This is a genomic window from Mesorhizobium sp. M1403 (genome assembly GCF_040317695.1).
Lineage (GTDB): Bacteria > Pseudomonadota > Alphaproteobacteria > Rhizobiales > Rhizobiaceae > Mesorhizobium.
Window position 1 is genome coordinate 1 of sequence record NZ_JAMYKY010000019.1, and the last position, 55,091, is coordinate 55,091.

The following is a 55,091-nucleotide window of genomic DNA, read 5'->3' on the forward strand; positions in this document are numbered from 1 at the left end:
ACCCCCCCACCCGCTCTTTCTCTTTGTTGTCACCCAATCCCCCCCCAAAACCCGTGACACACTTTGCGTGCAATCCCCCACTTGCTACCCCCCGCGGTGGGGGGCGGCGCCCGGCGGCCCCGACTTGGGCACATCGCCAGACGAATTCAGCAGTTTGTAGATCGGCGAATTGCTGTCACGTACCGAAAACGTCTGCGTCTTGTCGACGTTGACGGTCGACTGCTTGTTGATGTCGGTCCCGCCAACATTGTCGTTGCGGGCATAGGCGCTGCCGGCGGCAATCAAGAGAGCGGCGGCAGTAAGAACAATCTTTTTCATTTGGGTACTCCTGGATTTTCGAATCAAGCGGCGGGCTCACCCGCCGCTTTGATGCTGAGATCGGCTATTAGTTGTTGCCGAAGAGGTTGCGGTCGGCGCCCTGGACGACCGGCTGCTTTTCAGCCTGGTCCGACGTCTTGACGGAAGCCGTGTACGAGCTATCGACGGAAGGCGCAGGCTGGTTGGCACCGTTGGAACCATAATTGTCGCTGGCGGCGAAAGCGCTGCCGGTGATGGCCAGAACGGCGGCGGCAGCAAGAACGATCTTTTTCATTTTAATACTCCTGAATTTCTCGGGTCCCGGGCGGCGGATAATGCCCGCCGCCCTGATGCTGGGATCGGCTGTTAGTTGTTGCCGAAGAGGTTACGGTCGGCGCCCTGGACAGGCTGCTCGTCAGCATGAGCCGGCTTCTGAATGGAAGCCGTGTACGAGCTGTCGACCGAAGCGGCAGGCTGGTTCGCACCCTTGGAACCAAAGTTGTCGCTGCCAGCGAAGGCGCTGCCGGTGATGGCCAAAACGGCGACGGCGGCAAGAGCGATCTTTTTCATTTTAGTACTCCAGTATCTCAGTTTTTCCGTCCGGCGAGCGGCGTGTCTTGGGAGGAATTCGCGTCGTTCGGACAGCCCCGATGTGGGAAAGGCAATGGCCAGTTTCCAATCACGAAGTTGTTTGGTGTGGACCAAGAATCTACACCTTGAAATTGTGCCAGAGATTCCCTCCGCCACAATTTTATTGCTAAATATCAAGTAGATAGCCCATAGCATCGGTCTGGCTGCAAGGTGGCTTGGAGAGGCAGCGTTCACAGCGTCCTGCACGCATTGTCAACAGAAACGAACCGTTCGGTTCGATTTTTTAAACCGATAAAAGTAGCAGCAGCGGTTGTTTGTCGAATCGTTAACCATTTCAGCCAAACGCGACCTTGCCGTTCTACCTGTTTTCGGCCCGTTTATGCCGGGCAGCGAAGACTGCAACGGAGCAAGCAGAACCGGATCAGACCCCGTAGCGTTCGGTGCGGATGAGTGCCGCCGGGACGCCGGCATCGATCAGTGCCTCGGCGGCGGCCGTCACGAATGCGTTCGAGCCGCAGACGAAGGCCAGCTTCGGCGGCGCGGGCAGCCTCGTCATGGCTTGCACCATCATCGCGGCGTCGATCCGCCGCGCATAATCCGCCGGACGGCGGGCCGGCTCGCGCGTCAGCGTCAGCACCAGGTCGAAGCCATCCCGGCGCTCGGCGAGGTCGATCAACTCGTCGCGAAAGATCACCTCGTCCCAGACCCGCGCGGAAAATACCAAGGCGGCGGCGACCAGCGACCCCCGCATCGCCCGGTGACGGACCATCGACATCAGCGGCACTACGCCCGACCCGCCGCCGACGAGCAGGAGCGGTCCGCCATCGCTGTCGGACCAGACGAAATGGCCGCCGAGCGGCCCGCGCAATTCGACGTCGTCGCCCACCGCCGCAATCTCGTGAAAGAACGGCGAGACCTCGCCGTCCTCGAGTTTTTCAATCGCCAGTTCGATGGTCTCGCCGGTCTCCGGCGCCGAGGCGATGGAATAGGAGCGGCGCGCCTGATAACCGTCAGGCGCCGTCAGCCTGACGTCGACATGCTGTCCGGCACGGTAAGCGAAGGGCCGCGATGGCTGCAGGAAAAAGCTGGTGACGCGCGGCGTGCGCTTTTGGATGCGGGTGATGGTGACTGTCTGCCAGGGCGACTGCGCCGCCGGTGCGTCGCTCATGGATCGTTCGTGTAGCGCTGCTCGCGCCACGGGTCGCCATAGATATGATAGCCTCGCAACTCCCAGAAACCCGGCTCGTCACGCTCGGTGAACTGCAGCCCGTTCAGCCATTTGGCCGATTTCCAGAAATAGAGATGTGGAACGAGCAGCCGCGCCGGCCCGCCATGATCGGGGGTGATCGGCTTGCCCTCGTAAAGCAGTGCCACCATCGCCTTGCCGCCGGTGAGATCCTTCGTCGGCACGTTGGTGGAATAGCCGTCGAAACCCAGCGCCAGCGTGAAGGCGGTGGGCGGCTCGATGCCGGCGTCGGCAAGGATGTCGTCGACCAGCACGCCCTGCCACGCCGTGTCGAACTTGGTCCATGCGGTCACGCAATGGATGTCGCGCGTCATCTTGGTCAAGGACAGCGCATTGAACTCGGCCCAGTTCCACTTCTTGATCGGCCGCGGCCCGTGCTTAAGCGTGAACGACCAATCCTCGGTGCGCACATGCGGCGTCGGGCCGGCCGACAGGACCGGGAAATCTTGCTCGAGATACTGCCCCGGCGGGATACGTGCATTCGTATCCGTCGGGGGCTTTCGTCCGGAAGAGAAGCCTCGGGTAACCATCGAGAATATCCGTTTGCGCAAGGTCCAATCGACCCTTGTCAGTTTTCTCGAAGACGCGCCCGCGGGCAACCGAAATCTTGGCTCGGCCTGGCGGCAGTGCTCTACGTCGATCTTGGCAGCGCGGCGCGTGCCTCAGCCACTGGCAAAGGGCACGGCGACAAACATCTGGGCGTCGCCGCGCTCGACAAGCAGCAGCACCGATTTCTTGCCGGATTTGGCAGCCTGAGAAATCGCCTGGTTAGCCTGCCTGGCGCTCCTCACCGGATGCTGGTCGACGGCGACGATGATGTCGCCGGGCTGAATGCCGGAAGCCGATGCCGCCTTGTTCGGGTCGACGCGCTCGACCAGTGCGCCGTGCTGGTTGCCTGCCAGGTTCATTGCCTGGCGCACATCCGGGGTGACGTCCATCAGGCCGAGACCGAGCGTCGGTGCGCGAAGGCCCTGCCCCGTCGACGGCTGACCCTGATCGCCGGCCACCGATCCCGTCGCCATATCGTCTTCGTTGCGCCCGATCTCGACGGAGATCTGCAGGCCCTTCCCCTTGCGCCAGACATTGAGCGCTTCCCTCGTGCCGGGCGCAATGTCGGCGACGGCGCGTGACAGGTCCCTTGGATCCTTTATGTCCTGGCCGGCGAAGCTGGTAATGACATCGCCGGTCTCGATGCCGGCCTTGGCGGCCGGCGATCCGTCGCTGACCTGCGCGACCAGCACGCCGGCGGGGTGATCGAGGCCGATGGCGCTCGCCATATCAGGCGTCACCGGCTGGATCTGGACGCCGAGATAGCCGTACTGGATGGAGCCGCCCTTCATCAGCTTGGCGACGACCTTTTGCGCCTGGTCCGAGGGGATGGCGAAGCCGACGCCGACGCTGCCGCCATTCGGCGAAAAGATCGCCGTGTTGATGCCGACGACATTGCCGTTCACATCCGTCAGCGGGCCGCCGGAATTGCCCCGGTTGATCGGTGCGTCGATCTGGATGAAATCGTCAAACGGCCCGCTGTGCAGGTCGCGGCCGCGCGCCGAGACGATGCCGGCCGTGACGGTGGTGCCAAGGCCGAAAGGATTGCCGAAGGCGAGCACCTGATCGCCCGGCATGAGCTTGTCGGAATCGCCCCATTTGACGGTCGGCAAGGGCTTGCCGGCTTTGACCTCGAGCACGGCAAGATCGTTCTTGGCGTCATGGCCGATCAATTTGGCGGGAAGCTCGGTGCCGTCGTCGAGCGTCACCTTGATCGACTGGGCGCCGTCGACGACGTGATTGTTGGTGACGATGGTGCCGTCGGCGCCGACGATGAAGCCTGAACCGAGGGCCTCGGTGCGCGGCGCCTGCTCCGGCGGTGTTTTGGGGGCGGGCTGTCCCTGGTCATCGAAGAAATGGCGGAAATAATCGTCGAAAGGCGAGTTTCCGCCGAAGGGAGAGGCGTCGCTCATGGTGTCCGGCTGTTGGGCTTTCATGACCGTCGTGATGGTCACCACTGCCGGTTTGTCGGCCGCCACGACCGGAGCGAACGAACCGCTGGGAGCGGTCATGCCGGTGACAGGTGGCGTCACTGTTGCCGCCAGGACATCATTCAGCCTGGGAGCGAGAGGCAGGGCGAAGGGGCTGACGATCAGCGCGGCGCCCAGCAAAGCGGCGACGCGATGTCTGCGAAGGGTCTGGATTGGTGACATGGCCGTTGTCCGGGCGAGAGATTGATCGGGCGCCGCAGCGTTCCGTCACCGGAACGCTCCATCGGCGTGTCGGCCTTGCCTGTCTCGCCTGGCACGGCGGCCGACCGAATCGACAGCCCCGCATCTAGGGCGCCGATCGTGGTTTCCAGATAATATTACGAAGATTTAATTTCCGGCTGGCAGCCGCCTTGCCGGGCTGGCGCCGAAAGCCGAAAACAAAAACCCGCCTTGCGGCGGGTCGTTGGGGCAAATCAGCACCATACCCAAGTTACTAGCATAGCTGCCGGCACAAAGCAAGAACAAAATAGCTACCCAAGAAAAATCGCCTCAGGTTTGTGCCGCCCCTCACCGCCCCTGCCGAGGCTTCCTATGCCGCTGTCCCGTCCGTTCGCCTGAGATACGCCGAGGCGATCTCGCGCATCCGCCTGCCGTCGAAGCTCGGTCCATGACCGCCATGGCCGATGCGGATCGGCAGCTCGAGCAGCCGCTGCATCGTGTGGCGGTAGGCGGCACGATCCGAATCCGGCAGGTCGTCGATCAGCGTGGCGTCGTAGATGGCGTCGCCGGCGAAGAACAGGCCGTCGGCCTCGTCGAACAGCGCGATCGAATCAGGAGAGTGGCCGGGCAGATGCAGGACGCGGAATTGGCGGTCGCCGAGGTCGACCCTATCGCCCTCGTCCAGGGTCCTAGTCAGCGGCGCCGGCGGAATCCTGTAATCGGCGGCTTTCCAGCCCTCCGCCGGCAGCCTGGAGACAGCCCCTTCCAGATCATGGAACATGTAGGCGTAGGTAATCGCTTCATCCATGCTGCCGAACTGCGCGGCGCTGTGGCGCGGCCCTGCCCGCAACGGAAACTCGTGCAGCGAGCCGACATGATCGAGATGGATATGCGTGGCGACGACGAGCAGCGGCTTGCCGGCCGGCGTGTCGATCTGCGGCGCCAGGGGGCAGATCCCCATGCCGGTGTCGACCAGCAGGTCGACGTCGCGGCCGCGCAAATGCCAGATGTTGGCGCGCACGAATTCATGCACGAAGGGCTCGGTCAGCATGGTCGTCTCTGCGTCGACGATGGTTTTGCTGAACCAGTTGTCCATCAGATCAAGGCCGGCATCAGACGAACGGCTTGCCGACCTTGTATTTTTGCGGGACCAGCCGCTTCAGATAGGCCATCCCCGCATCGGACAGCCGGTTGACATCGGGCAGCATGAAATCATCCGGCATATGGCGCGTCTTGCCGGCGACGTTCTTCAGCGGCACCTTCTTCAGCACGGTTTTCTTGCCGTCATATTGCAGCGCCACCGAACCGCCGCCCTCATCGGCGACCGTGACCGCGAAGGCGCCGGCGTCGAAGGCCTCCTGCGCGTCCACCGCGCTGATGGCGCCGACATAGCCGCGCGGCATGTAGCCGAGCGCATCGACGCGCGCCCGCTTGCCCGGCAATCCCTCGGCCAGCGCGCGCTCCAAGGCTGCCGGCAGGTCGCTGCCCGACAGCTTGACGTTGCCGTGCTGGTCGCGCTCCAGCCTTTCCGGCGGCACCAGGCTTTCGACCAGCGCCTTGCCGTCGGCGGTGCTGACGCCTTCGGAGACGGCAACGATGCAGCGCTTGTGGCGGTCGAGCGTGGCGCGCACGTCGTCGATGAAGCCGGCCGCCGAGAACGGCCGCTCCGGCACGTAGACGAGATGCGGGCCGCTGTCCTGATCGAGCTGCCATGCCGCGGACGCGGCCGTCAGGAAACCGGCGTGCCGCCCCATGACGATGCCGACATAGATGCCCGGCAAAGCACGGAAATCGAGATCGACCGAAAGAAACGCCCCGGCGACGAACTCGGCCGCCGACATGAAGCCGGGCGTGTGGTCGTTCTCCTCGAGATCGTTGTCGATGGTTTTCGGCGCATGCACGAAGGCGATCTTGCCGCCGGCGGCGTCGGTCAGGATCTGCTGCGTGCCCGACGTGTCGTTGCCGCCGATGTAGATGAAGGCGTCGGCGCCGGCTTTCTTCAAGCCGTTGAGGATGAGGTCGCAATAGGCGGCATCCGGCTTGTCGCGCGTCGAACCAAGCGCGGCGCTCGGCGTCGCCGCGATCAGCCGCAAACGGTCCTCGGGGATGGCGGAAAGATCGACGTAATTGCCGTCACGAATGCCACGCACGCCGTGGATGGATCCCAGCACCTTGGCGCCGGGATGCCGCTTGCGGATTTCGAGCGCGGCGCCGACCACCGTCTGGTTGATGACGGCGGTTGGGCCGCCGCCTTGCGCGATGACAAAAGTTCCGGCCATTGTTCACGTCTCCCGGGCGATGAAAATCGCAGGCACATTCGCCTGTCTTGCGGCATCGCGCAACGGCAGAGTGATCGCTGAAAGCGAAGCCGCCGGTCAGACGACGACGACCGGATTCTTCCTGGAGATGCGGCTGTAGAGATCGATGATGTCCTGGTTGATCAGGCGTACGCAGCCCGACGACATCGCCTGGCCGATGCTACGCCATTCGGGCGAGCCGTGGATGCGATAGCCGGTGTCGCTGCCGTTCTGATAGATGTAGAGGGCACGCGCGCCGAGCGGATTGTCGAGGCCGCCCGGCTGTCCGCTTTGCCATTTCACCAGTTCCGGCTTGCGGGCGATCATCTCGGGCGGTGGGGTCCAGACCGGCCATTCCTTGCCGTACTGGATGTTGGCGCGGCCCGACCAGCGGAATCCGTCCTTGCCGATGCCGACGCCGTAACGGATCGCTTCGCCGCCGGGCTGCACCAGATAGAGCAGCCGCTCTTGCGAATGCACGACGATCGTGCCGGGTTGCTCGCCGGTCGGATCGACGACAATCTGGCGGCGGAACTCCGGCTTGACCTTGAGGTAGGGCACCTCCGGCACATTGAAGCCACCGTCGGTGAGCGAAGCGTACATCACGTCGGGGCTGGTGATGTTCTTGTCGACGCTGATGCTCGGACGCACGGGCCGGATCGAGCCGGTTGTGACGTCGTCGAGCTGGAGCGACGGCAGATCCAGCGTCTGGCTGCAGCCGGCGACGCCGAGCAGCGCCAGCGCACCGGCGCCGGACAGCACCGTGCGGCGGGAAAGCTGTATCTCGGTTTCGATTGCGTCGCCATTATGCGGCAGCGACAGACCGTGCGGCAACTCACGCATTTACCCAAACCCCACGCTATCGGCGGGAAACACGGTCCGGCCGGATAGCAGGCATTTTCACCAATCATGGTTGAAAAAGCGTGAAGGCCGGCCGCCTGGCGTTAACGAGGGGCTTTTTCGGTTTTTGCCTCTTTACATCTTCGCGAGGCCAAGGATTTATCCTCTTCTTTGAGCTCAAGGAGAAGAAAATGTCCTTCGAAAACTGGGCCGCGTTTGCCGCCGCCTCGGCAGTCCTTCTGGTCATTCCGGGCCCGACCATCCTGCTGGTGGTTTCCTATGCGCTCGGCCAGGGTTGGCGCACCGCGCTGCCGATGGCAGTCGGCGTGGCGCTCGGCGACTTCACCGCGATGACACTGTCGATGCTGGGCATCGGCGCGCTGCTGGCGGCGTCGGCCACCGTATTCACCGTGCTGAAGGTGATCGGTGCCGGCTATCTGATCTATCTCGGCATAAAGCTGTTTCGCGCCGGCGGCGCGCTCCAGGCCGAACCGCGCACCGATGCGGTGTCATCGGCCAAGATGACGGCACATGCCTGGCTGGTTACCGCGCTCAATCCGAAAAGCATCACCTTTTTTGTCGCCTTCCTGCCGCAGTTCCTCGACCGGCATGCCGATTTCTGGACACAGATGCTGATTTTCGAGACGACCTTCCTGGCGCTCGCCTTCGCCAATGCCTTCGGTTATGCGCTGATCGCGGCAAGGGCGCGCAACGTCGTGCGCAATCCAAAGGCGATCCGCATCTTCAACCGCACCGGCGGCACGCTGCTGGTCGGCGCCGGCATCGCGACAGTGGCGATGCGCTCGGGCAACTGAGGACAAGCCATGGCGGTCAGCGATGCACTCGGCCTGACACTGTCTGGCGCGACGGAGGCCGGGCTCTCATCCTACAGCCAGGCTGTGCGCGAATTGCAGTGCTTCATCGGCGATCCTGTCGGTTCCGTTGACCGGGCAATCGCCGAAGATCCCGGCTTCGTCATGGCGCATGTGTTCAAGGGTTATCTGTTTGGCCTCGCCACCGAGCGTGAAGCGACGGCGGTGGCCAAGGCGTGTCACCAGGCAGCGCTGCCGCTTGCCGCGACGACGCGCGAGCAGGCGCATGTCGCCGCGCTTGGCCACCTTGCGGAGGGCCGCTGGCACGAGGCCGCCCGCGTGCTGGAGGATATCGCCATCGAGTTCCCGCTCGATGCGCTGGCGCTGCAGACCGGCCACCAGATCGACTTCTTCACCGGCAACGCCCGCATGCTGCGCGACCGCATCGGCCGCGCGCTGCCGTCCTGGCAGAGCGGCATGCCGGGCTACCACGCCATACTCGGCATGCAGGCCTTTGGGCTGGAGGAAATGGGCGACTACGCGCGCGCCGAAAAACTTGGCCGCACGGCGGTCGATATCGAGCCGCGCGACGGCTGGGCCCAGCATGCCGTCGCCCACGTCATGGAGATGCAGAGCCGGCAGAAGGACGGCATTCTGTGGATGCGCGCCAACCCCGAAGCGTGGACGCGGGAAAGCTTTCTGCAGGTGCACAATTGGTGGCATCTGGCGCTGTTCCATTACGACCTCGGCGAGACCGACGACGTGCTGGCGCTCTACGACGGGCCGATCTATGGCGAGCGCTCGACGCTGGCGCTCAACATGGTCGATGCCTCGGCGATCCTGTGGCGCCTGCATCTCGGCGGCGTCGATGTCGGCGACCGCTGGACGGCACTGGCCGCCAACTGGTTGCCCAAGGCCAGCGCCGGCCATTATGCCTTCAACGACGCCCACGCAATGATGGCGTTTGTCGGCGCCGGCCTCGAAGCGCCGGCCCGCGGCTTGCTCGAGGCGCAGCGCGAGGCGATGCAGGGCAAAGACGACAACGCTGGTTTCACCAGGGATGTCGGCCATCCCCTGACGCTCGCCATCAAGGCATTCGGCGACGGTAATTATGCCGGGACGATCCGCCTGATCCGGCCGATCCGGGCGATCGCCCATCGCTTCGGCGGCAGCCACGCCCAACGCGACGTCATCGACCTGACGCTGATCGAAGCGGCATTGCGTTCCGGTGATGGCGCGCTGGCGCGGGCGCTTGCGGCGGAACGCGCGCTGGCACGGCCGGACAGCCCGCGGTCGGCACTGTTTTCACGGCGCGCAACCGCTCTCGCGGCGAATTGACCAAGGCCACATCTTGCCTTAAAAACTGCCCCGGCCAGATTTTTTCGAGCGTCGAAAAAATCTTCACGTGTTGACCGGAGCGCTTGTCCGACGGCACGATTGCCAGGGATATCTTCGCCGCCCGTGTCGCAGGACAGGGCGGGGAAGCAAGGAAGACCGTCGCGCCAGGCATGACGGACATGGGAGGAAACATGTATCTCGGCCTCGATCTCGGCACGTCGGGCGTCAAGGCGCTGCTGATCGATGCAAGGCAGGGCATCGTCGGTTCCGGCCATGCGTCGCTCGACGTGTCGCGCCCGCATCCCGGCTGGTCCGAGCAGAACCCGGCCGAGTGGATCCGCGCCTGCGAAGCGGCGATCGCCGAGCTGCGATCCGCGCATGCGAAGGAGCTCGCGGCGGTCAAAGGCATCGGCCTTTCCGGCCATATGCATGGCGCCACCCTGCTCGACGCCGCCGACCAGGTGCTGCGCCCCTGCATCCTGTGGAACGACACACGCAGCCACGCCGAGGCGGCCGCCCTCGACGCCGACCCGCGCTTTCGCAAGCTGACCGGCAACATCGTCTTTCCCGGCTTCACCGCGCCAAAGCTCGCCTGGGTGAAAAACAACGAACCGGCTGTTTTCGCCAAGGTGGCAAAGGTCCTGCTGCCGAAGGACTTTTTGCGGCTCTGGCTCGCCGGCGAGCATATTTCGGAAATGTCGGATTCGGCTGGCACGTCGTGGCTCGATGTCGGCAAACGAGCCTGGTCCGCCGAACTGCTCGCCGCCACGTCGCTCGACGAAAGGCAGATGCCGTCATTGGTCGAAGGCACGGCAAAGGCCGGTACCTTGCGCAGCGAACTGGCTACGAAATGGGGTATGCAGGCGGGCATCCCGATCGCCGGCGGCGCCGGCGACAACGCAGCCTCGGCCTGCGGCATGGGCACGGTCGGCGCCGGCCAGGCTTTCGTCTCACTCGGCACGTCCGGCGTGCTTTTTGCCGCCAACGCGGCCTATCTGCCCAACCCGGAAAGCGCCGTGCATACATTCTGCCATGCCCTGCCCGGCACCTGGCATCAGATGGGCGTCATCCTGTCGGCAACCGATTCGCTCAACTGGCTATCGGCAATCGCGGGCAAAGGTGCTGGCGAGTTGACCGCCGAACTCGGCGACGCGCTGCAGGCGCCGACCGGTGTCTCCTTCCTGCCCTATCTCTCAGGCGAACGGACGCCGCACAATGATTCCGCCATTCGCGGCGCGTTTACGGGGCTTGCACACGAATCCGGCCGCGCGGCGCTGACCCAGGCCGTGCTCGAAGGCGTCGCTTTCGCTTTCCGCGACAGCCTGGAAGCTCTGGCCAAGGCCGGCACGACGCTGACCCGGGTGACGGCGATCGGCGGCGGCTCGCGTTCGCGCTACTGGTTGAAGGCCATCGCCACCGCGCTTGGCCTGCCCATCGATATTCCCGCCGACGGCGATTTCGGCGCCGCGTTCGGTGCGGCCCGGCTTGGCCTGATCGCGGCGACCGCTGCCGATCCGCGCGCCGTGTGCACGGCGCCGGCGACGGACGCCACGGTCGAGCCGGTCGCCGCCCTCGGCGACGCCTATGCGCAGGCCTATCAGCGCTACCGCCAGCTTTACCCGGCGATCAGGACTGTAACCGCGTGAGCTGGCGCTTACCCCCCTCTGGCCTGCCCTCTTTGCCACCATTTGGCATCTCCCCCTCAAGGGGGGAGATCGGCAGCGTCGACGGCTATGCAAGTCTTGCAAGATCGGTGATTGGCGAAGGCGGAAAGGCCAGCCAATCTCCCCCCTTGAGGGGGAGATGCACGGTAGGGCAGAGGGGGGTGCTTGGCCCCCACTTTGCCGAAATTTCCTCACTGTGCCGGCACCTTGTCGAGAAAGCCGGTGACGCTTTTCAGCCGGCCATTTTCGATGACGCCGATATCGGTGCCTTCGATGACGGGCTCGGTGCCGTCCGGCCCAAGGTTCCACGAAAAGCGGATGGCGTCAGCGAAGCCGTCCGGCTCGCCTTTCAGCGAGAACCTGAAGCCGGTAAAGCGCTGCTGCACGCCTTCGATCAGCGCGGCGATGCCGTCATGGCCGTCGCCCTGCATGATCGGATCGCGGTAGCCGACATCCTCGGTGAAGGTCGTCTTGAGCAAGGCTTTCCTGCGCGCGGCGTCACTCTCGTTCCAGGCGGCGATGTAGTTTTCGGCAATGGTGTTGAGGTCGGTCATGGTCTGTCTCCTTCGTTGGATGCTCTTGACATGAGCCTTTTCGACCAGCGCCAGCGCGAAACCAATTACGCTTGAGGTAATCAGGCCGAACCATGCGAGAGGAAAAGAACATGACCAGCAGTTTTTTCGGCGACATCCAACAGATCAAATATGAGGGACCGGATTCGACCAATCCGCTGGCCTACCGGTTCTACAATCCCGACGAGATCGTCGCCGGCAAGCGGCTGGAAGACCATCTGCGCTTTGCCGTCGCCTACTGGCATTCCTTTGCCTGGCCAGGCGGCGATCCGTTCGGCGGCCAGACGTTTGACCGGCCGTGGTTCCCCAAGGCCGGCGGTACCGACACGATGGAGCTGGCCAAGCTCAAGGCCGACGTCGCCTTCGAGATGTTTTCGCTGCTGGGCGCGCCTTATTTCTGCTTCCACGATGCCGATGTGCGGCCGGAGGGCCGGGACTTTTCCGAAAGTGCGGCGCGGCTCGACGAGATCGCCGATTATTTCTCGGGAAAGATGAAGCAGACTGGCGTCAAGCTGTTGTGGGGCACGGCCAACCTGTTCTCCAACCGCCGCTTCATGTCGGGCGCCGCCACCAATCCCGATCCGGACGTCTTTGCCTATTCGGCCGCGACGGTGAAACACTGCATCGACATCACCAAGCGGCTGAACGGCGAGAACTACGTGCTGTGGGGCGGCCGCGAGGGCTATGAGACGCTGCTCAACACCGACCTTGCCCGCGAGCAGGAACAGGCCGGCCGCTTTCTCAATCTGGTCGTCGACTACAAGCACAGGATCGGCTTCGAAGGCACCATCCTGATCGAGCCGAAGCCTCAGGAACCGACCAAGCACCAGTATGATTACGACGTCGCCACCGTCTATGGCTTCCTCAAGCGTTTCGGACTGGAGAACGAGGTCAAGCTCAACATCGAGCAAGGCCACGCCATCCTGGCCGGCCATTCGTTCGAGCATGAACTGGCGCTGGCCAATGCGCTCGGCATTTTCGGCTCGATCGACATGAACCGCAACGACTACCAATCGGGCTGGGACACCGACCAGTTCCCAAACAATGTACCGGAGATGGCGCTCGCCTATTATCACGTACTGCAGGCGGGCGGCTTCAAGACCGGCGGCACCAATTTCGACGCCAAGCTCAGGCGCCAGTCGCTCGATCCGCAGGATCTGCTGATCGGTCATATCGGCGGCATGGATTGCTGCGCTCGAGGCCTCAAGGCAGCGGCACGCATGGTCGAGGACAAGGCGCTGTCGGCGCCGCTCGCCGAGCGCTATGCCGGCTGGGATTCGGCCGAGGCCAAGGCGATGCTTGCCGGCAAGCGCACGCTGGAGGAAATTGCTGATCGCGTCGTCAAGGAGAAGATCGAGCCGCAGCCCCGATCCGGCCGCCAGGAACTGCTCGAGAACATCGTCAACCGGTACGTCTGAGGCGTGCCGTTTCGCGGCCGCATTTTCAGCGGCCGCGGATAAAGGCGGCTTCCGCGGGGCTGAAACCGACAAGGTTTGCCCCCTGCGAAACTTTCGGTCTGCTTGCTGACCGGGCCTGGCATTTGCCCTAGCCGTGATCGAGGCCTCTCAAATAGGCGCAGAACATGTCGGCCATGGCGTCGGCGTAGGCTTCAATCTCCGTGGCGGTTCGAGGCGCCTCCGAGAACTGCTTCCCCACCGTGCTCAGCGTCGTCATGACGAGGTCGCCGGCCAATTCGCGGGTCACTTGCGCGGCGTTGGGCAACGCCTCCTGCATGAAGAGCTGGATGGTGCGGTCTCCGGACGCCCTTGCCGCCCGCGCCTCAGGCGCGTCGCGGTAAAGCGGTGCGGCGTCGTCGAGCGCCACACGCACCGCGGCCTCGTCACACTCCGAGCGGAGGAAGGCGTGGACCAGGCCGCGCAGCCTTTCAAGCGGCGGTTTCCTGATATCCTCGAGGATGTCGCGCAGCAAATCGGTCGTCTGCCGCCATTCGTCACTCTGGAGCCGGAACAGGATCGCCGCCTTGTTCGGAAAATACTGATACAGCGATCCGACGCTGACACCGGCCTTCTCGGCCACCCGCGCCGTGGTGAAGCGCTGCGCGCCTTCCCTCGCCAAAACCTGAACAGCAGCCTCCAAAATCGCAGCAACGAGCTCCGCCGAGCGGGCCTGCTTGGGCTGTTTTCGCGAGGAAATCCGCGGACTTCGGTGATCGCTCATTGAGAGGCGCGCCAATGCGATTAGTGAATGCGAATGATTAGTCGTATTTTGAATGCCGCACAAGAACGCATTCAATTTTGACTGGAGACCAATATGACCACACTGACGACAACGCCGCTGGCGCCCCTGCTGGACCGCCTGTTCGAGGAAGCCGCTGCGGCAACGAGCCCTGCCGTGGCGGAGCTCTCCGCCGAGGAGCGGAGCCGCTTCATTCGGAGCAAGACCGAATACCTCGATTTCTACGGGCGGCTAAAGGATCTCTGGCTTCCCGTTTCGCGAGAGACCGGCACGCTGCTCTACATGCTGGCACGGAGCAGCGGCGCCCGGACGATCGTCGAATTTGGAACCTCGTTCGGCATCTCGACCCTGCACCTTGCCGCAGCCTTGCGGGACAATGGCGGCGGCCGCCTGATCACCAGCGAGTTCGAGCCATCCAAGGTGGCGCGCGCCAGGAGCAACCTAACAGCAGGCGGTCTCATCGACATGGTGGAAATCCGAGAGGGAGACGCGCTGCAAACATTAAGCGTCGATCTTCCCGAAACGGTCGACCTGCTGCTGCTCGATGGCGCCAAAGCGCTCTATCCCGAGGTCTTGACCCTAGTTGAAAGTCGCCTCAGGCCGGGCGCCTTGGTCGTTGCCGACAATGCCGATCTTTGCCCCGAATACCTCTCGCGGGTGCGCTCGACCGGAAGCGGCTACATGTCCACGCCGTTCGGCGAGGATGTCGAACTGTCCATGCGGCTCGGCTGACGCACCGCCTGATCTGTCGGAAAGATCGTGCCCAAGATGGGCGGCGGTGGACAAAACTTTGCCCGGCATCGCCCATCAATCGCCTCGCTCTTGCCTTCAAACAGCCGTCACGGAGTTCCTATAGTGTGGTTCGTGGCGGGAATCAGAAAGAAGGAGGCGAAACGATATGCAGCACGAACGCGAAATCGACGCCCTGCTCTCATCTGGCGAGGCCGGATCGATCATCGACCGGCTGATGGCGCTGCCGCACCCCAAGCATGGTGCGCTGAGTGCAAACGAATGGGATCGCGCGGTCGCCAGCCGCTTCGAGACCCATCTGGCGAGACAGATGCGCTCGCAGATCGACGGCAACAGCGTCCGCCAAGACGCTGCCTGATCCCCACTATCTCAGGCGCAGCCTGACCGGCGCTTCGCCGAACGCTCTTGAAAACGCTCTGGAAAATGCCGCGGCGGACGAAAACCCCGTTCGCCCGGCAATGTCCGCCATGGCGATGCGCGTATCGACCACCAGCCGGCGCGCGGCGCCGAGGCGCAGCCTGAGATAATAGGCGCCCGGCGTTTCGCCGATCGACTTGCGAAAGATACTTTCCAGCGTCCGCGCCGTCACCCCGGCGCGCTTGGCCACGGCGGCGACAGTCAGGGGCTGGTCGACATGCGCTTCCATCAGCCGGATGGCTTGCGCCAGCCTGGGATCGTAGCCGTCAAGACGGCCGAGCGAGACCAGCGGCTGCGCGTCCGTCGCGGCGCGCGCCTGGTCGTAGATGAAGACGCTCGCGACATCGAGCGCCACGGCCATGCCGAGCCGCGTGCGGATCAGATGCAGCATCAGGTCGAAGGTCGGCGAGGCGCCGCCAGAGGTGAATACGGGACCGTCGATGACGTAGCGGTCGGGGCGCACGTCGACGCCGGGAAAGGCCGAAGAAAAATCCTCCATATCCTCCCAGTGGGTGGTGGCGCTGCGCCCCTCCAGCAAGCCCGCGCGCGCCACCAGCCAGGTGCCGGCCTCGACGCCGCCGCAGGCGCGTGCCGCGCGCGCCGCCCGGCGCAGTCCGGAAAGCAAGGCTGAAGTGGCGTAGTTCTGCGTGCCGAAGCCGGCGACGACGACCAGCATGTCGGTTGTGTCAGCCGCATCGAAGCGGCCGCTGACCGCCACCGGCAGGCCGCATGTGGTGACCGGCGCCTCGCCTGTGACCGAGACCAGCCTGAAATCGAACAGCGTCTCGCCGGCAATACGGTTGGCGGCGCGCAACGGATCGACGGCCGACGCGACGCACATGATCGACGAGCCGGAGAATACCAGCAGCGTCACCTTGAGCGGCAGACGTTCGGCACGAAAGATCGTCGGTTTTTCGGTTTTGGTCACATGATCTTCGTAAAACGCAAAACAGTTCCCGGCAAGTCAGGCATTCTTGCCCTATGTTCTATTGGGAGAGAGTCCGATGCCGTTAGCGATGAACCGTGAGGTCTTCATTACCTGTGCCGTGACCGGGTCCGGCAGTTCGCAGGACCGCAGCCCGCACGTGCCGCGCTCGCCCAAGCAGATCGCCGATTCGGCCATCGAGGCGGCAAAGGCAGGGGCTGCGATCGTGCACTGCCATGTGCGCGATCCCGAGACCGGCAAGCCTAGGCGCGACGTGCATCTCTACCGCGAGGTAACCGAGCGCATCCGCGCGGCAAACGTTGATGTCGTTTTGAACCTGACCGCCGGCATGGGCGGCGACATGGTATTCGGCCCACCGGAAACCCCCCTGCCGCTGAACGAAAAAGGCACGGATATGGGCGGTGCGACCAACCGCGTGGAACATGTTCGCCAGTGCTTGCCGGAGATCTGCACGCTCGACTGCGGCACCATGAATTTCGCCGAAGCCGACTATGTCATGACCAACACGCCCGGCATGCTGCGCGCCATGGGCGGCATGATGACGGCGCTCGGCGTCAAGCCGGAGATCGAGGCCTTCGACACCGGGCATCTATGGTTTGCCAAGCAGCTGGTCGAGGAAAAGGTGCTGGATCCGGATGCTCTCGTGCAATTGTGCATGGGCGTGCCGTGGGGGGCGCCAGATGATCTCAACACCTTCATGGCGATGGTCAACAACGTGCCGTCGAGCTGGACCTGGTCGGCCTTTTCCATCGGCCGCAACCAGATGGCCTATGCCGCTGCCGCGGTGCTGGCCGGCGGCAATGTCCGTGTCGGGCTCGAGGATAATCTCTGGCTCGACAAGGGTGTGCTGGCGACCAATGCGCAGTTGGTCGAGCGGGCGGTCAGCATCGTGTCGAACATGGGCGCAAGGGTCATCGGCCCGGACGAAGTCCGCAAAAAGCTGAACCTGACGAAGCGCGCACCGCTTTGAGCAAGGGCGGGAAGAACCCGGTTGGGAGGAGCCGCCGATGAAGACCGTGAAGTTCACCGCCATGAAGGACGGCGACCGCGAGGACTATGCCTTCCTCACCGAGCACGAGATCGACTATGCGGCAAAGACCGGTGAGCGTCTGCTCGACGCGCTTGTCCAGCTCGACGAAGGGCTGTCGGGCTACAAGATCACCCGGCTCGGCCATTCGGTGCAGGCGGCGACGCGGGCCTGGCGCGACGGCGCCGACACCGACTGGATTGCCTGCGCCTTGCTGCACGATATCGGCGACATCTACGCGCCCTATAATCACGACGAATATGCAGCGTCGATCCTGAAGCCCTTTGTACGCGAGCAATGCACCTGGGTGGTGGAAAAGCACGGCGACTTCCAGCGCCTCTATTACGCACATCACCTCGGCGGCAACCCGCACGCCCGCGACCGTTTCGCCGGGCACATCTACTTCGACGATTGCGATGAGTTTTGCGAGCGCTGGGACCAGTCGAGCTTCGACCCGGATTACGAGACATTGCCGATCGATTTCTTCCGGCCCTTCGTGCTCGAAGTGTTCGCGCGCAAGGCCTATGACGCGTCCGTGATCCGTGCCGGCGAGCGTGTCGCCCTCACCGACCCCGCAACAGCCAGCACAAGAACCGGAGCCTCCGCATGAGCATCATCAACAAGGCGGCAGCCATCGGCGGCGGCGTCATCGGCGCCGGCTGGGTCGCGCGGCTGCTGCTCAACGGCATCGACGTGTCGATCTTCGATCCCGACCCCGAGGCGTCACGCAAGGTCGGCGAGGTGATGAAGGGAGCGCGACGCGCCTACAAGCAGATGCTGCCCGGCGGCCTGCCGAAAGAGGGCAAGCTCACTTTCGCCAAGACGATCGCCGAGGCGGTCGCCGATGCCGACTTCATCCAGGAAAGCGTGCCGGAGCGGCTCGACCTCAAGCACCGCGTGCTGGCCGAGATCGACCTTTATGCGCCGGCCAACGCCATTGTCGGCTCCTCCACCTCCGGCATCAAGCCGACCGACATGCAGGTGGCGATGAAGAAGCATCCGGAGCGGTTGGTGGTCGGCCATCCGTTCAACCCCGTCTATCTCTTGCCACTGGTCGAAATCGTCGGCGGCGAACAGACCTTTCCCGAGGCGATCGAAGTCGCCAAGGAGATGTATGCCTCGATCGGCATGAAGCCGGTGGTGATCCGCAAGGAGATCGAAGCCTTTGTCGGCGACCGCCTGCTCGAAGCGGCCTGGCGCGAGGCGCTGTGGCTGGTCAAGGACGGCATCTGCACGGTCGAGGAGCTTGACGACATCATGCGCTATGGCTTCGGCCTGCGCTGGGCGCAGATGGGCATGTTCCAGGTCTATCGTGTCGCCGGCGGCGAGGCCGGCATGCGCCACTTCATGGCGCAGTTCGGCCCGTGCCTGAAATGGCCATGGACCAAGCTGATGGATGTGCCGGAGTTCAACGACGAATTGGTCGAGCTGATCGCGACCCAGTCGGACGACCAGGCGCACGGTCTGTCGATCCGCGAACTCGAAAAGATCCGCGACGACAATCTGGTCGCGATCATGGAGGCACTGTCGAAGCAGAACAAAGGCAAAGGCTGGGGCGCCGGCGCCCTGCATAAGGACTATACCAGGCAGCTGGCCAAGCTTGCGGCGAAGAAGCCCACCGCCTCCAAGGCTGCCGAGAAGGCCAAGGCTGAAAAGCCGAAGAAAAAGAAGAAAGGCTGAGACCATGGATTTTGGTCTTTCGGAGGAACAGAAGCTCATCGTCGAGACGACGCGGGCCTTCGTCGAGAACGAGCTTTACCCGCATGAGCGCGAAGTGGAGCGCACCGGCGTGCTGCGCCGTGAGCTGATCGAGGAGATCAAGGCCAAGGCGATCGAAGCTGGTCTCTATGCCGCCAACATGCCGGCCGATGTCGGCGGCGCCGGGCTCGATACGGTGACCTGGCTGCTCTATGAAAAGGAGCTCGGCCGCGCCAATTACGCGCTGCACTGGACCTGCGTGGCGCGGCCTTCCAACATCCTCCTTGCCGGCACGCCGGAGCAGCGCGAGAAGTATCTGTTCCCGTGCATTCGCGGCGAAAAATGGGATTGCCTGGCAATGACCGAGCCGGGCGCCGGCTCCGATTTGCGCGGCATGAAGGCAACCGCCGTGCAGGACGGCGACGACTGGGTGCTGAACGGCACCAAGCATTTCATAAGCCACGCCGACCTCGCCGATTTCGCCATCGTCTTCATGGCCTCGGGGGAGGAAGAGTCTTCGCGTGGAAAACGCAAGAAGATCACCGCCTTCTTCGTCGACAAGGGCACCAAGGGCTTTACCGTGCGCGACGGCTACCGCAACGTCTCGCATCGCGGCTACACCAATGCCATCCTCGAATTCGACGATTGCCGTCTGCCGGCCACTCAGGTTCTGGGCGAGGTGCACAAGGGCTTCGACGTCGCCAATTCATGGCTTGGCGCGACGCGCCTGCAGGTCGGCGCCACCTGCCTCGGCCGCGCCGAACGGGCGCTTGGCCACGCCATCGAATACGCCGCGCAGCGCCAGCAATTCGGCCAGCCGATCGGCAAGTTCCAGGGCGTGTCGTTCAAGCTCGCCGACATGGCGACCGAGCTGAAGGCCGCCGACCTGATGGTGTTCGAAGCCGGCTGGAAGTACGATCAGGGCACCGTCACCGATCAGGACATGGCCATGGCCAAGCTGAAGGCCACCGAGATGCTCGCCTTCGTCGCCGACGAGGCGATCCAGATCCATGGCGGCATGGGGCTGATGGACGATCTGCCGCTGGAACGCATCTGGCGCGACGCCCGCGTCGAGCGCATCTGGGAAGGCACCTCGGAAATCCAGCGCCACATCATTTCGCGGGCGCTGCTGCGCCCGTTCGGGGGCTAGAGCATGATCCCAAAAAGTGGAATCCGGTTTTTGGAAAAGATCATGCTCAAACGAAAAGATGACGATGCACAAACTTGAGCGGCTTTTGCGCCCACGAACGATCGCAGTCTTCGGTGGCGTGCAGGCTGCTGCCGTCGTCGCGCAGTCGATCAAGATGGGCTTTGCGGGCGAGATCTGGCCCGTGCATCCGAGCAAGGACGAGGTCGCCGGCCGCAAGGCGTATCGCTCGGTGGCCGAATTGCCCGGTGCGCCGGATGCCGCTTTCATCGGCGTCAACCGGCACTTGACCATCGAAGTGGTCAAGGCGCTGGCCGAGCGCGGCGCCGGCGGTGCGGTCTGCTTCGCCGCCGGCTTCCTCGAAACCGAGGCCTATGACGAGGACGGCGAGCGGCTGCAGGCCGAGCTGGTCGCGGCGGCGGGTCCCATGCCGATCATCGGGCCGAACTGCTATGGGCTGATCAATTACGCCGACGGCGCGCTTTTGTGGCCCGACCAGCATGGCGGCATCAGGCTGCCTGAAGGCGGTCGCGGCGTTGCCATCATCACCCAGTCGTCGAACATCGCCATCAACATGACGATGCAGAAGCGCGGCCTGCCGATCGCCTTTCTGATGACCGCCGGCAACCAGGCGCAGACCGGGCTTTCCGAAATGGCGCTCGGCCTGATCGAGGACGACCGCGTCACCGCGCTCGGCCTGCATATCGAGGCCTTCGACTCGGTAGCCGGCTTCGAAAGGCTGGCGGCACGGGCACGAGAGCTGAAGAAGCCTGTTATCGCCATGAAGGTCGGCCGCTCCGAGCAGGCGCGGCAGGCGACCGTCTCGCATACCGCGTCGCTGGCCGGCTCGGACGCAGCGTCCGGCGCGTTCCTGAAGCGGCTCGGCATCGCCCGCATCGATTCGATCCCGGCCTTCATCGAGGCGCTGAAGCTGCTGCACGTCACCGGTCCCCTGCCCGGCTACCGGCTGTCGTCGATGAGCTGTTCGGGCGGCGAGGCGTCCGTCATGGCCGACAGCGCCGAAGGCCGCTGGGTGACCTTTCCGCCTCTCACCGCCGAGCATCGCATTCAGGTCAAATCGACGCTCGGCCCGCTGGTCGCGGTGGCCAACCCGCTCGACTACCATACCTTCATCTGGAACAACGAGCCGGCGATGACCGCCACCTTCACCGCCATGGTGTCTGGCGGCTTCGACCTCAACATGCTGGTGCTCGACTTTCCGCGCCCCGACCGCTGCTCCGACACCGACTGGTGGGCGACGCTGCGCGCCTTCGAAGCGGCGCTGAAGACCAACAGCGCGCAAGGCGCGATCGTCTCCTCGCTGCCGGAGAACCTGCCCGAGGAATACACTGCAGGGCTGATGGCGCGGGGCATGGTGCCGCTGTTCGGCATTTCCGAGGCCATGGACGCCGCCCAGGCGGCAGCCTTCATCGGCTGGGCGTGGCGCGAGCCGCTGGCGCAGCCGATCGACACCTCGGCGTCCGGCGCGCCGGCCGGCGACCATGTCACCCCGGACGAGGCGGAGGCGAAAGCGCGGCTCATCGAGGCCGGGCTCCCGGTGCCGAAGGGCGAGCGCGCCGGCAACGCGGTCGAGGCTGTGATCTCCTCGATGGCGCTCGGCTTCCCGGTAGCGCTGAAGGCTCTTGGCGTCATCCACAAATCCGAGCTCGACGCGGTCCGGCTCAATTTGAGGGATGCCGAATCCGTCAGCACCGCCGCCCATGATCTCGGCCCGCTCGGCACCGGCCTTTATGTCGAGCGCATGGTGCGCGATGGCGTCGCCGAGCTGCTGGTCGGCTTCACCCGCGACCCGATGTTCGGCGCGGTGATGACGCTCGGCACCGGCGGCGTGCTGGTCGAGCTGTTGCGCGACAGCGTCACGCTGATGCTGCCGGCGACCCGTGACGACATCGAGGCCGCTTTGCGCGGGCTGAAACTGTTCCCGCTGCTCGACGGCTATCGCGGCCGGCCGAAGGCAGATGTCACGGCGGCAATAGAGGCGATATCGGGCATTGCCGGCTTCGTGCAGCAAAATGCCGGCGAGATCGAGGAACTCGACATCAATCCGCTGATCGTCTGCGCCGAGGGCAAGGGCGCCTGGATCGCCGATGCGCTGCTGGTGCTGGGAGGCAAGAAGAATGGCTGAAATCATCACCACCCGCCGCGAGGGCACGATCCTCGAAGTCACGCTCGACCGGCCCAAGGCCAACGCCATCGACCTGAAGACGTCGCGGCTGATGGGCGAGACGTTCAAGGCGTTCCGCGACGATCCCGAGCTGCGCGTCGCCATCGTCAAGACCGCCGGCGACAAGTTCTTCTGCGCCGGCTGGGACCTGAAGGCCGCGGCCGGCGGCGACGCGGTCGACGACGACTATGGCGTCGGCGGCTTCGGCGGGCTGCAGGAACTGCGCGACCTCAACAAGCCGGTGATAGCCTGCGTCAACGGCATGGCGGTCGGCGGCGGCTTCGAGCTGGCGCTGTCCTGCGACCTCATCTATGCGTCGGACCACTCCTCCTTCGCGCTGCCCGAAATCCGCGCCGGCACGCTGGCCGATGCGGCGACGATCAAGCTGCCGAAGCGCATCCCTTATCATGTCGCAATGGACCTTCTGCTCACCGGCCGCTGGATGGATGTCGCCGAGGCGCATCGCTGGGGCCTGGTCAACGAGGTGCTGCCCAAGGAAAGACTGGAGGACCACGTCTGGGAGATCGCGCGGCTGCTCGCCAGCGGCCCGCCGCTGGTCTTCGCCGCGATCAAGGAGACGGCTCGGGTCGCTGAATCGCTGACGTTCCAGGACGCGATGAACCGGGTGACGCGCCGGCAGCTGCCAACGGTTGACGCACTCTACGGCTCGGAGGACAATCTCGAGGGTTTTCGCGCCTTCGCCGAGAAGCGCGACCCGGTGTGGAAGGGGAAGTGACGCTGCGGAGATGATGGCGATCCTTCACCCCCCCCTCTGCCCTGCCGGGCATCTCCCCCGCAAGTGGGGAGATCGGATGTCGCATCGGATTTCGCCAATTTCCAGCGTTGCAGGACAAGCGGCAAGGCCAAAGCTGCCGATCTCCCCCCTTGCGGGGGAGATGGCCGGCAGGCCAGAGGGGGGTGTCCAAGCTCAACCTTGGCGGCCCATTCGGCGCCCATGACCAACTACAAAACCCTCATCGACGCCGAGACCTGGGCCTTCATCGAGCGGACCAATTCCTATTATCCACCCGATACGATCGACTACACCATCGCCGAGCAGCGCGAGATCTATAACCGGATGTGCCGCGAGTTCTTTGCCGGCTATCCCCAAGGCGTCACGGCGGAAACCACCGCCATTGCCACACCCTGGCACATCCCGATCCGCGTCTACCGCCCCCCGGCGCCGGAAACAGCGGCGATGGTGCTTTATTTCCATGGCGGCGGTTTTGTCCTCGGCGGGCTCGACAGCCATGACGACCTCTGCGCCGAGCTTTGCAGCCGCACCGGCTACGAAGTGGTTTCGGTCGACTACCGGCTGGCGCCGGAACACCTTCATCCGGCCGCCTTCGACGATGCCATCAGCGCCTTCGAATGGGCGTCGACCACCTACGAGCGTCCTATCCTGCTGTGCGGCGATAGCGCCGGCGGCAATCTCGCCGCCGCCGTCAGCCACGCGACGCGCGGCCATGCGCGCAAGCCGATCGGCCAGATTCTGGTCTATCCCGGCCTTGGCGGCGACAGCTCCGCCGGCTCCTACGTCACCCACGCGGAAGCGCCGATGCTTAACGTGCGCGACCTCGTTTTCTACAGAGACATCAGGACCGGGGGCGAGGACCGCACCGGCGATCTCACCTTGTCGCCGCTCGCCGACGCCGACTTTGCCAATCTGCCGCCCACCGTCGTGATCACCGCCGAATGCGACCCGCTGTCGTCGGACGGCGAAGCCTATCGCGACCGCATCGTTGCCGCGGGCGGACGTGCCTGGTGGCTCGAGGAGCCGGGGCTGGTGCATGGCTATTTGCGCGCCAGGCACACGGTCGGCCGCGCCCGCTCGAGCTTTACCCGGATTGTCGATGCAGTGACGGTTCTGGGGAAGGGCTAATGGATCTGGTGAGGGATGTCCTCCTCACCCCGACGGGCTTTTATCCGCCGGGATAGCTCTACTTGCGGCTGCGTCGCCGCCCGGAAACCCGCCTCAGCCAAGGCCCCAAATGAAAGGCGCTCATCAGCAGGTACATCGGGACCATGCCGCCCAGCGGTGAGGTCTCTTGCCCGGTCGAGCACATCATATCCGGCGCGCCGCCGAGCAGTGTCAACAACGCCATGGTTGCGAAGGTCGGCGCGGCGGCGAAGGACAGCCAGTCGGCTGCGCCAAGGGCGGCCGGGCTCGCATCGCCGCCGGATCCGCCTGCATGAATCTCGCTCATGTCCGTTGTCCCTGGTAGTGAGCGGGATGCGTTCGAATGAACAGCGCATCCCGCTCCTCCATTTGTCTTAGCCGCATTTCTGCGACGCCAAAGATGTTCTATTCGGTGCGATTCCGGAACGCGGCCTCTCCGGCGTCCGATATCTCGACCCATTTTTTGTCGGGGACGGCTTCGGCGCCGTAATTGTCGTGCCAGTTCCACCACTTGTATGTCGGCGTCTGCGGATAGCCCTCGGGCGAATCCTCCCAAACCTCCTGGCGGCCGAGCGGCGTCAGGTCGAGGTAGCTCCATACGGTCCCCATCGCCTCGTCGCCGCGGTTGTTGATGAAGTAGGTGCGGAACACGCGATCGCCGTCGCGGATGAACACGTTGTGGCCGTGCCACTCGTCAACGCCGAAATCAGCATCGAAGCTGTCGGTGATGGTGTACCAGGGCATCTTCCAGTCCATCCGCGCCTTTAGCCGCGCAATGTCGGCCTGCGGTGCGCGCGAGGCGTAGGCAAGCGTGGTGTCGCGCGCGTTCAAATGGGCGAGATTGCCGACCTGATCCGCCCCCAGCGAACAGCCGCGGCAGGCGTGATCGGGCCAGCCAAATACGCCGGGCTCGAAGAAGGCACGGTAGACGACCAGCTGGCGGCGGCCCTCGAACAGGTCGAGCAGGCTCACCTTTCCGTCAGGCCCTTCGAACATATAGGACTTCTCCACCGCCACCCATGGCATCCGCCGGCGCTCGGCGGCCAGTGCGTCGCGAGCCCGGGTCACGGTCTTCTCCTTCACGAGCAGCTGCTGGCGCGCGGCCTCCCATGCGTCAGGCGAAACGACCGGTGGTGTCTTCATCGCGAGCCGCGAGCCCTGCTCGCCTGTGCCATTCTGATGTGCCGTCATTGTGCATCTCCCTTGCTGGTTTGTCGCCGTACCGGCGCGACGTGTTGGGTCGTGAGATAGGATAGGGGCTGATAGCGGATTGGCGAGAGTGACAAGTGTGACGCGATTCCGACGGGTTCGCTGATCACGGCCAATTTCGCCGCCAGCGACGCCTCTGCGCTCATTCGCGCCCGGACTGCTGAATGGGCCGTGCGCCGGCCAGGTAGCGATCATTGTCAAACGGCTCGGCCTGGTTGCTTTCCGGGCTCCACAGCTGCCGGTGGGTTCGTGTGAGATCGCCGAGATAGACATGCAGCGCACCTGATCGCGCGCTGCCGGTATTCGCAACCGAATGCACGGTATTTGACGCCATGTGCACCACGGCAGGCGCTGCGATGTCCTGCCTTTCGGGGACATCGAGTTCGCTGCCGGCAACAGGATAGATGAAGTTCGTCTCGCTGCCCTTGTAGATGCCGATCAAGGCATCCATCAGGTGGTTATGAGGCGGGTACTGAAGGCCGGGCGACAGCGTGATGTGATAGATCGTCAGGTTCGGGCCCGCATGCAGAAGCACCTCGTCGTCGTCCTCTTCGTGAGCGAGTGTTCCCGATGCGTGAAAACGGTTGGTGTAGTCGCCCAGGACCGTCCTTACTGCTTCGAGGGGATCTGGGCCTCTCGCGGCATTGACGATATCATCGGCAACGGCGTAGAGAGGTGAGTTGGCGGCTAAAGGCATATCAGTTATCCTCCCTGAGATGCTCAGATTATCGATCTGAGGTGCTCACGCTAGCGAATGCTGAGGCCAGCGTCAACGGGACAGCCAGACGGACAGAATATGAAAACGACGAAGTTGACCGCCGAACCGGCAGGGCCGGCCACGGCCGAGGCGACAGCACTGTCAGCCGCCGACGTCCTTCGCAGGGAACAGGCATATGAGCAGCTGAGGAACGACATCATAGCCTGTGTGCTGCGCCCCGGCGAAGCGCTCACCGAGAAACAGATCGGCGATCGATACCTGATCAAAAAGGCTACCATCCGCGCGGCGTTGGCCCGCCTGATGCAGGAAGGGCTGGTCAGGAGCGAGCCGCGCCGCGGCTACGTCGTTGCGACGCTCAGCCTGCGCGACGTCAACGAGATCTTCGATGTCCGCAGCTTGATCGAACCGGAAGTGTTCAGGGTGGCGGCATCGAACATGACCGAGCGCGGGCTCGAGGATATCAGGCTGGCAGCGCAAAAAGTGCTGAAGCCGGAGACGCTACGCAGCCACATTGCCTTCCTTGCGGCCGATCGTGCTTTTCGCCTGGCCCTTGCGGAGCTCTCGGGAAATTTGCGGCTGGCGCATCTCCTGGACCAGATACTCGACCAGTCGGCGCGGGTTCTCCACCTCGGCTTCAAGTCGCGCGACTTCACCCAGTTGATCATCGCCCAGCAAAAGGAACTGGTTCTTGCGTGCGAGGCAGGCGACGTTTCCGCCATCGTGAAACTTGCCCGTGCGCAGTGCCTGTTCCTCAAGAAGCAGGTGCTCGAGGCTTTGCTTGCCGGTTCCAAGCTTCAAGACGTCAATTTGCAACCCTTCGCCTAAAGCGCCTTGTTTCACCCCACCGCTCGCGCCGCTGCCCGTCCGGCACTGCGGCCGGAAAAGATGCAGCCGCCGAGAAACGTACCTTCGAGCGCTGCATAGCCGTGCATGCCGCCGCCGCCGAAACCGGCTGCCTCGCCCACCGCGTACAGCCCTTCGACCGGTTGGCCGCCGGCGCCCAGCACGCGGCTGTCGAGGTCCGTCTCGAGCCCGCCGAGCGTCTTGCGGGTCAGGATGCCGAGCCTGACCGCGATCAGCGGGCCATTGGCGGGATCGAGCAGCTTGTGCGGCCTTGCGGTACGGATCAGCCGGTCGCCGAGATAGGCGCGCGCGCCGCGCAGCGCGGTAATCTGCATGTCCTTGGAGAACGGATTGTCGAGCTGCCGGTCGCGAGCGCGGATTTCGCGCTCGACCTGCGCCAGTTCGAGCAGCGGCTCGCCGCCGGCCAGTGCGTTCATGCGGGCGACCAGCGCCGGCAGTTCGGCCTCGACGATGAAATCCTCGCCCTTCTCCATGAACGCCTTGACCGGCGCGGGCACGCCGCTGGTGGCACGGCCAAGCACCTGGCGCCAGCTTTTCCCGGTCAGATCGGGGTTCTGCTCGGAGCCCGACAGCGCGAACTCCTTCTGGATGATCTTTTTGGTCAGGATGAACCAGGAATAGTCGAAGCCCGTGCTCATGATGTGGCTGAGCGTCGCCAGCGTATCGAAGCCGGGATAGAGCGGCACCGGCAGGCGTTTGCCGCGCGCATCGAGCCACAGCGATGACGGGCCGGGCAGGATGCGGATCGCATGGTCGGTCCAGAGCGGCGCCCAGTTCCTGATGCCCTCGACATAGTGCCACATGCGGTCGCGGTTGATGAGCCTGCCGCCGGCAGCCTCGGCGATCGCCAGCATGCGGCCGTCGACATGGTCGGGAACGCCGGTGATCATGCGTTTTGGAGGCGCACCCAGCCGTTGCGGCCAATTCTCCCGGACCAGCTCGTGATTGGCGCCGATGCCGCCGGAGGCGACGATGACGGCCTGCGCCTTCAACTCGAAATCGGCTGTGATCTCGCGCGAGCTCTTGCGGCCGCGCTCGGCATCGCTCGCCGCCAATATGTCGCCGCGCACGCCGTCGACGACGGCGCCCGTCCGGGTCAATTCGTTAACCCGGTGACGGAATTTGAAGCGGATCAGCCCACGCTTAACGGCCTCGCGCACGCGCTGCACGAACGGTTCGAGCACACCAGGCCCGGTGCCCCAGGTGACATGGAAGCGCGGCACCGAATTGCCGTGGCCGGCGGCATTGCCGCCGCCGCGCTCGGCCCAGCCGACCACCGGAAAGAATTTCAGGCCGCGCTGCATGAGCCAGGAGCGCTTCTCGCCGGCGGCGAAGCCGACATAGGCCTCAGCCCAGCGGCGCGGCCGGAGATCTTCCGTGCGGTCGAAGGCTGCAGTGCCCAGCCAATCCTCGAGCGCCAGCTCATACGAATCGCGGATGCGCATGCGCCGCTGTTCGGGCGAATCGACAAGGAAGATGCCGCCGAGCGACCAGAACGCCTGGCCGCCAAGCGACTGCTCCGGCTCCTGCTCGACGATGATGGTCTTCTTGCCGGCCTCAGTCAGTTCGGCCGCCGCGACAAGACCGGCAAGGCCGGCGCCGACAATGATCACATCCGCGTCGTTTGGCATCTATTTGGCCATGATCTCGTCCAAAAACCGGTCCCTCATTTTTTGGGATCATGGCCGGCCTAGACTGTCTCCCAGCCTTCCTTCTCGCCGGCGCGGAAGATGGCATCGATGACCTTCTGGTTGAGCACCGATTCTTCCAGGGTGAAAACGCGGTCCTTGCCGCCCTGTGCCGCCCGCGCGAAGGCCTCGACTTCCAGCCGGTATTGCTGCGTGCCGGGAAAGCGGAATACCTGCGCCTCGCTGTGGTTCTGGTTGTGCAGCTCGACGCGGTGATGGTCATAGAGCCCGGCGTTGAACGGTGAGAACACCTCGATGAATCCCTTCTCGCCGTGGAACACCATCACCTGGCGTGCCGCCATCTGCGTCGACAGGTAAAACGACAGCTCGAAATCGCCGAAATCGGCGCGGATCGAGGAATAGATGTCGGTGCCGAACGTCTTGTCGCGCTCGATCGTCGCCTGGACGCGCAGCGGCTCCTTGCCCGTCGAAAAGCGTGTCGACACCGTCGGGTAGACACCGATGTCGGGCAGCGCGCCGCCGCCGAGATCGAGCTTGTTGCGCATGTTGTTGGGGTCGACATTGTAATAGGAGAACGCGCCCTGGACATGGCGCAGCCGGCCGATGGCGCCGTTGGCGATCAGCTCGCGCACCTTGATCCATTGCGGATGGTAGACGACCATGAAAGCTTCGCAGACCAGCACCTTCCTGGCATCGCGCAGCTTGATCAGCGGCGGAATATCCTTGGCATCGAGCGCCAGCGGCTTTTCGACCAGAACATGCTTGCCGGCCTCGATCGCCTTGGCCGTCCATTCGACATGCTGCGAGGTCGGCAGCGGAATGTAGACGCCGTCGATGTCGCTGGAGGCGAGCAGCTCCTCATAGGAGCCGAAAGCGTGGCGCGCGCCGAAGCGTTCGCCCAGTGCCCGGGCTTTCGACAGATCGCGGCTGGCGATGGCCGACAGCACGCCGTTCTCCGCCTCGACGATTGCCGGCAAAAGCTGCTCGCGGCCGATCTTGGCCGTCGACAAAACACCCCATCGGAACATCAGATTTCTCCTCTCGATTGCAGGCCTGGAGGTTTGCCCTAATTCAGGAGAAAAGCCAATGCGGGAGCCTGACGGCGAACAGGGCGATCATCTGCGGCTTTTCCGGATGCCGGCGCTGCCCTTGCGGGGGCGACGAACCCAGGTCCTGCAAAGACTATCCCCTTCTACCCGTCAGCGTCATGTCGAAGTCGACGACGTTGGAGTAAATCGGCGTGCCGACATCCATGCCGTAGCGCGACCGCAACACCTTGCCGGTGACATGGAATTTTATCGTGCCCGCCCTGAGGCCGCCGAGCTCGGCCGTGAACTTTTCCTGAAAGGTCTTGCCGCGCGCCGTCAGCCGGCCGGTGACAAGGGCTGACGTGGCGCCGGTGCGTTTGACGCTGGTCGAACGGAACTGGATCTCCGGATTGTTGGCCGCGTCGAAAACCGCGTCCGAGCGAAGAAAGGCGTCGATGCGACTTTGGCCGGTACCGACGCTTTCGGGGAAGATGGTGAAATTGACCTGGGACCGGCCGACATCGCTGTTGTCGATGAGGATACTGCCCTTGAAGCGGGAGAAAGCACCGTCGAGCCCTCCGCCGCCGAGCTTGCCGATCGAGAAGTGGATGCTGGAACTCCCCGGGCTGATGGTGTAGCTGCCGGCCGCGTCGCCAAGGGCGACGGTGGCGAAAACAGGCATGGCAAAACAAGCGGCGGCTGCCGCAAATCCGAAGATGCGCGCGTACATGGAAATGGTCCTCTTGGCAGGCAACGCTTTCTTGCGTCCTCGCCCCACGAACGAATGAGCCGCCCGCTCTATTCCGTGTCGCGATGTGACGAAGCCGTGATCATGCGCATCAGCACGGTATCCCTCAGCCAGAAATGATGACGCAGCGCCGCGGCCAGATGCAAAGCGACAAGTCCGATGCCGGCATAGGCGAGATACCAGTGCGTCGCCGCCCAGAAGCTTTCAGCCGTGTCCGATTCACCAAGCGGCAAATTGGGCATGACAAACAGATTGAACGGCACGCTCGGGATCTCCAGCACCGAGACCGAGACCAGTGCCCAGCCGGACAACGGCAGAGCGAGCTGAAACGCATAAAGCGCGAGATGGACCAGCGGCGCCATCCGGCGCTCGAAAGGGCCGACCGAGCGCGGCAGCGATGGGGCCGGTCTGCCTAGGCGCCAGACGATGCGCAGGATGACCAGCCCAAGCAGCAGGAAGCCGAAGGATTTATGCAGCTGGATCAGCTCGAAGGCGGTGCGCTGGCTGGCGAGCCGCACCATGACGAAGCCGAGCAGGAACTGGCCGATAAAGAGCGCCGCGATCAGCCAGTGAAGAATGATCGCCGTCCAGCCGTAGCCGGCCGTCTGGTTTTTGGGCAGTGTTGACATGGTCGGTGAACGAATGCCAGGTCGGGTTTCTTCCACCCTCCCCCTTGTGGGGAGGGTGACTACCCGCTCACCTTGAAGAAATCGACAAACGCCCTGAGTGCCGGCCGCATCTGGCGTCGGCTGGGGTAATAGACGAAGAAACCGTCAAAGCGCGGGCACCAGTCCTCCAGCACGCGAACAAGCTTGCCGGCGGCGAGCGCGTCGCGGACATAGTCCTCGAACACGAAGGCGAGCCCGGCGCCGTCGACCGCGGCGTTGGCAATCAGATGGTCCTCGTCGAGGATCAGCGGCCCTTTCACCGGGATTTCGATCTCCTCGCCGTTCTTCTCGAATTCCCAGCGATAGAGAATGCCGCTGGAGAAGCGGAAGCGGATGCAGCGGTGACCGGCAAGATCGCGCGGATGCTGCGGCTTGGGCATGGTCTCGAAATAGGATGGCGCGCCGACGACTGCGCCGCGAAGGTCCGGCCCGATGCGCACGGCGATCATGTCGCGCTGCAGGCTCTCGCCCAGCCGCACGCCGGCATCGAAGCCGCCCTCGACCACATCGGTGAAGCGGTCCTCGATGACGATCTCCAGCACGATGTCGGGATAGGCAGCGGCAAAGGCGCCGAGCCTTGGCGTCAGCGTCAGGTGGGCCGCGGTGCGCGGCACGGTCAGCCTGAGATTGCCGGCCGGCCGGTCGCGCGCCTCGATCGCCGATTCCAGCGCCAGGTCGATTTCCGACAGCGCCGGCCTGAGGCGCTCGAGCAGCTGCGCGCCCTCCTCGGTCGGAGCGACGCTGCGCGTGCTGCGCGCCAGAAGGCGGACGCCGAGGCGCGCTTCCAGGCTGGAAACCGCGTGGCTGACCGCCGATGGCGCGATTGCCAGCTCCTTGGCGGCGCCGCGAAAACTGCCGCATTGGGCGACCGTTGCCAGTACAGCGAGCTGTGAAAGATGGGTTCGCTTCATTGATCTATTTTTTGGAACAGCCTGTGCAAATGAGAGCCGATTATCGAACGCAGCGCAAGACGCTATCTCTGCGGCATCACAACCATCACAACAAGGAGATACGTGATGCAAACCCGCAAGCTCGGCAATGAACTTGACGTCTACCCGGTCGGCCTCGGCTGCATGGGGATGAGCTTTGCCTATGGCGGCCAGCCGGAGGCGGACGCGATCGCCACGCTGCGCCACGCTGTCGACATCGGCGTCAATTTCTTCGACACGGCCGAGGTTTACGGCCCCTACGAGAACGAGATCCTGGTTGGCAAGGCGCTGAAGCCGGTGCGTGACAAGGTGACGATTGCGACGAAATTCGGCTTCAAGATCCTGGAAGAAGGCAGCGGCATGGAGCGCATGGCCGGCGTCGACAGCCGCCCGGAACACGTCAAGGCGGTTGCCGAAGCGTCGTTGAAGCGGCTGGATACGGAGGTCATCGACCTCTATTACCAGCACCGCGTCGATCCCAACGTGCCGATCGAGGATACGGTCGGCGCCATGGCCGAGCTGGTGCGCGAGGGCAAGGTGCGGGCGCTCGGCCTGTCGGAGGCGAGTGCGGCGACCATCCGCCGGGCGCATGCGGTGCATCCGATCGCCGCGGTGCAGAGCGAATATTCGCTGTGGAGCCGCGATCCGGAGGAAGAGGTGTTTGCCGTCTGTCGCGAGCTCGGCATCGGCTTTGTCCCCTATAGCCCGCTCGGCCGCGGCCTGCTCACCGGCACGATCGCCAAGCCCGATGTTCTCGGCGCCGACGACTGGCGCCGCGGGTTGCCGCGCTTCCAGGCCGACGCCATGGCGGCCAATGCGGTGGTCATCGCGGTGCTGGAAAAGATTGCTGCCGAGAAGGGCGTAACGCCGGCGCAGCTGGCGCTCGCCTGGGTGCTGCATCAGGGCGACTTCATTGTCCCGATCCCCGGTGCGCGAAAAATCCGCCATCTGGAGCAGAATACGGCGGCAGCCGATATTGTGCTGAGCCAGGCCGAAGTGGCGTCCATCGGCGACGCGCTGTCGCCGGAAAAGGTGGTCGGCAAGCGCTATACCGAGGAGCTGCTGGCCCTGGTCAACGGTTGAACGGCGATCGACGGCGTAATCGAAACGGGGCGTTTCGGCGCCCCGTTTTCGGTCGCACCGCAATGCAAATAATTGCGAGATATTGGCGCGAGGCACCCCCCTCTGTCCTGCCGGACATCTCCCCCTCAAGGGGGGAGATTGGACGTCACCTCGGCTTTCGCCAATCGCCAACGTTGAAAGAGGGGTAGGGCGGCGAAGCTGCCGATCTCCCCCTTTGAGGGGAAGATGCCCGGCAGAACAGAGGGGGTGCTGTCCCGCCGACATTTCCTACCAAGGCACGACACTGATCTCCGGCCAGTTCTCCTTCGCCCGAGCCCCCTTCGTCTCGTGCGTCTGTTGGTTGTCCATCAGCCGGTTCGGCGTGATGCGAAACGAGAAGATGTCGTCCAGGCCAAACGGCGCGACGAGATCAAGTTGCCCGTCCATATCGAAGCGCACGCCGACCGCGTGGGTCTGCGAGGCGAAATAGCCAAGCGAGTCGCTGGAACTCGTATAGCGGGGACATGATCGGCCGAACTTGCTCGGATACCACAAATGCACCCGAGCCTGGTTGCGGATCTCGACCGGCAGGGACAGATCGGCGAAGACCGGCGCGGCGCGAGCGATCACACTGTCCTCTGCCTCGTACGACAGATCGCTTTCATCGAAATAGAACAGATCGACATCTTTGATGCCGTAACCCGACGGCTTTCCCGTCAGATGGTTCCAGACACTGTTGTAAAGCGCGCCGGAAACGACAAGCCAGTCCGGCAGGCCTAGCGCGCGCACTCGCGACAGTGTCTCGTCAATCAGCGGATCGGCTGAGACGATGTCGAGAAACGCCGTGCGCTGAGTTTCGAAGGAGAGCCCGGAATAGCGCAGATGGTCCATCGCCCTTTGGAGAGCGATTCGCCATGTGTCCGCAAGCTCAGCCGCGCAGCACGCCGCCGGTCTGTTTGCCGACATTCTCGACGATGCGCTTGGCCAGCGCCTCGAAATCCTCGTCGGTCAGCGTCTTTTCGACCGGCTGGATCGAAACTTCGATGGCGATCGACTTCTTCGCCGCGCCGAGCGCTGCACCCTCGAAAACATCGAACACCGAGACGCCGGAAATCAGCTTCCGGTCTGCGGCAAGGGCGGCGCGAACGAGTGTGCCGGCTTCGACCGCCTTGTCGACGACGAAGGCGAAATCGCGCTTGACCGCCTGGAAGGCGGACAGATCGAGCCTCGGCTTTGTCCGCGTCGGCTTGGCCTTCGGCTCGGGCACGGCATCGATGAACACCTCAAACCCGCAAAGCGGACCGGAGACGTCAAGCGCCTCCAGCGTCTTCGGGTGGAACTCGCCGAACGTGCCAAGGATTACCTTCGGCCCGAGCTTGATCGTGCCGGAGCGGCCGGGGTGATACCAGGCCGGGCTGCCGGCCTCGATCTGCAGCCGCTCGACCGGCGCGCCGCAGGCTTCGAGTGCTGCGATCGCATCGGCTTTGGCGTCGAAGACGCCGACGGCGCCGGCGTTGCCGGCCCAATGACGGCCGGAGCCCTCGAGCTTGGCGGTGCCGCGCCGAACGCCGGCGGCAACACGCCGCTGCTGGTCGGCGCCGTCGCCCTCGTAAGTGCCCGACACTTCGAACAGCGCGACATCGCCGATGCCCTTGTCGGCGTTGCGCTGCGCGGCTGCGATCAGGCCCGGCAGCAGCGACGGCCGCATGTCCGACATATCGGCGGCGATCGGGTTGGCAAGCTTCAACGCCTGCTGGCCGCCGCCGAACAATTCGGCGTGTTTTGCCGGAATGAACGACCAGGTGACGGCCTCCATCATGCCGCGCACGGCAAGTGCCCGCTTGGCGGCGCGGGTGCGGATCTGCAGCACAGTCAGGATCTTGGCGTTGACCGCGTCATGGGAACCGAGCGGCTGCGGCGCGATATTGTCGACGCCGTGGATGCGCATGACCTCCTCGACCAGGTCGGCCTTGCCGTCGACATCCGGCCGCCAGGACGGGACCGCCACATTGACGACATCGCCGGTACCCTCCGGCTTGAAGCCGAGGCGGGCAAGAATGTCGAGGCTTGTCGAGCGCGGCACTTCGATGCCGGTCAGCCGCTTCACTTCCGACAAAGGGAACGAGACGATCTTCGGCCGATGGCCGGCATAGCCGACGGCTTCGGTTTGCGCCGGCGTGCCACCGCAGAAATCGAGCACCAGCCTCGTTGCCAGTTCCACGCCGGGAACCATCATTTCCGGGTCGACGCCGCGCTCGAAGCGGTAGCGTGCATCGGTGATGATGCCGAGCGTGCGGCCGGTGCGGGCCGTGGCGATCGGGTCCCAAAGTGCGGACTCGATCAGCACGTCGGTGGTGTTCTCGTCGCAGCCGGAATGCTCGCCACCCATGATACCGGCGATCGACTCGATACCATCCTGGTCGGCGATGACGCACATCTCCGGCGTCAGCGTGTATTCGCGGCCGTCGAGCGCCAGCACCTTTTCGCCGTCGCGTGCCCGGCGCACGGTGAGGTTGCCGGTGACCTTCGCAGCGTCGAACACATGCAGCGGCCGGCCGCGGTCAAAGGTGACGTAATTGGTGATGTCGACGAGCGCGCTGATCGGCCTCAAGCCGATCGCGAGAAGCCTTTGCTGCAACCATTTCGGCGACGGTCCGTTCTTGACGCCGCGCACCAGGCGCAGCGCAAAGCCGGGACAGAGCTCCGGCGCTTCGATCGTCACCTTGACCGGCGTCTCGCCCTTGCCGGGGATCGGCTCTATCGGCGCGCTCTTCAGCGTGCCGAGCCCGCTTGCCGCCAAATCGCGGGCGATGCCATGGACGCTGGTGGCATCCGGCCGGTTCGGCGTCAGATTGATCTCGATCAGCGGATCATCGAGATGGGCATAGGCGGCGAAACTGGTGCCGACCGGCGCATCGGCCGGCAGGTCGATGATGCCGTCATGCTCCTCGGACAGTTCGAGCTCGCGCTCGGAGCACATCATGCCGTGGCTTTCGACGCCGCGGATCTTGCCGACGGTCAGCGTCACGTCGATGCCGGGGATATAGGTGCCCGGTGCTGCAAAGGCGCCGATCAGGCCGGCGCGGGCGTTCGGCGCTCCACACACGACCTGCACCGGCGCCCTGCCGTCGCCGGTGTCGACGGTCAGCACGCGAAGCCGGTCGGCGTCGGGATGCTGGACCGCCACCAGCACCTTGGCGATGACGAAGGGGGCCAAGCTCGCCCGGTCGTCGACATGCTCGACCTCGAGGCCGATCGAGGTGAGACGTTCGACGATTTCCGCCAGCGAGGCATCGGTCTCGAGGTGATCCTTGAGCCAGGAGAGGGTGAGTTTCATGACTGTGTTCCGTCTGGTCTGGGCACGCTGGGCTTGAAGCTATGCGGTCGCGCGTCGGACATGTGCAGGAAGGCGAGTTGCCTGCGGATTTGCTGCGGCCCGATTGTCATGCGCTCAAGCCCCCAAACAGCGTCGGCATGTCGAGCGGCCTAAAACCGTAATGCGACAGCCAGCGCACATCGGCGTCGAAGAAGGCGCGCAAGTCGGGCATGCCGTATTTCAGCATGGCGATGCGGTCGATGCCCATGCCCCAGGCAAAGCCCTGGTATTCGTCGGGATCGAGCCCGCCGTAACGGAGCACATTGGGGTGGACCATGCCGCAGCCGAGGATCTCCAGCCAATCTGAGCCTTCGCCGAAGCGCACCTCGCCCGGCCGCGAACGGTCGCACTGGATGTCGACCTCGAGGCTGGGCTCGGTGAAGGGGAAGAAGGACGGCCGGAAGCGCATCTTGACGCTCGGCACCTCGAAGAAGGCCTTACAGAACTCCTCCAGTACCCACTTCATGTTGGCGACGTTGGCCGATTTGTCGATCACCAGCCCCTCGACCTGATGGAACATCGGCGAGTGGGTGGCATCGGAATCCTGCCGGTAGGTCTTGCCAGGAATGACAATGCGGATTGGCGGCTTCTGCATCTCCATGGTGCGGATCTGCACCGGCGAGGTGTGGGTGCGCAAAAGCTTGCGTTCGCCCTGCTCGTCCGGCTGGAAGAAGAAGGTGTCGTGCATCTCGCGCGCCGGGTGGCCTTCCGGGAAGTTCAGCGAGGTGAAATTGTAATAGTCGGTCTCGATGTCGGGACCTTCGGCGATGGCAAAGCCGAGATCGCCGAAGATGGCCGCGATCTCGTCGATAACCTGGCTGATCGGATGGATGCGGCCGCGCTCGGCCGGCGATTGTCGCACCGGCAAGGTGACGTCGACCTTCTCGGCGGCAAGCCGTGCCGTGATCGCCACATCTTTCAGCTCGGCGCGACGGGCCGAAAGCGCCTCGGTGACGCGGTTCTTGAGGCCGTTGATTGCCGGACCTTTGACCTGGCGCTCCTCGGCGCTCATCGAGCCGAGTGTCTTCAGTATCTCGGAGACCGAACCCTTCTTGCCGAGGGCAGAGACGCGCACCGCCTCGATTGCCTGCTCGTCGGCGGCAGAGGCGATCTCGGCCATCAGGGAATTTTCGAGAGTTTCCATGTCACTCATGTTCCAGACCCGATTGGAAGCAAAGAAAAACCCGCGCCAGCCCTGCCAGCGCGGGTTTCCCAAATCAAGTGTCGAATAGCTTGGGAAGCGCTGGTCTTAAGCGACAGCGCTTTCAAAAGCGTTCGGCGTGGTGTTCTTGAGGTATTCGAGCGCGACCTTGGCCTTGGCCACGAGTGCGGCAAAAGCCTGCGGCTCGTGGATGGCCATGTCCGACAGGATCTTGCGATCGATCTCGATGCCGGCCTTGTTGAGACCGTCGATGAAACGGCCATAGGTCAAGCCATGCTCATGCGTCGCCGCATTGATGCGCTGGATCCACAGCGCGCGGAACGAACGCTTGCGATTCTTGCGGTCGCGATAGGCGTACTGCAGCGACTTTTCCACCGCCTGCTTGGCGATGCGAATGGTGTTCTTGCGGCGGCCGTAAAAACCCTTGGCGGCTTTCAGGACCTTCTTGTGCTTGGCGTGCGAGGTGACGCCTCTCTTTACGCGTGCCATGTCATGATCTCCTTAAAAGCAATTCCAGGAAAAGTGCCTAGCGGTTTTCCGTTCGGAATTGCGTAAAACAAATGCGTGTCCAGACCGAATGCCCTTATTTGGCGCATGATGTTTTCCAAAAAGTCTGCAACTTTTTGGCATCATGCCCTAGAGGCCGTTCGGCAGAAAATTCTTGATGACCTTCTTGCCATCCGGTTCAGCCAGAACCATCGTGCCGCGGGCATTTCGAATGAACTTGTTGGAACGCTTGATCATGCCGTGACGCTTGCCGGCCGCAGCCGACAGAACTTTACCCGTACCTGTGATCTTGAACCGCTTCTTGGCGGCCGATTTGGTCTTCATCTTGGGCATTTTGCTACTCCGTTTATATGCGCACCAATGCGCTTTTTGTTCGCTTCAGGCCGACCAAAGCCCGAAAAGCAAATGAAACCGCCACGGCATGCCCTGCCGGGCGGTTTTTTTGGAACGCGGTCATATACGTCAAAGCGAGGGCGCGCGCAACACCCAGCGCTCAGCAACCTTGTAGTGCTCAGGGGAAACGGAACAGCACCGGTAATATGCCCGACTGCTGGGCGCCGTCGATCAGTTCGAAAGCCGGCAAGGCAAGGAGGAACACCAGCCCGTCCAGTAACGTGGTTCGCAGCAGGCGCGGCTTGAAGCTGCCGGTGTCGCCTTCCTGATACAGTGACAGTTTCGGGAAGAAGCGCGGCACTTTCGCCAGATAGGCCTGGTATGGCGCGCCGAGAACCTCCTTGAGGAATTTCTCCTCGCGCAGGATAACGATGTAAAAGGCACCCGCGCAGAGCGCTCCAAAGCCGATCGTGGCCGCGATGGAGCCGATCTGTGCGCCGACACCAGCGGCAGCTAAAGTGGAGAAAAGGTAGAGTGGGTTGCGCGTGATCGAATAGGGTCCGCCGGTCACCACTTCGGAGGATTTGCGTCCGCCGATGTAAAGCGTCGACCACAAGCGCCCGACGATGCCGAGAAAGATCAGCACGACGCCGACCATTTCGATCGTTTCATGCACTGGCGTATCGGGAGGGAAAACCGACTGGCCGAACAGCAGCGCCGCGAACATCACCACGATGAGAACGGCAAGTACCATCCTGCGCATATGCTGGTAGCTGCCAAGCCCGTGCTTAACTTGCGCGTATCTGACTTCATTGACCATGTCGGGAATCCGATCGTCGAGGGAACCAGAGCGTCGTTGCTCTCGCCGGCGATCGCAGCGTCTGGCCAAGAAAACAGGCGCCCCGCCGATCGCCGGGACGCCTTGCAACATGATTCAGGCGGATTTAATGCATGTCGCCCAAAAGTGCGCAGCGGTTTTGGGACAACGACATGCACAAAACAGAACTAAAGCGCAACGCGCTTTAGCGGGGCGCCAGCACCATCATCATCTGGCGGCCTTCGAGCTTCGGTTCGGCTTCGACCTTGGCGATGGGCGCCACCTCCTCGCGAACCTTATTCAGAAGCTGCATGCCGAGTTCCATGTGCGCCATCTCGCGACCGCGGAAGCGCAATGTCAGCTTGACCTTGTCGCCTTCCTCGAAAAAGCGCCGGACGGCCTTCATCTTGGTCTCATAGTCGTGGCTGTCGATGTTCGGGCGCATCTTGATCTCCTTGATCTCGATGACCTTCTGGTTCTTGCGCGCCTCGGCCGCCTTCTTCTGGTTGGCGTATTTCAGCTTCCCGAGATCGAGGATCTTTACGACGGGCGGCACTGCATTGGGCGATATCTCGACCAGATCGAGCCCAGCCTCTTCGGCGAGCAGCAATGCGTCGTTGATGGAGACATCGCCCCGGTTCTGGCCTTCGGCGTCGATTAGCTGGACCCGGGGAACCCGGATGTCACGGTTGGAGCGCGGGCCTTCCTTGGTGGGCGCCGCTGCTTTGAAAGGTCTGCGAATGGTCGTGGTCTCCTTGAGCCGTTTCGTTAAGGGGTTCTTCAGTTCAGAATTGCGAACGCGCAATGTGGTGAGTGCGCGGTCGGAGTCAATAGCACAGCATTCTCAGGAAATCACCTGCTCGATGAATGCTCCTCTGCACCAAGCGAAGAAAGTAACAGAGCACTTTTCGTTGAACCCCCGCTTGTGCCAAAAGACCGGCGCGAGGGAATACACCATGAGCACCACCACCCCGATCTTCCTAGACGTCGACGGGACGAGCATCGCCGTCAGGCATGCGGCAGGTGCCGAGCCCGGCATCGTCTGGCTTGGCGGCTACAAATCCGACATGCTGGGCACCAAGGCCGAAACCCTGTCGGAATGGACGCGCAAAGAAGGCCGGGCCTTCCTGCGCCACGATTATTCCGGCCATGGCGAATCGGGTGGCGCCTTTGCCGACGGCACCATCTCGAAATGGCTGGGCGAGAGCCTGGCGGTTTTCCGCCGCTTCACCCAGGGCAGGCAAATCCTGGTTGGTTCGTCGATGGGCGCGTGGATCGCGCTGCGCATGGTGCAGGAATTGCGTAAGGCGGGCGAGAACAGCGTCGCCGGCCTTGTGCTGCTGGCCCCGGCGCCCGATTTCACGTTCGAACTGGTGGAGCCGGTGCTGACCGGAGCGCAGAAGCGCGACCTCAGGAAAAAGGGTTTCTTCGAAGAGCCGTCGGATTATTCAGCCGAGCCATACATCTACACGCGCGCTCTGATCGAGGACGGCCGCAGCAACCGGGTGATGACCGGGCCGGTCGACACGCACTGTCCGGTCCATATCCTGCAAGGCCTGGCCGATCCCGACGTGCCGTCGAGCCATGCGCTCAAGCTGGTCGGCCTGCTGCCGGCCGACGACGTCACGCTGTCGCTCATTCCGGACGGCGACCACCGCCTGTCGCGACCTCAGGATCTCGATATGCTGGTCCGGGCGGTGGACGCGATGGTGCGGCAGGCGGGATAGAGACATGCGCATTTCCATTCCGGTGTCCGCCTTTGTGGCGGCGATCGTCGGCTTCGGCGGTACGCTGGCCATCGTCATTGCCGCCGCCAAGGCGGTCGGCGCAACGCAGGTCGAGACCGCAAGCTGGGTGACGGCACTCTGCCTGGCGATGGCCATCGAGAGCCTGTGGCTGTCGTGGCGCACGAAAATGCCGGTCATCACCGCATGGTCGACGCCGGGCGTCGCGCTGATCGCCGCATCGACCGGCTTTTCGATGGGCGAGGCGGTTGGCGCCTTCATCGTCACTGGGGTCCTGCTGGTCGCCACCGGCCTGTTCGGGCCATTGACCAAGCTGATCGCCAGAATACCGGCTTCGGTCGCGTCCGGAATGCTGGCCGGCATCGTCGTAACCTTCGCCATCAATGCGGTGAAGACCGTGCCCGTCGACCCCTGGCTGATCCTGCCGCTGGTTGCGGTCTTCTTCGTCATCCGCCTGTTCAACCCGGCGCTGTCGGTGCTGTTGGTGCTGATCGGCGGCGGTCTCGCGGCCTTTCTTACCGACCGGGTCGGCGGTCTGCCGGCACCGGAACTCTCGAGCTTGACGCTGGTAATGCCGCAGTTCACCGCCGCTTCGATCATCGGCCTGGCATTGCCGCTCTATCTGGTCACCATGGCCTCGCAGAACCTATCCGGCCTCGCCGTGCTGAGGGCAGCCGGCTATCATCCCGAACCCGGGCCGCTGATCGGCGTCACCGGCCTTTTCTCGCTGCTGACGGCGCCGTTCGGCGCCTCGACGACCAATCTGGCGGCGATCTCGGCGGCGATCTGCACCGGACCCGACGTGCATCCCGATCCGGCCGAGCGCTGGAAGACCGGCCCGTTCTACGCGCTGGCCTATCTTGTCTTTGCCCTGTTCGGCGCCTCGCTGGTGGCGATCTTCGCCGTATTGCCGCAGAGCCTGATCGCGCTGGTCGCCGGCCTGGCGCTGATGGCACCGCTCGCCAATGCGCTGTCGATCGCCTTGAAAGACGAGGACGAGCGGATGGCCGCTACCGTCACCTTCGCCGTCACCGCATCGGGGCTGACGCTGTTCGGCGTCGGTGCGGCGTTCTGGGGCCTGATCGCCGGATTGGTCGTGCTTTTCCTTGAAATGCTCAAAAAGCGATAATCATTTCAGCCGCTTGTCCGGTTTTGGCGGTTGCTGTCTTGAATCGCCGTTTTCTCCATCCCATTTCGATTCCACGCAGCCGGATTTGGCTGTCTCCAACTGAAGGATTGGGAGAAATGAACACATCTGCATTGATCCGTCCGGCCTGGACGCCGGCGACCATCGCGCTGATGGTGATCGGGTTCATGGTGTTCTGGCCGCTCGGCTTCGCCATGCTCGCCTACATCATCTGGGGCGACCGGCTCGACGGCTTCAAGCGTGACGTCAACCGCGCCACCGACGGCATCTTCGCCGGCTGCCGCCGCGGTTCCGACAAGGCCGCGCGCTGGGGCCATGGCTCCGCCCGCACCGGCAACGTCGCTTTCGACGACTGGCGCGAAAAGGAACTCGAGCGGCTTGCCGAGGAACGCCGCAAGCTCGACGAGATGCTGAGCGAGTTCGACGAATATGCCCGCGAATTGCGCCGCGCCAAGGACCAGGAAGAGTTCGATCGTTTCATGGCCAACCGCAACAAGTCGACGTCTCCCACGACCGGGTCGACGACGAACAACAAAACCACCGGCAAGTCCACGCCAGGCCTGCTCGACGAGTAAGGGTCCCGTGCCCAGATAGATAATCCAACGGCGTCGCGTCAGCGGCGCCGTTTCTTTTTTGTTCTAGTCGTTTCCCTCGAATCACGTATCGTCCCGGAATGTCCTTCGGCTTCTTTCGCACCCCGACGAAACCCAAGCCCACGCCCGTCGTGGAGCGCGAGCATTGCGTTGCCGGCCGCACGCTGCCCCTCAAGATCGTCGAGAACGACAGGGCGCGGCGCCTGACGCTGCGCATCGATTCCGGCGGCCGCGGCCTGCGCATCACCGTGCCGCCGGGGCTGCGGCGCGGCGAGGTGGAAAGATTCCTCGACCGTCATCAGGACTGGCTGGAGCAAAGGCTGGCCAAGGTGCCCAACCGGCCGCAGGTGCGGCCCGGCATCAAGATACCGGTGCGCGGTGTGCCGCATCGCATCGTCCATGAACCGTCAAAACGCGGTACAGTCACGCTGTCGCGCGACGAGCGCGGTCCGCTGATGATCGTGCATGGTGAGCGCCTGCATCTGCCGCGCCGCATCGCCGATTTCCTCAAGCGCGAAGCCAAGCGCGAGATCGAGGCGCTGGTGACCAAGCACAGTGCTGCGGTCGGCAAGCGCGCCAAGGCGATCCGCTTCAAGGATACGTCGAGCCGCTGGGGGTCCTGCACGTCGGACGGCAATCTGTCGTTTTCCTGGCGCATCATGATGGCGCCGCGGCCGGTGATAAACTACCTCGTGGCGCACGAGGTGGCGCATCTCAAGGAGATGAACCACGGCCCGAAATTCTGGAAATTATGCGAGCAGCTGTGCCCGGACACCGAGCGCTGCAAGGATTGGCTCAAGCGCAATGGCGGCGCGCTGCAGGCGATCACGTTCGAGTAGTTGTCCGATCAATCGTCATTCGCCGCGTTCAACTCCTCCGGCCGCAACCCCTCATCGACATGGCGCGGCCAAGGCAGAAAATCCTTCTCGAAGCCATCGTTGCTGAAATAAGCCAGCGCCCGATGCGCCTCCGCGCCGTTGAAGGCTGCCTTGTCCATCAAATGAGCGATGACCTCATGGGCCTGCGCCAGCTTTTGCCTGAGTTCCGCGACGGTCTTTTCCGGCATGGTCTTTGTTCTCCCGCCTTTGTGCCTGAGCAAGGTAGCGCGTTGCGCTCTTATATTAGCAAGGTGGCGCGTTCCGCTCTTACATTAGCAAGGTAGCGCGTTCCGCGCCGGCGGCAAACAGGATGCTTTTTCTCGACTCTTTGGTCGTTTCGTGCCAATCCCGCGCCATGGCGCTGGACATCAAGATATGCGGATTGAAGACTGACAAGGCACTGGCCGCGGCATTGGCCGGCGGCGCCAGCCATGTCGGCTTCAATTTCTTTGCCAAAAGCCCGCGCTATGTCGAGCCGGTGGAAGCCGGCCGCCTGCGCGAAGCGGCGCGCGGCAAGACCAAGGCGGTTGCGGTGACGGTCGACGCCAGCGACGCGTTCCTGGACGAGATCGTCGAAAAAATGCAGCCCGACATGCTGCAGCTTCACGGCGCCGAAACGCCCGACCGGGTGGCTGAGGTGAAGGCGCGCTACGGCTTGCCGGTGATGAAGGCCTTGCCGGTCAGCGAGGCTGCCGATCTCGAGCGGGTTAAACCCTTCGTCGGCATTGCCGACCGTTTCCTGTTCGATGCCAAGCCGCCTAAGGGTTCGGAACTGCCGGGCGGCAACGGTCTTGCCTTCGACTGGCGCATTCTGGCCGGCCTTGACGCCGGCGTCGATTACATGCTTTCCGGTGGGCTCAATGCCGGCAATATCGGCGACGCCCTTCGGCTGGCGAACCCGCCCGGAATAGATCTTTCCTCGGGCGTGGAAAGCGCGCCGGGGGTCAAGGAACCGGCGCTGATCGAACAATTTTTCCGGGCCGTCGGGGCAGCACGCGACAACCGCGCCGCCTGACCACGCTTCAAACCACAGACCAGGAGATCGGCGATGGATAAGCCGGCGATACCGAATTCCTTCCGCACCGGCCCCGACGAGCAGGGCATGTTCGGCATTTTTGGCGGTCGTTTCGTTGCCGAAACGCTGATGCCGCTGATCCTTGAGCTGGAGCGGCACTGGAACGAGGTCAAGAACGATCCGGACTTCAAGGCCGAACTGACCGATCTCTCGACGCATTACGCCGGGCGGCCGTCGAAGCTCTATTTCGCCGAAGGCTTGACCAGGCATCTTCGCGAGGTTTCCGCAGCGAAGGGCCTCGGGGGCGGCGCAAAGGTCTATTTCAAGCGCGAGGATCTGAACCACACCGGCTCGCACAAGATCAACAACTGCCTCGGCCAGATCCTGCTCGCCAAGCGCATGGGCAAGACGAGGATCATCGCCGAGACCGGAGCCGGCCAGCATGGCGTCGCTTCCGCTACAGTGGCGGCGCGCTTTGGGCTTCCCTGTATCGTCTATATGGGCGCGACCGATGTCGCCCGGCAAAGCCCCAACGTCTTTCGCATGAAGCTTCTGGGCGCGGAAGTGCGGCCGGTGACCGCCGGCCACGGCACGCTGAAGGACGCCATGAACGAGGCGTTGCGCGACTGGGTGACCAATGTCGAGGACACCTATTACCTGATCGGCACCGCCGCCGGCCCCCACCCCTATCCAGAGCTGGTGCGCGACTTCCAATCGGTGATCGGCACCGAGGCGCGCGCCCAGATCCTCGAGCAGGAAGGCCGGCTGCCGGACACCATCATCGCTTGTGTCGGCGGCGGTTCCAACGCCATCGGCCTGTTCCATCCCTTCCTCGACGACAAAGAGGTTCGCATCATCGGCGTCGAAGCCGGCGGCCGCGGCCTCGATGGCATCGAGCATTGCGCTTCGATGAGTGCCGGCGCGCCCGGCGTGCTGCATGGCAACCGTACCTACCTCCTGCAGAACGCCGACGGCCAGATCATGGACGGCCACTCGATCTCGGCCGGGCTCGACTATCCCGGCGTCGGGCCGGAGCACTCGTGGCTGCGCGATTCCGGCCGCGTCGACTATGTGCCGATCCTCGACGACGAGGCGCTCGAGGCGTTTCAGCTGACGACGCGCGTCGAGGGCATCATTCCGGCGCTGGAATCCGCCCACGCTATCGCGCAGGCGGTGAAGATCGTGCCTGATATGGACAAGGACCAGATCGTCATCGTCAATCTGTCCGGCCGCGGCGACAAGGACGTGCATACGGTGGCCAATATGCTGGGCATGGAGATCTGATCATGACCACCCGTATCGACCGCCGCATGGCGAAGCTGAAGGCCGAAGGCCGACCGGCACTCGTCACCTATTTCATGGGCGGCGACCCCGACTACGACACGTCGCTGTCGATCATGAAGGCGCTGCCTGGCGCCGGCAGCGACATCATCGAGCTCGGCATGCCGTTTTCTGATCCAATGGCCGACGGCCCGGCGATCCAGGCGGCCGGCCTGCGGGCGCTGAAGGGCGGCCAGACACTGGTCAAGACGCTGAAGATGGCCTCGGAATTCCGCGCCGGCGACAATGAAACGCCGATTGTCTTGATGGGCTACTACAATCCGATCTACATCTACGGCGTCAAGCGCTTCCTGAGCGACGCGCTGGCCAGCGGCATAGACGGGCTGATCGTCGTCGACCTGCCACCGGAGATGGACGAGGAGCTTTGCATCCCGGCACTCAAGGCCGGCATCAACTTCATCCGGCTGGCGACCCCGACCACCGACGACAAGCGCCTGCGCAAGGTGCTGCAGAACACGTCGGGCTTCGTCTACTATGTCTCGATGACCGGCATTACCGGCTCGGCGCTGGCCGACACCGGCAAGGTGGCGGCAGCGGTCAAGCGCATCAAGAGCCATACCGACCTGCCCGTCTGCGTCGGCTTCGGCGTCAAGACCGCCGAGCAGGCGCGCACCATCGGTGCCTCGGCCGACGGCGTCGTCGTCGGCACGGCGATCGTCAATGCGGTCGCCAACGTGCTCGGGCCGAAGGGCGAAAAGACCGCCGATCCGGCAGAAGCTGTCGCCACGCTGGTCAGCGGGCTGTCGCAAGGGGTTCGCGCGGCTCGCCTTGCTGCCGCCGAATAGTCTTGATCATCTGGTTGACCATGATCTTTGCCGAAAACCGGTTTCCACTTTTCGGGATCATGGTCTAACTCTTCGTAAGGACAGGAGCCGAAGCGATGAACTGGATCACCAATTACGTCCGCCCGAAGATCAATTCGATGCTCGGCCGCCGCACCGACATGCCGGAAAACCTGTGGATCAAGGATCCCGAGACCGGCGAAATGGTGTTCCACAAGGATCTGGAGCAGAACCAGTTCGTCATCCCGTCCTCCGGCCACCATATGAAGATATCGGCCAAGGAACGGCTGAAGTTCTTCCTCGACGACGGCAAATACGAAACGCTGGAAAACCCCAAGGTGGTGCAGGATCCACTCAAGTTCCGCGACGAGAAGCGCTATGTAGACCGGCTGAAGGATGCCAAGGCCAAGACCGGCATGGAAGACGCCATCATCAATGCGCTGGGTACCGTCGAAGGCCTGCCGGTGGTGGTGACGGTGCAGGATTTTGCCTTCATGGGCGGCTCGCTCGGCATGGCGGCCGGTGACGCCATCGTGCATGGCTTTGAGGTCGCCCTGCAGCGCAAGCGGCCGCTGATCCTGTTTGCGGCCTCCGGCGGCGCCCGTATGCAGGAAGGCATCCTGTCGCTGATGCAGTTGCCGCGGACCACGGTCGGCGTCGACAGACTGAAGGAGGCCGGCCTTCCCTACATCGTCGTCCTGACCAACCCGACGACCGGCGGCGTCACCGCCTCCTACGCCATGCTGGGTGACGTGCACATTGCGGAGCCCGGCGCCCTGATCGGCTTTGCCGGCCCGCGCGTCATCGAGCAGACCATCAGGGAAAAGCTGCCCGACGGCTTCCAGCGCGCCGAATATCTGATGGAACACGGCATGGTCGACATGGTGGTGTCACGGCTGGAGATGCGCCAGACGATTGCGCGGCTGCTGAGAATGCTGCTCAAGCTGCCGGAAGAGCAAAAATCGCAGGAGCCGGAAATCCTGCCGCCGTCGGTGATCCCGGTCGAGGCCAGGCCGCAAGCCTGACACGACATCATGCGGCGCGGGCGGCTGTTGTGTGCCGTTGTGCGCACGCTTAGGATTCCTTCATGACCACGCTTGCCGCCGACCGCGAAATCGAAAGCCTGATGGCGCTTCACCCGAAGGGCTTCGACCTTTCGCTTGACCGCATTTCGCGGCTACTCGAGCGCCTCGGCAACCCGCAGGACCAGCTGCCGCCGGTCATCCACATCGCCGGCACCAACGGCAAGGGCTCCTGTGCCGCCTTTTCACGGGCGCTGCTCGAAGCCGCCGGCTACCGCGTCCATGTCCACACATCGCCACATCTGGTGAACTGGCATGAGCGCTACCGGCTGGCCGCCGATGGCGGCGGCAGGCTGGTGGACGACAAGGTCTTCGCCGAAGCCATCGCCCGCGTCGCCAAGGCCAATCAAGGCCAGAAGATCACCGTGTTCGAAATCCTCACCGCAGTCACCTTCGTGCTGTTTTCCGAATATCCGGCCGATGCCGTCATCCTCGAGGTCGGCCTTGGCGGCCGCTTCGACGCCACCAATGTCATCGCCGAGCCGGCCGTGTCGGTGATCATGCCGGTCTCGCTCGACCACGAAGCCTATCTCGGCGACCGCGTTGAACTGATCGCCGCCGAAAAGGCCGGCATCATCAAGCGCGGTTGCCCGGTCGTCATCGGCGCGCAGGAAAGCGAGACGGCGCAGCAGGTGCTCATCGAAACCGCCGAACGGCTCGACTGCCCCGCCTTCGTCTATGGCCAGGATTTCCTCGCCTATGAGGAAAACGGGCGCATGGTCTATCAGGACGAAGACGGATTGATGGACCTGGCGCCGCCGCGCCTGCCGGGGCGCCACCAATTCGCCAATGCGGCAGCGGCGATCGCGGCGGTCAAAGCGGCGGGCTTCGAGATCAGCCACCGCGCTGCCGAGAAGGCGATGGCGAATGTCGCCTGGCCGGGCCGCATGCAAAAGCTGCCGCTGGGCCGGCTGACCGAACTGGCGCCGAAGGGCGCCGACATCTGGCTCGACGGCGGCCATAATCCCGGCGCCGGCGTGGTCGTCGCTGAGGCGCTGGCCGAGCAGGAGGAAAAGAACCCGCGGCCGTTGTTCCTGATCTCGGGCATGATCAACACCAAGGACCAGAGCGGCTATTTCCGCGCCTTCAAAGGGCTGGTGCGGCATGTCTACACCGTGCCGGTGAGCACGAGCGACGCCGGCGTGCCGAACGACGAACTGGCGACGCGCGCCATCGAGGCCGGCCTGTCGGCCGAACCCGTCAGTTCCGTCGCGAATGCACTGATGCTGCTGCGCGATACATGGGACGGACCGCCGCCGCGCATCCTGATCGGCGGATCGCTTTACCTGGCCGGTGCGGTATTGGCCGAAAACGGCACGCCGCCGGTTTGAGGCGTGCCTCCACCCATGCCACGATAACGCCAGACTCATCAGATCACCGCGAGGAGCCAGTCATGATCAAGGTAAAGCAGCTCGCTCACGTTTGCATTTTCGCGAATGACCTAGAGAAGACGCGAAGCTTCTATCGGGACGTCCTCGGCATGGATACGCAGTTCAATTTCCTGCGCGACGGCAAGATTTTCGGCTTCTATCTCAATTGCGGCAGCCGTAGCCATGTCGAGGTGTTCCAGAAAGACGGCGCGAGCTATAGCGACTTGAACCAGATCAACCACTTCTGCCTCGAAGTGGAAAACATCGACGCCGCGATCGCCCACCTGAGGTCAAAGGGGGTTGATGTCACCTCAAAGAAACGCGCGTGCGATGACACCTACCAGGCTTGGATCCGCGACCCCAACGGCGTGAAGATCGAACTGTTCGAATACACTGAGAAAAGCGCACAATTCGTCGGCGGCGATCGTATCGCGGATTGGTGATCGCGCGTCGCCGGACAATGTGGCGGCGCAGCCGATGCTTGGTGGATTACTTCAGCTCGACCTCGATAAAGGCGAATTCGCCGTCGTTCGCGCTGATGACGTCATGTTCGACGCCCTCGTTGCGGAAATACGGCGCGCCCTTCTTCATTTCGGCGAAGGATTGGCCATCCTTGGTCAGGAGCTTCACCTTGCCGTCGGTCAACGGCACGATCACATAGTCGTGGCCATGGCGGTGCCAGCCGGTGTTGTCGCCCGGGGCGAAGCGGTATTCGGTGACGATGACGCGCTCATTGTCGATGAAGACGGTGGCCTTGGCGGATCCGGTCATATCGCTTCTCCTTTGTATTCAGAAGAGAAGAATACGGGGCGGCAAGCCGCGAGTGCCAGAGCGGCCCACCAATGACGCCAGCAAAAAGAAAGCCCGGCACGAGGCCGGGCTTTTCTGCAAAACTTTGATCGGATCAGGCGAGACTGCCGTTGATCCAGTGCGACAATGCCGTTTTCGGCGCAGCACCGACCTTCATATCGGCGACTTCGCCGCCCTTGAAGATCATCAGTGTCGGGATCGAGCGCACGCCGAACTGCGCAGCCAGCTCAGGATTCTCGTCGATGTTGAGCTTGGCGATCTTTATCTTGCTACCGAGTTCGATGGCGATATCCTCGAGCGCCGGGGCGATCATCTTGCACGGGCCGCACCATTCCGCCCAGAAATCGACCACGACCGGCTCCTTGGCGTTGAGCACGTCGGCCTGGAAATTGCTCTTGTCGACCTTGACGGTGGCCATGCTGAGATCCTTTCGATTTGTTCGTCGCACCAAATGTGGTGGTGATCGCGTCCGTCTTCAAGCAGGTGTTGTGTCACGCTCCCGTGAGTCGAGCAAGGGCGTCGTCCATCGCCGCCGCCGGCAGCTCGATCAGCCGCGGGGCTTCGGTGAACAGCAGCGCCGCCAAGACCTCGCGTCCCCGATAGAGCGGCTGAAGCAGCGCGCGATACAATGCAAGCTGCAAGACATAGGCGGGGGGCACTTCGGCGAGCGTCGCCGGCGCAGGCCGGTTGGTCTTGTAGTCGACGATCGACACCTTGTCCGGCGCTACCGCCAGCCGGTCGATCTTGCCGGAGATCGAGCGCAGTTTGCCCCTCACCTCCAGGCTGCCCATGATGGCGACTTCAGCGCGCGAGTTTGGTGCAAACAGCGGCGCGAAGCGGCTGTCGGCAAGAATTCTGGAAACGCCAGCCAAGGCTTTGTCGCGCTCGTCTTCAGGCCATTGAGCTCCGGCGCGCGCCAAATAGCGCTCGGCGGCATCCTGGCGTTTTCCTTCGGCGATGCCGGGCAGCATCTGCAGCAATTTGTGCAGCGCCAACCCGCGAATCACGGCAAAGCCGGGCTCGGCGTCGGCATCCAATACCGGCGAACGCGTGTCGGCCACCGCTTGCCGCGCCTCGTCGATCAGCACCGAGGCGCCGGACGGCGAGAGCGGCCGCGGCAGTTCCTCGAAAGGCGGCAAAGGCTGGAACAGGGTTTCCGGCAGTGGCGCAAAGCGTTCCGCCTGGCGTGCCTCATCCACTGCCGCCAGCGGCATGGGCGGCAGCTTCGTCACCTGGAAACGATGCACGGTCTCGCCAGTGGCGGGATGCCGGCGTTCCGCGCTTTCGGCGGCGCCGACCAGCGCGCGGCTGACGACCGAATGCCAGGTGCCGGTATTCGGCGCCCGCTTGCCATGGTAGCCGCAGACGATCAGCCGATCCTCGGCGCGGGTCATGCCGACATAGAGCAGCCGGCGGTATTCGTCGTCGGCGAGCTCGCGGGCGCGGGCCGATGCGGCGCGTGAAAATCCATTGGCGACATCGCTGGCCGAACGCCAGAGATAGCCCTTGCCTTCCCAGCGGTCGCCCGAGCCTTGGAACGGCATCAATCTCGGCAGGTGCTGGTCGCTGAACGGCGCGGAGCCGCCATCGACAAGGAATACCACTGGCGCTTCCAGGCCCTTGGCGGCATGCACGGTCATGACGCGAACCTCGTCGCGGGTCTGGTCCATTTCGCGCTTGATCTCGGGGCCGGCGTTTTCCAACGTCGACAGGAAGGATTCCAGTCCCGGCAGGCCGGTCCGCTCCTCGGCCAGGCAGAAATTCAGGAATTCGTCGAGGATGTCGCCGGCCTCCGGCCCGAGCCGCGCGATCATCTTCTTGCGCAGGCCGTCGCGGGCGAGAGCTGCGGCATAGAATTCGAACACCGGCTTGAATGCGGCCTCGTTGGACCATGTGTCGAGCCGGCTGACGACGGCGGCCAACGCCTCGCTTTCGCCGGCATGCCGGCGCAGCGAGGCGAACAGCGAGACGCCCGACGGCCTCTCGGCAGCAAGCGCGAAAAGCTGCTCTTCCGAGACATCGAAGATCGGGCTGCGCAGCACGGCGGCCAGCGACAGATCGTCCTGCGGCTGGATGAGAAAATGGCCGAGTGCGATCAGGTCCTTCACCGCGATGTGGCCGGGCAGGCTGAGCCGGTCGGCGCCGGCCACCGGAATGTCGCGGCGCTTCAGCGCCCGCGTCAGCGCATGGACGAAGCGATCGCGCTTGCGCACCAGCACCAGCACGTCGCCGGGCCGCAGTTTCTTGCCGCGGCCTTCGATAGTCTCGCCGCCGCCGATCCAGCCGGCAATGGTTGCCGCGACGTTTTCAGCGACGCGTACTGCCGGCGCATGGGCATGGTCGACCGCTTGCGTCCAATCGTCTGGTTCGTCGACGACATCGGCGCCGATCGACGGCCAGACCTCGACATAACCCGGCGCATCGGTGCGGATCGCCTTGTGGTCGAGCGGATCGGGATCGTGGCTGATGCCGCGCCGCACGTTCGGGTCGGCAAAGACACGATCCACCGCCGCAAGCACGTCGTCGGTCGAGCGGAACGACCAGGTCAGCTTGAGATCGGCGAAGGCGGCGGCGGCGCTTCTAACTTTGCCGGCAAACAAAAGCCGGCTGTCAGCAAAGGAATCCGGGGCGGCCCCCTGAAAGGAATAGATCGACTGCTTTTCGTCACCGACGGCAAAGATGGTGCGGTGGACGGCGTCGCGGGCGCCGAGCCCGGCAAAGAACTCCTCCGCCAGCCGCTTGACCACGTCCCACTGGTCGGGACTGGTGTCCTGCGCCTCGTCGAGGAGGATGTGGTCGATGCCCTGGTCGAGCTTGTATTGCACCCATGGGCCGGCGTCGGGCCGCGCCAGTAGATTGACAGTGCGGGTGATCAGGTCGTTGAAGTCGAGGAAGCCGCGGGCGCGCTTCAATTGCTCGTAGCGGGCGATCAGCCAGTCGGCGATGGTCAGCGCGGCACGCGTGCCTTCCAACATCCTGAACAAGGCCAGGCGGTCGGAGATTTCGAGAATAGCGTCGACCGCCACGAGATAACGTTCGGCAAGATCGGGCAGCCGGTCGAGCAGCGCCTTCTTGAACGTCTTTGCCGGATCATAAGGCTCGCCATCGGCCCTCAGGAAAGCCTTGGAGAGCAAATTCAGGCGTCGGACCGGATCGTCCTCGGCAAAGGCAAGACGGGCGTATGGCAGCAGATTGTTCAGCACGATGCGCGCATCGGCGGCCTCGGCCGCCCGTGAAAAGGTGACGAGATAATCCGGCAGGAAGCCGGGCAGCGGCCAGACCGAGGCGGCGATGCCTTCGGCGGTCTGGCCGGCGCGGAAATGGAACTCGTCGAACAGCGCCTGAAAACCATCGCCGCCGGCCGCGGCGATGAAGGTGCGCAAACCGTCGCGCTTGCGCACGATCTCGCCTAGCAACGCGTCGAGCCCATGTTCGCCGCCGCGCTCCAGCACGGTGGCGAAAGCCTCGGCCAGTGCCGCATCGCCTGCAACGCCGCCGGAGATCATGTCGCGGCGGGCGGCGGCGAACAGCGAAGCCTCCATTTGCGGATCAAGCATTTCGAAATGCGCCGGGATGTTGGCTTCCAGCGGGAACTGATGCAGCACCGATTCGCAGAAGGCGTGAATGGTCTGGATCTTCAGCCCGCCCGGTGTTTCCAGCGCCTCGGCAAACAGCCGCCGCGCCCGGCGCATGGTTTCGCGGTCGGGCTGGCGGCTGTCCAGCGCCTCTATCCGTGTCGAGAGCTCGGCATCACCAAGCGCCGTCCATTGCGACAGGGTCGAAAACACCCGGTTCGACATGTTGGCGGCGGCGGCGCGCGTATAGGTCAAGCACAGGATCTTGGACGGATCGGTGCCGCGCAGCAAAAGCCGGATGACGCGCTGGGCGAGCACATGGGTCTTGCCCGATCCGGCGTTTGCCGACACCCATGCGGAGTTATGCGGGTCGGAGGCGCTCGCTTGGCTGGCGGCGGTGTCGCTCGGGATGGGATAGGCCTTCTTCACGCCTCCCCTCCCTCCTCGTCGGCGTCGCCGCCGGCGGACCACTCCAGCACGCGGGCGAGATGGTCGTAGGCGCCGTCGGTCTCACCTTCGCGGAACGGCAGCGCCCGCGACAGATAGCCGGTCGCCGGGTCGGCGTAGTGGATCAGCAGTTTTTCCAGCCGCGCCCAAGCCTCTTCGGCGAGATCGGCGGCAGTTCGCGGCTTGCGGTTGTATTCGAGGATCGATTCCTCGAACACCTCTCCGTTCGGCTTCAGCCGCACGAAGGCCAATTGCGACGGCTCGCATGCGCCAAGCTCCTTGAAGGCGCCGCGACGCAGCAGCGCGCCCTCCAGCGCCAGTTGCGGCGCGAGCAGCGTGTGCGCCTGCGCTTTGGATGGCGAGGAGCCGGTCTTGTAATCGAGGATGTCGGCCATGCCGCCGGCCAGCAGATCGATGCGATCGGCATAGCCGGACAGGGTCACGCCGGATCGGCCGACGCCGGTCTTTTCGGCGTGTTCTTCGGCGTGCCGCCGTACCACGGCGGCGGCCCGGCCGCGCTCCCATTCGATAATGCCGGCGGCAAGCTTTTCGAAGCGCGGCCACCACACCGCCTCGACATCGGCGGGCAGGGCAGCCTCGGCAAAGCAGGACCGGCCGGCGGCAATGAGCCCGTCCAGCGCCTCCGGCGCGCGCGGGTCGGCCACCCTCGCTGAGAAGAGGTGCAGAATGGCGTGAAACAGCGTGCCGCGCTCGGCAGCGCCCGGATCACGAACGACCGGATCGAGTGGCATCAGGCCGAGTATCCTTCTGGCATAGACCGCATATGGGTCGCGACGTAGCGTCTCGATCTCGGTGACCGAGAAGTGGTGCGGCCGCAGGGCGAGCGGCGGTTTCGGCTGCGGCCGCGGCGCAAAGTCCTGCTTTTCGCCGGCATCGAGCGCACGCGCCCAGGCAAGCAGCTCATCACCGCGCCGGCGAAGTGCCGCGGCATGGTCCTCGCCGACGAAAGTAAGGATACGCTGCAGCCAGCGCGATGGCACCGACGGAGCGTCGCCGGAACGGGCGGAGCGAGCCAGCACCACTTTTTTGGCGCCCATGGCCATCTGGAAATCATGGGCGGCAAGGCCGATGCGCCGTTCGGGCGGTTCAAGATC

At 63.9% G+C, this 55,091-nt stretch carries 57 protein-coding genes (1 of these 57 running past the window's edge); 25 read left to right on the forward strand and 32 right to left on the reverse strand.

What is annotated here, in order from left to right:
• Positions 1–84: 84 nt before the first annotated feature.
• From NKH01_RS25050 to NKH01_RS25090, 9 genes are all read right to left on the reverse strand, one after another.
• Positions 85–318 carry a DUF680 domain-containing protein gene (locus tag NKH01_RS25050; RefSeq protein ID WP_353022918.1) on the reverse strand — a complete coding sequence of 78 codons (234 nt, stop codon included), beginning with the start codon at positions 316–318 and terminating at the stop codon, positions 85–87.
• 67 nt (positions 319–385) lie between these two features.
• The gene (locus NKH01_RS25055) at positions 386–592 is read right to left on the reverse strand and encodes a DUF680 domain-containing protein (protein ID WP_353022920.1); all 207 of its coding nucleotides are present in this window, start codon (positions 590–592) and stop codon (positions 386–388) included.
• Between the two features lie 71 nt (positions 593–663).
• On the reverse strand, positions 664–867 hold the full coding sequence (locus tag NKH01_RS25060; RefSeq protein WP_023718335.1) for a DUF680 domain-containing protein: 204 nt from the start codon (positions 865–867) through the stop codon (positions 664–666).
• A 442-nt stretch (positions 868–1,309) separates the two neighbouring features.
• Positions 1,310–2,056, reverse strand: a complete 747-nt coding sequence (locus NKH01_RS25065) for an FAD-binding oxidoreductase (RefSeq protein ID WP_023718334.1) — start codon at positions 2,054–2,056, stop codon at positions 1,310–1,312.
• Positions 2,053–2,664 carry a molybdopterin-dependent oxidoreductase gene (locus NKH01_RS25070; RefSeq protein ID WP_353022922.1) on the reverse strand — a complete coding sequence of 204 codons (612 nt, stop codon included), beginning with the start codon at positions 2,662–2,664 and terminating at the stop codon, positions 2,053–2,055. The genes NKH01_RS25065 and NKH01_RS25070 overlap by 4 nt, the downstream gene beginning before the upstream one ends.
• Before the next feature lie 132 nt (positions 2,665–2,796).
• Positions 2,797–4,335, reverse strand: a complete 1,539-nt coding sequence (locus NKH01_RS25075) for a DegQ family serine endoprotease (protein ID WP_353022924.1) — start codon at positions 4,333–4,335, stop codon at positions 2,797–2,799.
• A 367-nt stretch (positions 4,336–4,702) separates the two neighbouring features.
• The gene (locus tag NKH01_RS25080) at positions 4,703–5,428 is read right to left on the reverse strand and encodes an MBL fold metallo-hydrolase (RefSeq protein WP_352817119.1); all 726 of its coding nucleotides are present in this window, start codon (positions 5,426–5,428) and stop codon (positions 4,703–4,705) included.
• Positions 5,429–5,444: 16 nt separating this feature from the next.
• Entirely contained in the window at positions 5,445–6,611 is a 1,167-nt protein-coding gene (locus NKH01_RS25085) for a diphosphate--fructose-6-phosphate 1-phosphotransferase (RefSeq protein ID WP_352451606.1), read from the reverse strand.
• Between the two features lie 96 nt (positions 6,612–6,707).
• Positions 6,708–7,472: a L,D-transpeptidase gene (locus NKH01_RS25090; RefSeq protein ID WP_353022926.1), complete on the reverse strand. Its 765-nt coding sequence runs from the start codon at positions 7,470–7,472 to the stop codon at positions 6,708–6,710.
• Positions 7,473–7,660: 188 nt separating this feature from the next.
• Here NKH01_RS25090 and NKH01_RS25095 point away from each other — a divergent pair, with 188 nt between their 5' ends.
• The 3 genes from NKH01_RS25095 (at position 7,661) to xylB (ending at position 11,265) form a co-directional block, all read left to right on the forward strand.
• Complete coding sequence (locus NKH01_RS25095; protein ID WP_352855794.1) at positions 7,661–8,284, forward strand: LysE family translocator; 624 nt, start codon at positions 7,661–7,663, stop codon at positions 8,282–8,284.
• A 9-nt stretch (positions 8,285–8,293) separates the two neighbouring features.
• The gene (locus NKH01_RS25100) at positions 8,294–9,619 is read left to right on the forward strand and encodes a tetratricopeptide repeat protein (protein ID WP_353022928.1); all 1,326 of its coding nucleotides are present in this window, start codon (positions 8,294–8,296) and stop codon (positions 9,617–9,619) included.
• Positions 9,620–9,810: 191 nt separating this feature from the next.
• Entirely contained in the window at positions 9,811–11,265 is a 1,455-nt protein-coding gene (gene xylB, locus NKH01_RS25105; RefSeq protein ID WP_353022999.1) for a xylulokinase, read from the forward strand.
• A 209-nt stretch (positions 11,266–11,474) separates the two neighbouring features.
• Here xylB and NKH01_RS25110 read toward each other — a convergent pair whose 3' ends face one another.
• A complete protein-coding gene (locus NKH01_RS25110; protein WP_352847727.1) occupies positions 11,475–11,837 on the reverse strand; it encodes a nuclear transport factor 2 family protein in 363 nt (120 codons plus the stop codon).
• Between the two features lie 110 nt (positions 11,838–11,947).
• Between NKH01_RS25110 and xylA the strand changes: the two genes are divergently transcribed.
• On the forward strand, positions 11,948–13,273 hold the full coding sequence (xylA, locus tag NKH01_RS25115) for a xylose isomerase (RefSeq protein ID WP_352847725.1): 1,326 nt from the start codon (positions 11,948–11,950) through the stop codon (positions 13,271–13,273).
• A 127-nt stretch (positions 13,274–13,400) separates the two neighbouring features.
• Here the strand turns inward: xylA and NKH01_RS25120 are convergent, their stop codons facing one another.
• A complete protein-coding gene (locus tag NKH01_RS25120; RefSeq protein ID WP_352484707.1) occupies positions 13,401–14,033 on the reverse strand; it encodes a TetR/AcrR family transcriptional regulator in 633 nt (210 codons plus the stop codon).
• A 93-nt stretch (positions 14,034–14,126) separates the two neighbouring features.
• Here NKH01_RS25120 and NKH01_RS25125 point away from each other — a divergent pair, with 93 nt between their 5' ends.
• Together NKH01_RS25125 and NKH01_RS25130 are read left to right on the forward strand one after the other, a co-directional pair.
• Complete coding sequence (locus tag NKH01_RS25125; RefSeq protein ID WP_023718321.1) at positions 14,127–14,783, forward strand: O-methyltransferase; 657 nt, start codon at positions 14,127–14,129, stop codon at positions 14,781–14,783.
• A gap of 166 nt (positions 14,784–14,949) precedes the next feature.
• Positions 14,950–15,159: a hypothetical protein gene (locus NKH01_RS25130; protein ID WP_023718320.1), complete on the forward strand. Its 210-nt coding sequence runs from the start codon at positions 14,950–14,952 to the stop codon at positions 15,157–15,159.
• A gap of 6 nt (positions 15,160–15,165) precedes the next feature.
• Here the strand turns inward: NKH01_RS25130 and NKH01_RS25135 are convergent, their stop codons facing one another.
• Positions 15,166–16,146 carry a GlxA family transcriptional regulator gene (locus NKH01_RS25135; RefSeq protein ID WP_352591840.1) on the reverse strand — a complete coding sequence of 327 codons (981 nt, stop codon included), beginning with the start codon at positions 16,144–16,146 and terminating at the stop codon, positions 15,166–15,168.
• Between the two features lie 76 nt (positions 16,147–16,222).
• Here NKH01_RS25135 and bcoG point away from each other — a divergent pair, with 76 nt between their 5' ends.
• The 7 genes from bcoG to NKH01_RS25170 all read left to right on the forward strand — a co-directional run bounded on the left by bcoG (position 16,223) and on the right by NKH01_RS25170 (position 24,103).
• Entirely contained in the window at positions 16,223–17,134 is a 912-nt protein-coding gene (gene bcoG, locus NKH01_RS25140) for a 3-dehydrocarnitine:acetyl-CoA trimethylamine transferase BcoG (protein WP_352716478.1), read from the forward strand.
• 37 nt (positions 17,135–17,171) lie between these two features.
• On the forward strand, positions 17,172–17,801 hold the full coding sequence (locus NKH01_RS25145; RefSeq protein ID WP_352716480.1) for an HD domain-containing protein: 630 nt from the start codon (positions 17,172–17,174) through the stop codon (positions 17,799–17,801).
• Positions 17,798–18,871, forward strand: coding sequence for a carnitine 3-dehydrogenase (locus tag NKH01_RS25150; protein WP_352716482.1), 1,074 nt, complete (start codon positions 17,798–17,800; stop codon positions 18,869–18,871). The genes NKH01_RS25145 and NKH01_RS25150 overlap by 4 nt, the downstream gene beginning before the upstream one ends.
• 4 nt (positions 18,872–18,875) lie before the next feature.
• The gene (locus NKH01_RS25155; protein WP_023718315.1) at positions 18,876–20,039 is read left to right on the forward strand and encodes an acyl-CoA dehydrogenase family protein; all 1,164 of its coding nucleotides are present in this window, start codon (positions 18,876–18,878) and stop codon (positions 20,037–20,039) included.
• A gap of 64 nt (positions 20,040–20,103) precedes the next feature.
• On the forward strand, positions 20,104–22,182 hold the full coding sequence (locus NKH01_RS25160; RefSeq protein ID WP_352484700.1) for an acetate--CoA ligase family protein: 2,079 nt from the start codon (positions 20,104–20,106) through the stop codon (positions 22,180–22,182).
• On the forward strand, positions 22,175–22,957 hold the full coding sequence (locus NKH01_RS25165; protein ID WP_353022932.1) for a carnitinyl-CoA dehydratase: 783 nt from the start codon (positions 22,175–22,177) through the stop codon (positions 22,955–22,957). The genes NKH01_RS25160 and NKH01_RS25165 overlap by 8 nt, the downstream gene beginning before the upstream one ends.
• A 219-nt stretch (positions 22,958–23,176) precedes the next feature.
• Positions 23,177–24,103, forward strand: a complete 927-nt coding sequence (locus NKH01_RS25170) for an alpha/beta hydrolase (RefSeq protein WP_353022934.1) — start codon at positions 23,177–23,179, stop codon at positions 24,101–24,103.
• A gap of 58 nt (positions 24,104–24,161) precedes the next feature.
• Here the strand turns inward: NKH01_RS25170 and NKH01_RS25175 are convergent, their stop codons facing one another.
• The 3 genes from NKH01_RS25175 to NKH01_RS25185 form a co-directional block, all read right to left on the reverse strand.
• On the reverse strand, positions 24,162–24,428 hold the full coding sequence (locus NKH01_RS25175) for a hypothetical protein (protein ID WP_352495233.1): 267 nt from the start codon (positions 24,426–24,428) through the stop codon (positions 24,162–24,164).
• 98 nt (positions 24,429–24,526) lie between these two features.
• Positions 24,527–25,312, reverse strand: coding sequence for a DUF899 domain-containing protein (locus NKH01_RS25180; protein WP_353022936.1), 786 nt, complete (start codon positions 25,310–25,312; stop codon positions 24,527–24,529).
• Between the two features lie 160 nt (positions 25,313–25,472).
• Positions 25,473–26,027, reverse strand: coding sequence for an autotransporter (locus NKH01_RS25185; RefSeq protein WP_353022938.1), 555 nt, complete (start codon positions 26,025–26,027; stop codon positions 25,473–25,475).
• A 99-nt stretch (positions 26,028–26,126) separates the two neighbouring features.
• Between NKH01_RS25185 and NKH01_RS25190 the strand changes: the two genes are divergently transcribed.
• Positions 26,127–26,873 (forward strand): GntR family transcriptional regulator, encoded by a 747-nt coding sequence (locus NKH01_RS25190; protein ID WP_352495234.1) that lies wholly within the window; start codon positions 26,127–26,129, stop codon positions 26,871–26,873.
• A gap of 11 nt (positions 26,874–26,884) precedes the next feature.
• Here NKH01_RS25190 and NKH01_RS25195 read toward each other — a convergent pair whose 3' ends face one another.
• The 5 genes from NKH01_RS25195 to NKH01_RS25215 form a co-directional block, all read right to left on the reverse strand.
• Positions 26,885–28,543, reverse strand: a complete 1,659-nt coding sequence (locus NKH01_RS25195; protein WP_353022940.1) for an FAD-binding dehydrogenase — start codon at positions 28,541–28,543, stop codon at positions 26,885–26,887.
• Between the two features lie 59 nt (positions 28,544–28,602).
• Positions 28,603–29,589 (reverse strand): Gfo/Idh/MocA family protein, encoded by a 987-nt coding sequence (locus NKH01_RS25200; RefSeq protein ID WP_352484691.1) that lies wholly within the window; start codon positions 29,587–29,589, stop codon positions 28,603–28,605.
• A gap of 154 nt (positions 29,590–29,743) precedes the next feature.
• On the reverse strand, positions 29,744–30,319 hold the full coding sequence (locus NKH01_RS25205; RefSeq protein WP_353022942.1) for a YceI family protein: 576 nt from the start codon (positions 30,317–30,319) through the stop codon (positions 29,744–29,746).
• 68 nt (positions 30,320–30,387) lie between these two features.
• The gene (locus NKH01_RS25210; RefSeq protein WP_353022944.1) at positions 30,388–30,966 is read right to left on the reverse strand and encodes a cytochrome b; all 579 of its coding nucleotides are present in this window, start codon (positions 30,964–30,966) and stop codon (positions 30,388–30,390) included.
• 59 nt (positions 30,967–31,025) lie between these two features.
• Positions 31,026–31,916, reverse strand: a complete 891-nt coding sequence (locus NKH01_RS25215) for a LysR family transcriptional regulator (RefSeq protein ID WP_352918777.1) — start codon at positions 31,914–31,916, stop codon at positions 31,026–31,028.
• 105 nt (positions 31,917–32,021) lie between these two features.
• On the opposite strand from NKH01_RS25215, the gene NKH01_RS25220 reads away from it, so the two are divergent.
• Positions 32,022–33,017 carry an aldo/keto reductase gene (locus NKH01_RS25220; RefSeq protein ID WP_352847696.1) on the forward strand — a complete coding sequence of 332 codons (996 nt, stop codon included), beginning with the start codon at positions 32,022–32,024 and terminating at the stop codon, positions 33,015–33,017.
• Between the two features lie 267 nt (positions 33,018–33,284).
• Here NKH01_RS25220 and NKH01_RS25225 read toward each other — a convergent pair whose 3' ends face one another.
• From NKH01_RS25225 to infC, 7 genes are all read right to left on the reverse strand, one after another.
• Positions 33,285–33,887 carry a nucleotidyltransferase family protein gene (locus NKH01_RS25225; protein ID WP_353022946.1) on the reverse strand — a complete coding sequence of 201 codons (603 nt, stop codon included), beginning with the start codon at positions 33,885–33,887 and terminating at the stop codon, positions 33,285–33,287.
• 37 nt (positions 33,888–33,924) lie between these two features.
• Positions 33,925–36,333 carry a phenylalanine--tRNA ligase subunit beta gene (gene pheT, locus NKH01_RS25230; protein ID WP_353022948.1) on the reverse strand — a complete coding sequence of 803 codons (2,409 nt, stop codon included), beginning with the start codon at positions 36,331–36,333 and terminating at the stop codon, positions 33,925–33,927.
• A 106-nt stretch (positions 36,334–36,439) separates the two neighbouring features.
• On the reverse strand, positions 36,440–37,525 hold the full coding sequence (gene pheS, locus NKH01_RS25235) for a phenylalanine--tRNA ligase subunit alpha (protein WP_023718300.1): 1,086 nt from the start codon (positions 37,523–37,525) through the stop codon (positions 36,440–36,442).
• Between the two features lie 96 nt (positions 37,526–37,621).
• The gene (gene rplT / locus NKH01_RS25240) at positions 37,622–38,023 is read right to left on the reverse strand and encodes a 50S ribosomal protein L20 (RefSeq protein WP_006201247.1); all 402 of its coding nucleotides are present in this window, start codon (positions 38,021–38,023) and stop codon (positions 37,622–37,624) included.
• 147 nt (positions 38,024–38,170) lie between these two features.
• A complete protein-coding gene (gene rpmI, locus NKH01_RS25245; protein ID WP_006201248.1) occupies positions 38,171–38,374 on the reverse strand; it encodes a 50S ribosomal protein L35 in 204 nt (67 codons plus the stop codon).
• A gap of 178 nt (positions 38,375–38,552) precedes the next feature.
• Entirely contained in the window at positions 38,553–39,194 is a 642-nt protein-coding gene (locus tag NKH01_RS25250) for a methyltransferase family protein (protein ID WP_353022950.1), read from the reverse strand.
• A gap of 202 nt (positions 39,195–39,396) precedes the next feature.
• On the reverse strand, positions 39,397–39,933 hold the full coding sequence (infC, locus tag NKH01_RS25255; protein WP_023677573.1) for a translation initiation factor IF-3: 537 nt from the start codon (positions 39,931–39,933) through the stop codon (positions 39,397–39,399).
• Positions 39,934–40,147: 214 nt separating this feature from the next.
• On the opposite strand from infC, the gene NKH01_RS25260 reads away from it, so the two are divergent.
• The 4 genes from NKH01_RS25260 (at position 40,148) to NKH01_RS25275 (ending at position 43,515) form a co-directional block, all read left to right on the forward strand.
• Positions 40,148–40,918: an alpha/beta hydrolase gene (locus NKH01_RS25260; protein WP_353022952.1), complete on the forward strand. Its 771-nt coding sequence runs from the start codon at positions 40,148–40,150 to the stop codon at positions 40,916–40,918.
• Positions 40,919–40,922: 4 nt separating this feature from the next.
• A complete protein-coding gene (locus NKH01_RS25265; RefSeq protein ID WP_352484470.1) occupies positions 40,923–42,065 on the forward strand; it encodes a benzoate/H(+) symporter BenE family transporter in 1,143 nt (380 codons plus the stop codon).
• A gap of 116 nt (positions 42,066–42,181) precedes the next feature.
• Positions 42,182–42,658 carry a DUF2852 domain-containing protein gene (locus NKH01_RS25270; RefSeq protein ID WP_352495238.1) on the forward strand — a complete coding sequence of 159 codons (477 nt, stop codon included), beginning with the start codon at positions 42,182–42,184 and terminating at the stop codon, positions 42,656–42,658.
• A gap of 98 nt (positions 42,659–42,756) precedes the next feature.
• Complete coding sequence (locus NKH01_RS25275; protein WP_023718295.1) at positions 42,757–43,515, forward strand: M48 family metallopeptidase; 759 nt, start codon at positions 42,757–42,759, stop codon at positions 43,513–43,515.
• 8 nt (positions 43,516–43,523) lie between these two features.
• On the opposite strand, the gene NKH01_RS25280 is transcribed toward NKH01_RS25275, so the two are convergent.
• The gene (locus NKH01_RS25280; protein ID WP_023718294.1) at positions 43,524–43,742 is read right to left on the reverse strand and encodes a hypothetical protein; all 219 of its coding nucleotides are present in this window, start codon (positions 43,740–43,742) and stop codon (positions 43,524–43,526) included.
• A 167-nt stretch (positions 43,743–43,909) separates the two neighbouring features.
• Here NKH01_RS25280 and NKH01_RS25285 point away from each other — a divergent pair, with 167 nt between their 5' ends.
• The 6 genes from NKH01_RS25285 to NKH01_RS25310 all read left to right on the forward strand — a co-directional run bounded on the left by NKH01_RS25285 (position 43,910) and on the right by NKH01_RS25310 (position 49,587).
• Positions 43,910–44,569: a phosphoribosylanthranilate isomerase gene (locus tag NKH01_RS25285; protein ID WP_023718293.1), complete on the forward strand. Its 660-nt coding sequence runs from the start codon at positions 43,910–43,912 to the stop codon at positions 44,567–44,569.
• 33 nt (positions 44,570–44,602) lie between these two features.
• On the forward strand, positions 44,603–45,853 hold the full coding sequence (trpB, locus tag NKH01_RS25290) for a tryptophan synthase subunit beta (RefSeq protein WP_023718292.1): 1,251 nt from the start codon (positions 44,603–44,605) through the stop codon (positions 45,851–45,853).
• A 2-nt stretch (positions 45,854–45,855) separates the two neighbouring features.
• Positions 45,856–46,695, forward strand: coding sequence for a tryptophan synthase subunit alpha (gene trpA, locus NKH01_RS25295; protein ID WP_352484473.1), 840 nt, complete (start codon positions 45,856–45,858; stop codon positions 46,693–46,695).
• A 95-nt stretch (positions 46,696–46,790) separates the two neighbouring features.
• Positions 46,791–47,717 (forward strand): acetyl-CoA carboxylase, carboxyltransferase subunit beta, encoded by a 927-nt coding sequence (gene accD / locus NKH01_RS25300; RefSeq protein WP_023718290.1) that lies wholly within the window; start codon positions 46,791–46,793, stop codon positions 47,715–47,717.
• A 62-nt stretch (positions 47,718–47,779) separates the two neighbouring features.
• Positions 47,780–49,105 (forward strand): bifunctional folylpolyglutamate synthase/dihydrofolate synthase, encoded by a 1,326-nt coding sequence (locus NKH01_RS25305; RefSeq protein ID WP_352495241.1) that lies wholly within the window; start codon positions 47,780–47,782, stop codon positions 49,103–49,105.
• A 62-nt stretch (positions 49,106–49,167) separates the two neighbouring features.
• On the forward strand, positions 49,168–49,587 hold the full coding sequence (locus NKH01_RS25310; RefSeq protein ID WP_353005974.1) for a VOC family protein: 420 nt from the start codon (positions 49,168–49,170) through the stop codon (positions 49,585–49,587).
• Positions 49,588–49,633: 46 nt separating this feature from the next.
• Here NKH01_RS25310 and NKH01_RS25315 read toward each other — a convergent pair whose 3' ends face one another.
• The 4 genes from NKH01_RS25315 to addB form a co-directional block, all read right to left on the reverse strand.
• Positions 49,634–49,915 carry a cupin domain-containing protein gene (locus tag NKH01_RS25315; RefSeq protein ID WP_353005975.1) on the reverse strand — a complete coding sequence of 94 codons (282 nt, stop codon included), beginning with the start codon at positions 49,913–49,915 and terminating at the stop codon, positions 49,634–49,636.
• A 133-nt stretch (positions 49,916–50,048) separates the two neighbouring features.
• Positions 50,049–50,372 carry a thioredoxin gene (gene trxA, locus NKH01_RS25320; RefSeq protein ID WP_023677558.1) on the reverse strand — a complete coding sequence of 108 codons (324 nt, stop codon included), beginning with the start codon at positions 50,370–50,372 and terminating at the stop codon, positions 50,049–50,051.
• Positions 50,373–50,445: 73 nt separating this feature from the next.
• Positions 50,446–53,958, reverse strand: a complete 3,513-nt coding sequence (gene addA, locus NKH01_RS25325) for a double-strand break repair helicase AddA (RefSeq protein WP_353022956.1) — start codon at positions 53,956–53,958, stop codon at positions 50,446–50,448.
• A protein-coding gene (gene addB, locus NKH01_RS25330) for a double-strand break repair protein AddB (RefSeq protein ID WP_353022958.1) crosses the window boundary here: on the reverse strand, positions 53,955–55,091 show its 3' portion. The gene runs 2,001 nt beyond the window's last position; only the last 1,137 of its 3,138 coding nucleotides appear in the window; the start codon falls outside the window, past its right edge — the gene reads right to left on this strand; it ends in the stop codon at positions 53,955–53,957. The genes addA and addB overlap by 4 nt, the downstream gene beginning before the upstream one ends.

Excerpts from the sequence above, each read along its gene's own strand:
- bcoG (WP_352716478.1), top strand. The coding sequence starts at position 16,223 with ATGCCGTTAGCGATGAACCGTGAGGTCTTCATTACCTGTGCCGTGACC.
- NKH01_RS25225 (WP_353022946.1), bottom strand. The coding sequence starts at position 33,887 with ATGGACCATCTGCGCTATTCCGGGCTCTCCTTCGAAACTCAGCGCACG.
- NKH01_RS25125 (WP_023718321.1), top strand. The coding sequence starts at position 14,127 with ATGACCACACTGACGACAACGCCGCTGGCGCCCCTGCTGGACCGCCTG.
- NKH01_RS25120 (WP_352484707.1), bottom strand. The coding sequence starts at position 14,033 with ATGAGCGATCACCGAAGTCCGCGGATTTCCTCGCGAAAACAGCCCAAG.
- trxA (WP_023677558.1), bottom strand. The coding sequence starts at position 50,372 with ATGGCCACCGTCAAGGTCGACAAGAGCAATTTCCAGGCCGACGTGCTC.
- NKH01_RS25215 (WP_352918777.1), bottom strand. The coding sequence starts at position 31,916 with ATGAAGCGAACCCATCTTTCACAGCTCGCTGTACTGGCAACGGTCGCC.
- trpB (WP_023718292.1), top strand. The coding sequence starts at position 44,603 with ATGGATAAGCCGGCGATACCGAATTCCTTCCGCACCGGCCCCGACGAG.
- trpA (WP_352484473.1), top strand. The coding sequence starts at position 45,856 with ATGACCACCCGTATCGACCGCCGCATGGCGAAGCTGAAGGCCGAAGGC.
- NKH01_RS25185 (WP_353022938.1), bottom strand. The coding sequence starts at position 26,027 with ATGCCTTTAGCCGCCAACTCACCTCTCTACGCCGTTGCCGATGATATC.
- NKH01_RS25205 (WP_353022942.1), bottom strand. The coding sequence starts at position 30,319 with ATGTACGCGCGCATCTTCGGATTTGCGGCAGCCGCCGCTTGTTTTGCC.
- NKH01_RS25310 (WP_353005974.1), top strand. The coding sequence starts at position 49,168 with ATGATCAAGGTAAAGCAGCTCGCTCACGTTTGCATTTTCGCGAATGAC.
- NKH01_RS25200 (WP_352484691.1), bottom strand. The coding sequence starts at position 29,589 with ATGTTCCGATGGGGTGTTTTGTCGACGGCCAAGATCGGCCGCGAGCAG.
- NKH01_RS25055 (WP_353022920.1), bottom strand. The coding sequence starts at position 592 with ATGAAAAAGATCGTTCTTGCTGCCGCCGCCGTTCTGGCCATCACCGGC.
- NKH01_RS25085 (WP_352451606.1), bottom strand. The coding sequence starts at position 6,611 with ATGGCCGGAACTTTTGTCATCGCGCAAGGCGGCGGCCCAACCGCCGTC.
- NKH01_RS25110 (WP_352847727.1), bottom strand. The coding sequence starts at position 11,837 with ATGACCGACCTCAACACCATTGCCGAAAACTACATCGCCGCCTGGAAC.
- NKH01_RS25070 (WP_353022922.1), bottom strand. The coding sequence starts at position 2,664 with ATGGTTACCCGAGGCTTCTCTTCCGGACGAAAGCCCCCGACGGATACG.
- NKH01_RS25275 (WP_023718295.1), top strand. The coding sequence starts at position 42,757 with ATGTCCTTCGGCTTCTTTCGCACCCCGACGAAACCCAAGCCCACGCCC.
- NKH01_RS25260 (WP_353022952.1), top strand. The coding sequence starts at position 40,148 with ATGAGCACCACCACCCCGATCTTCCTAGACGTCGACGGGACGAGCATC.
- accD (WP_023718290.1), top strand. The coding sequence starts at position 46,791 with ATGAACTGGATCACCAATTACGTCCGCCCGAAGATCAATTCGATGCTC.
- rplT (WP_006201247.1), bottom strand. The coding sequence starts at position 38,023 with ATGGCACGCGTAAAGAGAGGCGTCACCTCGCACGCCAAGCACAAGAAG.
- NKH01_RS25270 (WP_352495238.1), top strand. The coding sequence starts at position 42,182 with ATGAACACATCTGCATTGATCCGTCCGGCCTGGACGCCGGCGACCATC.
- NKH01_RS25165 (WP_353022932.1), top strand. The coding sequence starts at position 22,175 with ATGGCTGAAATCATCACCACCCGCCGCGAGGGCACGATCCTCGAAGTC.
- NKH01_RS25180 (WP_353022936.1), bottom strand. The coding sequence starts at position 25,312 with ATGACGGCACATCAGAATGGCACAGGCGAGCAGGGCTCGCGGCTCGCG.
- NKH01_RS25175 (WP_352495233.1), bottom strand. The coding sequence starts at position 24,428 with ATGAGCGAGATTCATGCAGGCGGATCCGGCGGCGATGCGAGCCCGGCC.
- NKH01_RS25315 (WP_353005975.1), bottom strand. The coding sequence starts at position 49,915 with ATGACCGGATCCGCCAAGGCCACCGTCTTCATCGACAATGAGCGCGTC.
- NKH01_RS25305 (WP_352495241.1), top strand. The coding sequence starts at position 47,780 with ATGACCACGCTTGCCGCCGACCGCGAAATCGAAAGCCTGATGGCGCTT.
- NKH01_RS25150 (WP_352716482.1), top strand. The coding sequence starts at position 17,798 with ATGAGCATCATCAACAAGGCGGCAGCCATCGGCGGCGGCGTCATCGGC.
- NKH01_RS25155 (WP_023718315.1), top strand. The coding sequence starts at position 18,876 with ATGGATTTTGGTCTTTCGGAGGAACAGAAGCTCATCGTCGAGACGACG.
- NKH01_RS25285 (WP_023718293.1), top strand. The coding sequence starts at position 43,910 with ATGGCGCTGGACATCAAGATATGCGGATTGAAGACTGACAAGGCACTG.
- NKH01_RS25075 (WP_353022924.1), bottom strand. The coding sequence starts at position 4,335 with ATGTCACCAATCCAGACCCTTCGCAGACATCGCGTCGCCGCTTTGCTG.
- NKH01_RS25100 (WP_353022928.1), top strand. The coding sequence starts at position 8,294 with ATGGCGGTCAGCGATGCACTCGGCCTGACACTGTCTGGCGCGACGGAG.
- NKH01_RS25220 (WP_352847696.1), top strand. The coding sequence starts at position 32,022 with ATGCAAACCCGCAAGCTCGGCAATGAACTTGACGTCTACCCGGTCGGC.
- NKH01_RS25095 (WP_352855794.1), top strand. The coding sequence starts at position 7,661 with ATGTCCTTCGAAAACTGGGCCGCGTTTGCCGCCGCCTCGGCAGTCCTT.
- NKH01_RS25090 (WP_353022926.1), bottom strand. The coding sequence starts at position 7,472 with ATGCGTGAGTTGCCGCACGGTCTGTCGCTGCCGCATAATGGCGACGCA.
- NKH01_RS25130 (WP_023718320.1), top strand. The coding sequence starts at position 14,950 with ATGCAGCACGAACGCGAAATCGACGCCCTGCTCTCATCTGGCGAGGCC.
- xylA (WP_352847725.1), top strand. The coding sequence starts at position 11,948 with ATGACCAGCAGTTTTTTCGGCGACATCCAACAGATCAAATATGAGGGA.
- NKH01_RS25080 (WP_352817119.1), bottom strand. The coding sequence starts at position 5,428 with ATGGACAACTGGTTCAGCAAAACCATCGTCGACGCAGAGACGACCATG.
- NKH01_RS25210 (WP_353022944.1), bottom strand. The coding sequence starts at position 30,966 with ATGTCAACACTGCCCAAAAACCAGACGGCCGGCTACGGCTGGACGGCG.
- pheS (WP_023718300.1), bottom strand. The coding sequence starts at position 37,525 with ATGAGTGACATGGAAACTCTCGAAAATTCCCTGATGGCCGAGATCGCC.
- NKH01_RS25060 (WP_023718335.1), bottom strand. The coding sequence starts at position 867 with ATGAAAAAGATCGCTCTTGCCGCCGTCGCCGTTTTGGCCATCACCGGC.
- NKH01_RS25190 (WP_352495234.1), top strand. The coding sequence starts at position 26,127 with ATGAAAACGACGAAGTTGACCGCCGAACCGGCAGGGCCGGCCACGGCC.
- NKH01_RS25195 (WP_353022940.1), bottom strand. The coding sequence starts at position 28,543 with ATGCCAAACGACGCGGATGTGATCATTGTCGGCGCCGGCCTTGCCGGT.
- NKH01_RS25160 (WP_352484700.1), top strand. The coding sequence starts at position 20,104 with ATGCACAAACTTGAGCGGCTTTTGCGCCCACGAACGATCGCAGTCTTC.
- NKH01_RS25170 (WP_353022934.1), top strand. The coding sequence starts at position 23,177 with ATGACCAACTACAAAACCCTCATCGACGCCGAGACCTGGGCCTTCATC.
- NKH01_RS25065 (WP_023718334.1), bottom strand. The coding sequence starts at position 2,056 with ATGAGCGACGCACCGGCGGCGCAGTCGCCCTGGCAGACAGTCACCATC.
- NKH01_RS25280 (WP_023718294.1), bottom strand. The coding sequence starts at position 43,742 with ATGCCGGAAAAGACCGTCGCGGAACTCAGGCAAAAGCTGGCGCAGGCC.
- pheT (WP_353022948.1), bottom strand. The coding sequence starts at position 36,333 with ATGAAACTCACCCTCTCCTGGCTCAAGGATCACCTCGAGACCGATGCC.
- NKH01_RS25145 (WP_352716480.1), top strand. The coding sequence starts at position 17,172 with ATGAAGACCGTGAAGTTCACCGCCATGAAGGACGGCGACCGCGAGGAC.
- NKH01_RS25250 (WP_353022950.1), bottom strand. The coding sequence starts at position 39,194 with ATGGTCAATGAAGTCAGATACGCGCAAGTTAAGCACGGGCTTGGCAGC.
- xylB (WP_353022999.1), top strand. The coding sequence starts at position 9,811 with ATGTATCTCGGCCTCGATCTCGGCACGTCGGGCGTCAAGGCGCTGCTG.
- NKH01_RS25265 (WP_352484470.1), top strand. The coding sequence starts at position 40,923 with ATGCGCATTTCCATTCCGGTGTCCGCCTTTGTGGCGGCGATCGTCGGC.
- NKH01_RS25050 (WP_353022918.1), bottom strand. The coding sequence starts at position 318 with ATGAAAAAGATTGTTCTTACTGCCGCCGCTCTCTTGATTGCCGCCGGC.
- rpmI (WP_006201248.1), bottom strand. The coding sequence starts at position 38,374 with ATGCCCAAGATGAAGACCAAATCGGCCGCCAAGAAGCGGTTCAAGATC.